Here is a 56,781-nt window from a genome sequence, read left to right on the forward strand (position 1 = left end):
AGCCAGAGATCGGGGTCGAAGCGCAGTTCGCGGGTCATGCGCTCCTCCACGTCGAGGGGCATCACGTCTTGCAGGATGGGAGCGAAGAGACGCTCGCCGCTGTCGTCGAGGAAGAGTTGCGGCGCCGGGCCGTAGAGGCTTGCGGTGCCGTCGAGATGATCGACCTTCACGAAGATCGCTCCGGCTTCAGCCGCCCCGCGCTTGCGCAGGGCCGCGTCGAGGCCTTCCACCGCGCAGCGGCGCAGATACGCAGAGACCCAGAAGTCGGAGCGAAGGCGCGCCACTACTGAACCGCGATGCCGGACGCGTTGGACAGTTCACGCAGGGTGCGCGCGTTGAACTCGCCCGTCACCGGCAGGCGCTTATCCTGCTCGAAGCGCTCGATGGCCTGCCGCGTTCCGGTGCCCATCATGCCGTCCACCTTCACGCTGTAGCCGAGCCGTGCGAGGGCACGCTGACCCGCAAGGACCGTGTCGCCGGGATCGGATCGGCCCACATTGCCGGGCGGCACCGGCACGGGCCCGCCCATGCGGATCATGTCGGCGATCGGATCGCGCGCGGCGGTGCGCGCAGTCGGGGGTGCCGCTGCGGGCGCGGGCTGCTGAGCGCGGGCGGGAGGCGTGGCGGCCGGCGTGGGCTGGCCGCCGTTACGGATCATGTCCGTAATCGGGCTGCGAGCTCCAGGCTTTGCCGCCGCGCCGGCAGCACTTGCGTCAGGTGCTGCTGCGTGCGGCACGAATGCGTGCGGATTCGGCCCCGCTGGCGGTTGCTCGGCAGGTTCAGCCCCGGGGCGCGCGGGTGGCAGGAGCCGATCGGTTGCGGCCTCAGGCGATGGCTCCGGCGCAAGCACGATTTCCCGTGTGTTGAAGAGAGGCGCCGGGTGGCGGCTGCTCTGAAGTGCCAGGGCGTTCCAGGCGATCGCTCCTCCGCATCCGGTCAGGAACAAGGCGGCGAGGATCTGCCGCGGGTGACCAAATACGAAAGCTGTAGCCTGCTCGGCCATGCCGGGCCTGCGCGGTGGCTTTGCGGCGCGGCGCTGTGGCGGCCGGGCCGGTGCCTTGCGCCGCACCACGGCGGGCAGGTCCAGATCGTCATCGGGCTGATCGACAAAAGCTTCACGCAAGGGATCGTTCCGTTCTCAAGGGATGAGGTCGTTTTGGACCACACAGCCGAAAGGACAAGCCCATGGCGGAAGCCGCCCGCTGTCCTTCTGGCATAGGAGCCTGACAGAGGGGGCTTAAACGAAACCTAATTGCCGCAGCCCTTTAACCGGAGAGAACCCAGGCAGCCTCGATTCCGCTGCATGCGGGCCGCGGAGCAGCGAAGATCGTGCGAATTTTCTGTTGAAGTCACAACAACTTGGCGTTGGCGAAGAGCAGCAAGGTTTCATTCATCCTGTTTGCAGGTTTCCCATGACACACCTACGCGGAAAGCACCGGGTCCGGTATGGTGCTGCATCATTGTTCGCTTCAGGCCATCCAGTCACCACCCATGTTGTCCATTCTCCGTTTCATTGTGATCGTCGGCGCGATTTTCTACTACTCGCCGGTCCGCCAGCAAGGCGAAGGCACGGCTGCCCTCGAGGCGCTGTTCACGCCGAAGGCCAGCGCGCCGGCCGCCCCTCCTCCGTCGACAGCACCGGAAGGTCCGGGCCACCTGGAGACAGTCTGGAAGGCCCTGCCCGACAGCGCCAAGCAGGCCGTGGTCGACAAGATCCTGACCTCGTCGGGCTTACCCGTCGCGGACGCCGCCAAGCCGGCCGATACCCTGAAGCCGGAGGACCGCGCGCTGGCCGCACCGAAGCCGCGTACCTAAAATCACCGCACCCGTCGCCAAAGGGCAGCCCGATGTTTATATGAGCGGCAGACATCACAGGTTTTCCATGCTGCCGACCATCGACGAAATCGTTTCCAACTTCGAGCTGCTCGACGACTGGGAAGAGCGCTATCGCTACCTCATCGAACTCGGCCGGATGATGGAGCCGCTGCCGGACGACGCCCATAGCGACGTCAACAAGGTGCAGGGCTGCGCCAGCCAGGTGTGGCTCCAGACGGATGTGAAATCCTCCGGCAGCCAGCCGGTTCTGCACCTGCTCGGCGACAGCGATGCCCATATCGTGCGCGGACTCGTGGCGCTCCTGATCTCCCTCTACGACGGCAAGACCGCATCCGAGGCGCTCTCCACGGATGCGCTTGGCCTGTTCAAGGAGCTCGGCCTGTCCGAGCATCTGACGCCGCAACGGTCGAACGGCGTCAGATCCATGGTTGAGCGCATCCGCCGCGACGCGCAGATGGCGCTGGCTGCGTCGTAGTTACACCTTTCACGTCATCCCCGGACTTGAATCCGGGGATCCACGTCTTCGTTGCGTTTCATTCGACTGACCTCCTCCTGAGGAGGTGAGAGAGACACAAGCGATCGAAGACGTGGATGGCCGGAACAAGTCCGGCCATGACGACAATAAGGGCTGCTTGCCCTCACATCCGTCCGCCCTCGATCACCACTGCCTGCCATGTGCGAATGCCGCGCGAGGCCGCCGGTCCGCGTGCTTCCGACTCGATGCCATAATGCTCCGCGAGGCGCCCCAGCGCGAGGCGGATCACCACCTTGGCGGAACGCGCGGGCCATTGCCGCTCCCGCTCGATCTGCTCCAGCCCTTTGAGGAATCCGCAGAGGTCGAGCAGCAGGTCGCTGAAGTCGCCCCCGATGGCGTCGAACGCGTGACGGAGCCGCTGGCGGGCCGCAACCATCCGGTCCGTGGCCTCGCCCGGAGAGGCAGGGCCGCCGGTCCTCGGCATCGCGTCCCAGCGCGCCGTCACGCCGGGCAGGAGACCGGCGAGCATGATGTCGGTGCGAAGCCGCTCTCCCGCCTGGAAGGCCGTCTCGTCGATCATCGGTTCGCCGTTGCGATCCCGGCGCCGGCGCAGCCAATCGAGGGGGCTCTCCTCCGTGTCGATCCGCACGCGCGTTGGGCCCGTGGCGGTCTCGACCGTCGCGGCCTCCGTCTCGCGATGCTGATGCAGGAAAGCGAGGTCCGCATCGGGCGACGAGATGCGTCGCCGATGGGCTTCACCAGCCGAGGTCAGTTGCAGGGTTCGGCGGCTAGGACCCGTTTGCTGCCAGCAGGCGAGATCCTCGCGCACGAGGGCGTCCGCGGCCGTCGCCGCGACGCGCCCTGCCCCGACCGAGACGCCGCCGCGGCGCCTGTGAATAAGCACGCTCGACGGGTCCGTCGGATCGATGAACGCCCAGGTCTCCGGCTGGCCCAGCGCTCCGAGCAGGCGCCTCGCCTCCTGGGTCAGGGAATCGCCCGCCGGTTGTCCAGCGACTGGCGCTGTCCTGTTCTTTGCATGTCCTTTCCGCCTCTTCGAGCCGGCCTTCTCCGGCGCTGAAAAGTCTGCTGCGGCAATACTTTGATGAACCGCATCGCCGTCTTCAATGTTCATGTTTTGTTCCCATAAATAAAGTAAGGACGGGGTACCCCTTCCTCCTTCGATAGTGGGGGCATATTCCTAGTTGTCAACGCGATTCAAAACTGTTGATAAGACTGAGGATAACTCGGACAGCGCCGGAGTCGCCCGCACAAAGGCCGCAATGATCCCCCGCATTTTCCAGCGAGGGATCACGCCCGTTTACGCTGCGGACAAGACCTTGAGCGACCCTGGCTCAGCCCCGTCCGCGAAGGGAAATCCCTCGTCGGCCCAGCCCGTCATTCCGCCGAGCATCAACTTCACCGGGCGTCCGAGCTGCGCCAGACGCAGCGCGGCCTTGTCGGCGCCGTTGCAATGAGGGCCCGCGCAATAGACCACGAACAGCGTCGAGTCGGGCCAGGCGGACATACGCTCCGGCGTGATCTCCCGATGCGGAAGGTTGAGGGCGCCCGGCACATGGCTGCGGGCATAGGCCTTGGGCCCGCGCACGTCGAGGAGAACGAAGTCGGCTTGGCCGCTCACGAACGCGTCATGCACATCGGAGCAGTCGGTCTCCAGTGAAAGTCGGGCGGCGAAATGCGCCTGTGCGATGCCGGGTGCGGCAGCGGGAATGGCCGCAACGGAACTGGCTGGCATGAGATCCTCCTTGTGGAAAAGCCATGGCCAGAGTTCCGCACAGGCGTCATGGTGAAAAGTGGCGCTCCCGCCAACAGACGTAAACATCATGCCAAACCGCCTCGTCGTCGCCCTCGCCTATGATCGCCTGAGCACCTTCGAGTTCGGCATTGCGGTCGAGATCTTTGGATTGCCCCGTCCGGAGATGGGACCGGACTGGTACCGCTTCGCCGTCTGCGCCATCGAGCCCGGTCCTTTGCGCGCCATCGGCGGCTTCCAGATCATGGCCGATGGCGGCCTTGAGCTTCTGGAGCAGGCGGACACCATCGTGATTCCCGGCTGGCGTGGAGCCTCCGGCGAGCTGGTTCCGGCAGCGCTCGTGGAGGCTTTGAGGCGGGCGCACGCGCGCGGTGCACGGCTGATGTCGATCTGCTCCGGCGTCTTTGCGCTGGCAGCCACCGGTCTCCTGTCGGGTCGTCGCGCGACGACCCACTGGCATTATGTGGAACAGCTCTCGGCGGCCTATCCCGAGATCAAGGTTGAGCCGGACGTTCTCTACGTGGATGAAGGCCGGCTGCTCACATCCGCCGGCAGCGCTGCCGGGATCGATCTATGCCTGCATGTGGTGCGCAATGATTTCGGCCCCGAGATCGCCAACCGGCTCGCCCGCCGCCTCGTGGTGCCGCCGCATCGCGAAGGCGGCCAGGCGCAGTTTATCGAGCGCCCCGTTCCGCCGGCACGGGAAGGGGCAAGATTCGCTCCCCTGTTCGACCGCATGCGGCAGCGGCTCGGCGAAGAGCAGCCCATCGACAGGCTGGCCGCGGAGGCAGGCATGAGCCCGCGAACGTTCCTGCGCCGTTTCAAGGCCGCAACGGGCCTGCCGCCGGGCGAATGGTTGCTGGGGGAGCGTCTGATCCGCGCTCGCGAATTGCTGGAGACGACCGGAAACTCGATCGAGGATATTGCCGGCGCCACCGGCTTCGGCTCCGCGGCAACGCTGCGCCACCACTTCCGGTCGCGGCTCGGCGCCAGTCCGGCGGCGTATCGAAGGCGCTTCGCACAGGAGGCGAAGATCACCCACACTCTCGGCAGAGCTCCGGAATGAAAAAAGCCGCCCCAGGGGGCGGCTGATTTCAACGAATGATTGTCGCTCAGCTGGCGCTGCGCGAGGAGCGGCGCTTCCGGCGCTGCTGGCCGAGGCCCATTTCCTTGGCGAGCTCGGAGCGGGCCTTCGCGTAGTTGGGAGCCACCATCGGGTAATCGACGGGTAGGCCCCACTTCTCGCGGTATTGCTCGGGGGTCATATTGTACTGCGTGCGCAGATGGCGCTTCAGCGACTTGAACTTCTTTCCGTCCTCAAGGCAGACGATGTAATCCGGGGTCACGGACTTCTTCACCGGGATCGCCGGCTTGGGCGCCTCGACCGGGATCTCCACCGTGCCGCCCCCGACACGAAGAAGAGCCGTATGGACCTCATTGATCAGAGTCGGAAGATCGGATGTAGGAACAGAATTATTGCTGACATAGGCAGAAACGATGTCGGCAGCCAGCTCAATGTAGTTCGAAGCAGCGATGTTGTCGCTCATTTTGATTTTCTTCCTTTCCGGCTCTTTAGAACAGCTCAAAAAAGCTTTTCAACCTATCTTTGAGCATTCTCGTCTGAAGCAATGCTTGCTTGTTCCTAGAACCGCACCGTACTTGCACAGAAATCGTGCTTGCTCGTCCAAGTATGGCAAATTCAGCCTCAATGCAAGATGTTCAAAAGGAAAACTTTGGAAAACTTCGTATCATCTTGCACTGTGCAATAAACCCTGGAGCAAAAGTTAATGCCTCGGTCCATAGGTTAGGCTCGCGATCATGTGAATTTCATGCTTTGGAGCCGAAGAAGTAATTAAGAAGGGACTTCATTAGAACATTAGGGCGCCCACCACGCCCGATTTGGACCCTGCGTGGGAAATCAGAGTTATCTGTGCATAATCCCTGCCCGATATCCCCACCGGAAGATTTCATGAAACCCGAGCGCCTCCCCTTCCATCCCTTGCCTGCTGCGCCGTCGATTTCCGCAAAACCGCATGTCTTCGAGATGCATGGGGCCGAGGTCCGGGACGATTATGCCTGGCTGAAGGCGGAGAACTGGAAGGAGGTTCTCAAGGATCCATCCGTCCTCGATCCGGAAATCCGGGCCTGCCTGGAACAGGAGAATGCCTACGCGGCAGCAGCCTTCGCCGGCACGGAAGAGTTCCAGGCCCGCCTCGTGGCCGAGATGCGCGGACGTATCAAGGAGGACGATTCCTCGGTCCCCGAGCCTGACGGTCCTTATGCCTATTTCACCCGCTACCGGGAGGGCGGACAGCACCCGCTGGTCTGCCGCCAGCCCCGCGACGGTGGGCCTGAGGCCATCATGCTGGACGGCGACAGGGAGGCCGAGGGCCATCCCTTCTTCGATCTAGGCGGAGCGGATCACTCACCCGATCACCGGCTCCTGGCCTGGGGGGCCGACATCAAGGGCTCGGAATACTTCACGCTTCGCGTCCGTGACCTCGAGAGCGGCGGCGACCTGCCCGACGCGGTTCCCCAAACCTCCGGCGGCGCCGTGTGGCTCAACGATTCGTCGAGCTTCTATTACGTCGAACTCGACGAGAACCACCGTCCGGTCCGGGTCAAACTTCATCGCCTCGGCACCGGCCCTGATCAGGATCAGGTCGTCTATGAGGAGAAGGATCCCGGCTTCTTCGTGAAGCTCGGCACCACCCAGTCGGACGCATTCGTGCTCATCGAGGCGAGCGACCACGAAACCTCGGAGGTCTGGCTCCTCGACCGGGCCGATCCCTCGGCCGCACCGCGGGTCGTCGAGCCGCGCACGCCGCAGCTGAAATACGACGTGGAGCACCACGGGGACGATCTCATCATCCTGACCAATGCGGACGGGTCGGAGGACTTCAAGATCGTCAAGGCTCCCGTTGCAACACCGGGGCGCGAGCACTGGCGCGATATGGTGCCCTACCGCCCGGGGACGATGATCCTCTCCCACGTGGCGCTCGCCCGTTATCTCGTGCGCCTTGAGCGGGAAGACGCGAATCCCCGCATCGTGCTGCGGGAGTTCGCAACAGGAGCTGAGGAAAGCGTCGCCTTCGACGAGGAGGCTTACTCGCTGGGCTTCTCGGCGGGCTACGAGTTCGACACAGACGTGATCCGCTATCACTACTCGTCGATGACGACGCCGAGCGAGGTGACCGACTACAACCTGCGCACCGGGGAGCGCACCTTACGCAAGCGCCAGGAGGTGCCGAGCGGGCATAACCCTGCCGATTATGTGACCCGCCGCTTGTTTGCGACTGCTCCCGACGGAGAGCAGGTGCCGGTCTCCATTGTTCATCGGCGCGAGGTCGCTCTCGACGGATCCGCACCCTGCCTGCTCTATGGCTATGGCTCCTACGGCATGTCCATGCCGGCGGGCTTTCGCACCGGGATCCTGTCTCTCGTCGACCGGGGCTTCGTGTACGCCATCGCGCATATCCGCGGCGGGACGGAAAAGGGCTGGCGCTGGTACATGGACGGCAAGCGCGAGAAGAAGCCCAACACGTTCACCGATTTCATCGCCTGCGGCGAGGCCCTGGTCGAAGCGGGCTACACCTCCCGCGGCCGCGTCGTCGCCCATGGCGGCAGTGCCGGCGGCATGCTCATGGGTGCGGTGGCCAATCTGGCGCCGGACCTCTTTGCCGGGATCATCGCCGAGGTGCCCTTCGTCGACGTGCTCAACACCATGCTCGACAGCGAATTGCCCCTCACCCCGCCGGAATGGCCCGAGTGGGGCAACCCGGCTGCGGACGAAGCCGCCTTCCGCACAATCCTGTCCTACTCGCCCTACGACAATGTGAAGCCCCAGGCCTATCCGGCGATCCTGGCGCTAGCAGGCCTCACAGACCCGCGGGTCACCTATTGGGAGCCGGCGAAGTGGGTGGCGCGGCTGCGGGCCACCATGACGGGCGGCGGTCCGATCCTGTTCAAGCTCAACATGGAGGCCGGGCATGCGGGCGCCGCCGGCCGCTTCGACCGCCTCGAGGAGGTCGCCCTTGCTTATACCTTCGCGCTGAAGTGCATCGGGGGGTTTCAGAGCTGACGCGGAGCCCTATGTCTCGTTGTAGCGTATCCTGCCGCTCCGCTTGAGGCAGCCGGGAGACACCAGGGATTTCGCGAGTATGCGTCGATGATCGAAAGGCGCCCTTCAGACATGGCCGCCGATGTCGCTTCCTATGAAGACAGCGACAGGCAGCGCCTTGACGATCTGGAACGCCGCCTGCGTGAGTCGGAGGATGCCCTGCGCCTGAGCAACGGCAAGCTGCGGATGGCGCTCGACATCGGCAAGGTCGGGTCCTGGGAGCGCGATCTCAGGACCGGAGAGGTCACAGGGACTGCGACCTTCAAGGCGACCCTGGGCCTGCCGCTGGATGCCTCCCTGAACTCCGAGGAGGTCCAGAAGCTCATCCATCCCGGCGATCTGGACCGGATGAACCAGGCTATCGTCTTCGCACTCAAGACGAAAACGGACTTCAATGTCGAACACCGGGTGATCCGTCCCGATGGCCGCATCGGACGCGTTCTCGTCCGGGAGGCGCGATCTTCGAGGGCGAGGAACCCGTTCGCCTGATCGGGATCATCCAGGATGTGACGGCCCGTGAGCAAGCCAAGGAGGATATGAATTCGGCGCAGCGCCGTCAGGAATTCCTCCTGACCCTGAAGGATCAGTTGCGCAGTCTCGAGGATCCCGATGCCATCATGGAGGCCACGGCCAAAAGCCTCGGGCGTTTCCTCAAGGTGGATTGTGCCGGGTATGGTGAGGTCGATGAGGAGCGAGGCATCATCCTGGTGGAGCGCGAATGGTCGAACGGGGCCATCGGCAACGAGGGACGAGCCTACCGTCTCTACGACTTCCTTCCCACCATGATGGCGGAACTCAAGCAAGGCAGGCCGATCTTCGTCGAAGATATCAGGACCGACCCGCGCGCGAACAACCCCGACGTACAGACAGCCTACAGCACGATCAATGCCCGCGCGGCTCTGGCGGTGCCCCTGCTCAAGAACCAGGCGCTGACGGCCGTGCTCTACATGCACACGTCCCAGCCGCGTGCCTGGTTCGGAGACGAATTGTCCCTCGTCGAGGACGTTGCCGAGCGGACATGGACGGCTGTGGAGAAGGCTCGGGCCGAGAGGGACCTGCGGGAAACCGATGCGCGGTTCCGGCTGATCGCGGAGTCACTGCCGGCACTGGTCTGGATTCTCAATCCAAAGACCGAGCTGCTCTACACGAACGAGCGCTGGGTCACCTATTCGGGCCTTCCCCGCGAAGAGGCGCTCGGCCACAGCTGGACGCGGGCCATTCATCCTGACGACATGGCAAGGATGAGCGAGGAGCTGGTGCCGGTCGTCACCCTGCATACGCCCTATACGACGGAAGCAAGATACAGATCGCACGAGGGTCATTACCGCTGGCATCTGATCCAGGGCGCTCCGATTCATTTCGAAAACGGGGAGTTCAAGAGATGGGTCGGCACCAGCGTCGACATCCATGACCTGAAAGTGACGGAAGAGGCGCTCAAAAAAAGTGAGGAGCAGCTCCGCATCGCCCTTCAGGCCGCCAGAGTCGGCGACTGGAGCTGGGATATGGCCACGGATGTGTTCACCCTCTCGGACAGGGCTGCCGAAATATTCGGCCTTCCGCGCGGATCGACCACGAAAGAGGAGTTGGCGAGGCAGATCCATCCATCCGATCTGCCGCGGATGATCGAATCCAAGATGAGTGCTTTCCAAAACAAGGCTCAATTCAGCACGGAACTCAGGGTCCGACGCCTGAATGACAACGTTCAGGTTTGGGTCGCCGCTCAAGGCCAGGTTATGTACGATCAAGACGGCACCCCGAGCGGCATGACGGGCGTCGTTCAGGACATCACCGACCGTAAGCAGGCGGAGGAGCGTCAGGAGCTCTTGATCCGTGAGCTGCACCACCGGGTCAAGAACACGCTCGCCACCGTGCAGGCCATCGTCGGCTCCACCGCCCGCACCGCATCCAGCATCGACGAGTTCTATCAGGGCTTCGTCGGCCGCATCGTGTCGCTGGCCCGCACCCACAACCTGCTCACCGAGGACCTGTGGCAGAAGGCAGCCCTCGAGGACCTGATCCAGACGGAACTCGGCCCCTACGAGGACGAAGCACGCAACCGCATCATCGTCGAAGGGCCGCACGTGGAGCTGCCCTCGGAGGCAGCTGTTCCCATCGGCATGGCCATTCACGAGCTCACCACGAATGCTGCCAAGCATGGCGCCCTGTCGACCTTCGGCGGCCAGGTGGAGGTGCGCTGGCACGTGGAGCCCGGCGCGGAGCGGCCGATCCTGCACTTTGCCTGGACCGAGCATGGCGGTCCGCGGGTGAGCACGCCTACCCGCCAGGGCTTCGGCTCACGCCTGCTGCAAAGAGTGCTGGCAACGCAGTTGCAGGCCGAGGTGCAGATGGCTTTTCCCGAGGACGGCCTGCACTTCACCATGACCATGGTCATTCCAGGCGAGCCGCCCATTTTCAATCCGGATCGCGCTGAGAATTAACCTTCTGTTTAATAGTTGCTCCCTCCTATGATCTATTGCCGCCCTGTCAGCATGACTTTACGGCATGAGGTGACGTAGCCTCCAGAAATGCTTAGAAAGCAGCAGACGCAGCTCCAGAGCATTGTTCATGATCAACAGGGTCGACGTACCTCCTTTTCCAAAAGCCGTTGCGCCGCAAGGCGAACGGCAGCCGAACCAACAGGAAAAGGGCCGAGACATCAGCGGGTCGGAGTCACGCGGGAACAGCGCCATGCTGCGTCTGGCGCTTGAGATCGGTCGCATGGGATCATGGGAGCGTGACCTCGTAACGAACAAGATGACGGCCAATCCGATCTGCAGAGCCCATCTCGGACTGCCTGCCGATGAGCCTCTGACGTTCGAGAAGCTGAAGAAGCTGCAGCATCCGGGCGATGTCGAGCGCATCAACCAGGCGGTCACCTACGCGCTGGCGACCCGGTCCGATTTTAATGTGGAGCATCGGATCGTTCGCCCCGATGGCTATATCGGCCGCCTCCTCGTCAGGGGCACGCCGATTTTCGAGGATGGCAAACCGGTTCGTCTGGTCGGTGTGACGCAGGACGTCACGGAGCGTGAGCGCGTCAAGGAAGAGCTCAACGATGCGAGGCGCCGCCAGGATTACCTCCTGAAGCTGAATGAGCAGCTTCGGAGCTTCAGGGATCCTTTCGCCGCCATGGAAGCGACCGCCCAGAGCATCGGTCAGCTCCTGAAGGTGGATTGCGTCGGCTATGGCGAGGTGGACGATGGCCGCGGCGTGGTGCTCGTCGAGCGGGAATGGTCGCGAGGTGCGATCAGCAACGAAGGCCGGGCCTACCGCCTGCAGGAATTTCTCCATGGCATGATCGACGATTCGAAGGTGGGGCAGACCCTGACCATCGAGGATATTGCCGCCGACCCGCGAACGGGAAGCCCTGCCCTCCAGAACTTCTACAGCACCATCAACGCCCGGGCCGTTCTCACCGTCCCGCTGCTCAAGGAAGGCCACATCACGGCCATCCTCTATGTGATCTCGTCCACGCCGCGCTCTTGGTCGGAGGATGACGTGGCATTGGTTGAGGATGTGGCTGGGCGCACCTGGACGGCGGTCGAGATGATGCGTGCCGAACGCACCCTGCATGATACCGAGTATCGCTTCCGGACCTTTACCGAGGCGCTTCCCGGATTTGCATGGATCGCCACGCCGGAGCTCGAACTCGTCTATTACGTGAACGAGCAGACCTGGTTCGAATTCTCAGGGCTGTCGCGCGAACAGACCCTGGGCCACGGCTGGCTGTCGATCGTCCATCCCGAGGACCTCGCCGCCATCAAGCAGGATGCCAAGAACGCGACCGACGACGTGATGGAAGCCGAGATGCGTTATCGCTCGATCGACGGCACCTATCACTGGCACATCGTCCGGGTCGGCTCGCTCTATGACTCCAATGGCGAGTTCAAGAGCAAGATCGGAACGAGCATCAACATCCACAACCTCAAGGAAACCGAAGCAGCCCTGCGCAAGAGCGAGGAGCGGCTCGCCCTGGCTCAACGCGCCGCCCGGATCGGGGTCTTCGATTGGGATGTGAGCAGCGGCGCCATTAACTGGATGTCGGAACAGGAAGAGCTGTTCGGGATCGAGCCCGGCAGTTTTGAGGGAACTTACGAAGGCTGGACCTCCCGCATTCACCCGGCCGATGTGAATGCGTTCGAGAAGAGCTTCCGGGACGCAATTGGCCGTAGCGATCGGGAGATGGCCTTCTCGTATCGCATCCCGCTCCCGGATGGCTCCTTCCGTCACATCGAAGGCAGCCTGATGATCTTCTACGGGCAGGACAGCAGCCCGGCTCGGATCATCGGCGTCAACATCGATGTCACCAAGCATAAGCAGGCGGAGCATCGCCAGCAGTTGCTGATCCGTGAGCTGCACCACCGGGTCAAGAACACGCTCGCCACCGTGCAGGCCATCGTCGGCTCCACCGCCCGCACCGCATCCAGCATCGACGAGTTCTATCAGGGCTTCGTCGGCCGCATCGTGTCGCTGGCCCGCACCCACAACCTGCTCACCGAGGACCTGTGGCAGAAGGCAGCCCTCGAGGACCTGATCCAGACGGAACTCGGCCCCTACGAGGACGAAGCACGCAACCGCATCATCGTCGAAGGGCCGCACGTGGAGCTGCCCTCGGAGGCAGCTGTTCCCATCGGCATGGCCATTCACGAGCTCACCACGAATGCTGCCAAGCATGGCGCCCTGTCGACCTTCGGCGGCCAGGTGGAGGTGCGCTGGCACGTGGAGCCCGGCGCGGAGCGGCCGATCCTGCACTTTGCCTGGACCGAGCATGGCGGTCCGCGGGTGAGCACGCCTACCCGCCAGGGCTTCGGCTCACGCCTGCTGCAAAGAGTGCTGGCAACGCAGTTGCAGGCGGATGTCGGGATGAACTTCCCCGAAGAGGGACTTCGCTTCACCATGACCCTGCCGATCCCCGGCGCACCGCCGATCTTCAACCCGGATCAATGACGCCATGCTGATGAACGCAAGCCGCTCGCACCTTGTCGTGGTCGATGTTCAGGCCCGCCTGATGCCCGCGATCCACGAGGGTGAAGGCCTTGTGCGCAATCTGGCCATCCTGCTCGAAGCAGCCGGGCGGCTCGGTGTTCCCGTCACGGTCACGGAGCAATACCCCAAGGGGCTGGGAGCTACCCTCCCAGCGGTGGCGGAGGCGCTCCCCAGTGAGGCCGTCACCCTGTCGAAGACCACCTTCTCGGCCGTCCGTGAGCCTTCGATTGCGGAGCGAATCGCAACCATGCGGGGCAGCGGCCGGGATCACCTCGTGATCTGCGGAGCCGAGGCGCATATCTGCGTGCTGCAGACTGCCCTGGAGTTCAAGACGTCAGGCTTCGAGGTTTTCGTGGTGGCCGATGCGGTGTCGAGCCGCTCGCCTCACAGCGTCAGCGCCGCCTGCGCGCGACTGCTGCATGCAGGCTGCCATTGGGTGACCACGGAGATGGTTGCTTTCGAATGGATGGAGCGGGCCGCGACGGACAGCTTCCTCGCCCTGGCTCCGCTCTTCAAAGACTAGCCGACGAGTTGCCTTCGCCGCCGGCCGCGATGAACTCCTTCAGCTCGTCCAGAGAATGGAAGCGGAAGGTGCCGCTCGGGGTCAGAGCCTCGATCGAGCCATCCGAGAACATGACGTACTTGTTGTCGCCGGAATTGTAGGTGCCGATGATCGTGGCCGGGCTCTCCTCGCCGGACGATGCCTCGTCCTCGGCAAAGGCTTCCTGATCGGTCTCTGCGGCGGCAGGCTCGCGATCCCACTGCGGCTCTCTCTCAGACTCCACGTCCGACACGGCCTCTAGAGGCTCATCGCCCCGGTCGCGATCCTGGCCCTCGGGTTTAACGTCATCTTCCGGCTCAAGCCTATCGATATCGAGACCCGGTTCGGCGACGAAATGCGCGTCCTCATCGTTGCGGTGCCGGTCGGCCAGGAGGAAATCCGGCACCTTGAGGTCCTGCTCCTGCTCATCCGGGGCATGCAAATCAACCGGGGTGGTTCGCGGCGGGAATGGAATGACAGGGGCGGCATCCCTTTGCTCAGGCCACTCGGCGGTCGACACCGTGGGCTTGTCCTGGGGCTCATCCTGCTCGGGTCTCTCCTGCTCCTCGAAGAGGGGCAGGGTCGACTGGCTTTCGTCCGCGCGGTCCTCGTCGGTACGCTCCTCGAAGGCACCGGCCGCCTCTGCGGCCGCGAGACCGCCGACAAGCCCTGCACCGGCAAGCGCTCCGGGCGCGCGATGGCCCAGGCCGAACTCATCACCTGCGGAACGGGCCTGCCGCTCGAAGAGCCTCTTCTCGATCTTCGCCAGCTTGGAAACCGCCGCCGCGATGCCGAGCAGCAGGGCGCCGCTTGCGGCCGTGATGCTGCCTGCGATCACCATCGTCCAGCCGCGCTCGACCAGAACGATATCCCATCCGAAGAAGGCAGCCAGCAACCCGCCGAGGATCATCGCAAGAGCGAGGGTCAGAAGAGCGATGATCATGCCGTCTCCATCATACGCAAACCAAAGATTACTGCGGAAAAGCTATGCTTCTATAGGCAAAAGACAACCGGCTGTGAAGCTTGAGCCGAAAAAAGTCCGGAGCCTGGCCGTTGCTCTTCGGCCCCTCGCGCTTTAACTAACGCTCAAGCGCATCCGGCGATGCGCGGTCGCAAGTGACCGGCATCGGATCGACCCCAAAGTCGCCACTACTTTCGGGTCCGATGCCCCGGGTCGCTCAATCCAAAGGAGACGCCGATGTCGTTCACCCTGCCCGAACTGCCTTATGCCTATGACGCCCTGCAGCCCTACATGTCGCGGGAAACCCTGGAGTTTCACCACGACAAGCACCATGCGGCCTACGTCAACACCGGCAACAATCTGCTGAAAGGCACGGAATTCGAGGGCAAGAGCGTCGAGGAGGTCGTGAAGGGCTCCTACGGCAAGAACCAGGCCCTCTTCAACAATGCCGGACAGCATTACAACCACATCCACTTCTGGATGTGGATGAAGCCCAATGGGGGCGGCGCCCTGCCGGGCAAGCTCGAGAAGAAGATCGTCGAGGATCTTGGCTCCGTCGACAAGATGAAGGAAGACTTCATCCAGGCCGGCGTCAGCCAGTTCGGCTCGGGCTGGGCCTGGCTCGCGCTCAAGGACGGCAAGATCACCGTCATGAAGACCCCGAACGGCGAAAACCCGCTGGTCCATGGCGCCCAGCCGATCCTCGGCTGCGACGTGTGGGAGCATTCCTATTACATCGACTACCGTAACCGTCGCCCCGACTACGTGAAGGCCTTCCTCGACAATCTCGTGAACTGGGAGCATGTCGAGGAGATGTTTGAACAGGCGTCGAAGTAAGCGCAACGACGCTACGTCAGACGGGCCTCTTCGGAGGCCCGTTTCGTTTTGGGGCTGCGCAGACGATAGTGCTTGTTTGATCTCTGCGTTGCGCTCCGTAAAAATTGCAATCTTATATCAGCAAAACCCCTTCGACCTGATCCTACAGGGATAGCACAATGCGTTACCTGTCCTTTGTTTTGCTCGCGATGTTTTCCGTCCTTTCCATCGCAAAGGCTGAGGATGTCTGCGAAGGCATAACCCAGGAGGAAATGAACACTTGCGCAGGCAATAGATTCGAGGCTGCGGACAAGGCGCTGAACGAACGCTATGGAAAGCTCATGAAGCGGCTCGACCCTGAAAATCAGGTGAAACTACGCCAAGCGCAGAGGGCTTGGATCACTTACAGGGATAAGTGGTGTGAATTCGAAACCAGTGGCCTCGGATCCGTCCGCCCCATGATTTACACAGGATGTTTGACAGGACTCACTGAAGATCACTCCAAGAATTTGGACTACCATCTGACATGCGAGGAAGGTGATCTCTCATGCAAAGGCTGGGTTGGTAAAAGGAACTAGCGATCCAGATTGGGAGCGAGCCTGATCCCTCGTTCTTCTAGCATTGCCTCAAATGCATCAGACTTCAGGTAACCCAGCTCAGCCATTCTGCTCTCCAGCGCAGGGTCGAGCGCCCGCAGCTCGTCGTCCACATAGCCTGGATGACACATGACGACTGGGTGAGATCCGAGCTTCGAGAACGCCTCCCGGAATACCAGGGCAGCCGGCACGGAGAGATCGAGTGGGGCAAAACCCGAGAAGCCTTTGTTCGCCCAAAATCCGGCGGCCTGCGCGCTTCTGGCGAAGCCGCGGCTCAAGGATTTCACGATGAGGGCTTTGCGGCGGCCGATGGGGCGGCGCAGGATTGAAGCAATCTTATCGGAGGGATCGCGCAGCCAGACGCGCCCGGCATAGCCCCTCTCCTGCAGAACCTGTATCAGGGCCTGCCTGATCACCGGCAGAACATGCACGTGCTGATGGCCGTCCACGAAGGCCGGCGGCTCGCCGTGAACCTCCAAGAAGGCGTCGAGTTGGCGCTCGATCTCCTGCGTGACTTCGTCGGCCGGAAGCTGTCGCTTCAGCGCCTTCGGCAGCAAGTCCTTCAAGGCTGGCAAAACACCGGACGGCGCAAGCTGCGGCATGGAGCCAAGGGGTGATCCCGCCGTGAGGTTGAGGTGAAGGCCCACAGCAAGACGGCCTTGCAGGGACTTCAGATCGCCTGCAGCCCTCCGCCAGCCGGGCATGTTGGTCATGGCTCCGGTAGCCGAGAGGCGGCCCATTTCCGCCAATTCGACGATGCCCCGGCTCACTCCATCGGCAAGGCCGAAATCATCGGCGCAAAGGATGACGTTGTGGGAGAGGCTCATGAATGTTCCTGAAATCGGCTTTGCCGCACCCTAGAGCATGATCCGGAAAAGTGGGAGCCGGTTTTCTGGAGGGATCATGCGGCAATAAGAGGCCGAGCTATCCGCTTCGGTCCGCTACGAAATTGCACGAAGGCTCTTGAGCAAAGCTGCAAACTCGGCTCTTGATGCGGCCCAACAATCAAGGGTTCTTCCAGTGGCGTCGCCCAAGCTCAGCGTCATTATCCCGGTTCACAACGAGAGCGCCAACATCGCGCCTCTCTGCGAGCGCCTGCTGCCGGTCCTCAGCCGCATCACCCAGGAGTGGGAGGTGATCTTCGTGGATGACGGCAGCCGGGACGACACCCTGGACCTCATCCGGGACGTCTGCCGCACCGAGCCCCGGATCGGAGCCGTCTCCTTCAGCCGCAACTTCGGCAAGGAGATCGCCATCGCGGCCGGGCTCGACCATGCCCGCGGCGATGCGGTTGTGATCATGGATGCCGACCTCCAGCACCCGCCGGAAATGATCGAAGCCTTTGTGGAGCGCTGGCGTGAGGGTTTTCTCATGGTCTACGGCCAGCGCACGGACCGCTCGGATGAGACCCGGGCGAAGCGCGGCTTCGCGCAGGCCTTCTACAAACTCTTCGCCCGCTTCGGCGAGATGCCCCTGCCCGAGGGCGCCGGCGACTTCCGCCTCATCGACCGGAAGGGGGTCGACGTTCTCAGAACCCTGGGCGAGAAGGCACGCTTCTCGAAGGGTCTCTATGCCTGGATCGGCTTCAAGGCCACGGGCGTGCCCTTCGTGGTGGAGGAGCGCCGCTTCGGCACCACCAAATGGAGCTTCAGGAAGCTCTTCCGCTTCGCCTTCGACGGGATTGCTGCCTTCTCCACCGTGCCGCTGCGGATCTGGACCTATATCGGCTTCCTGGTTTCATTCCTGGCGATCGCCACGGCCCTGTTCTTCATGGTTCGCACGCTCCTGTTCGGCACCGACCTCCCGGGCTTTCCGAGCCTGATCGTGTCGATCATGTTCTTCTCCGGCATCCAGCTCATGTCGCTTGGGATCGTCGGCGAATATGTCGGCCGCATCTTTGCCGAGGTGAAGCGGCGGCCGCTCTATGTGGTGGCCGAACGGATCGGCGGTGCGGCGGAGGTGTCGAGCGATCTCGTTCCCGATAGTTACCGCATGCGCCGGGCCTGATCGATGTTCAGAAAAATTCTCTCCGTGGGCGGATGGACGCTCGTCTCCCGTCTCACCGGCTTCATCCGCGACGTGGTGCTGGCCGCCGTCATGGGCGTCGGCCCCATCGCCGACGCTTTCGTGGTCGCCTCCCGTATTCCCAACCATTTCCGCGCCATCTTCAGCGAGGGCGCCTTCAACAGCGCCTTCCTGCCCACCTATGCGGGCGTGCTCGAGCGGGAGGGCACCGCCCCTGCCCGCTCGTTTGCCAGCCGCATCAGCACCCTGATGCTGATCGTGCAGATCGTGCTGCTGGCAGCCGCCCTCGTGGGCATGCCGGTAGTGGTGAGCCTGCTCGCACCGGGGTTCTCGGACGAGCCGCAGAAATTCGACTTGGCGGTGACGCTCACCCGCATCACCTTCCCTTACCTCCTCTTCGTCACCCTGGTGACGATCCTGTCAGGCATCCTCAACGCGCATGAGCGCTTCGCAGCCGCTGCCGCCGCGCCCGTGCTGCTCAATGTCTCCATCGTGGCGGCGCTGGCGGTTGCGTTCCTGTTCCCGAATGCCGGTTATGCGGCTGCCTGGGGTGTCACTGTAGCAGGCGTGCTCGAACTGCTGCTGGTCTGGGCAGCGGCCCGGCGCTTGGGTGTCGCGCCGACGATTGCGGCACCACGCTTCGATCCTGCCATGAAGCACTTCTTCAAGGTGCTGGGCCCGGCCGTCATCGGCTCGGCGGGCGTGCAGCTCGCCATGTTCGCCGACACGATCATCGCCTCCTTCCTGCCCACCGGCGCCGTTGCCTCGCTCTATTATGCCGACCGCATCTACCAGCTGCCGCTCGGCGTGATCGGCATCGCCGCCGGCACCGTGCTGCTGCCGGAGATGAGCCGCCGCATTGCCGCAGGAGATGTTACCGGGGCCCACGGGGCTCAGAACCGGGCCGTCGGGCTGACCCTGGCGCTCGCCGCGCCCTTCGTGGTGGCCTTCGTCACCATGCCCGATCTGATCATGTCGGCCCTGTTCCAGCGTGGCGCCTTCGATGCCGCCGCCGCCGAGCGTTCCGGCGCGGTGCTCGCGGCCTATGCCTTAGGCCTACCCCCGGCTGTGCTCATCCGCTCGGCGGTGGCAAGCTTCTATGCCCGCTCCGATACCGTGACGCCGCTCATCGCCTCGCTCACGGCGGTAGCGGCCAACGTGGCGTTGAAGATCGTGCTGACGGGACCCTACGGCGTGGTTGGGCTGGCGCTCGCCACCGCCATCGGCATCTGGGTCAATCTCGGGCTCCTCGTCCTGCTCGCTCTGCGCCGGGACTGGATGGCTCCGGGCGGCACCTTGGGCCGCACCGCCGCCGCCGTTGCTGTCGCAAGCCTGATGCTGGGGGCTTTCGCCTGGTTCGCACCGATTCCCTTGTCGGAGTGGACCGCCCGGTTCTCTGCCTGGAACAGCGAGATCCTGCTTGCGATCCTCGGGACGACCGGCGCCCTCCTCTATGGCGGCATGCTGCTGGCGGGCCTGAAGGTGCTCGGGGTCAGGCTGTCCAGACGCTGACGTCCGCCAAAGTGAACAACTCCCGCTCCGCCGCAATGCCCCGCAGGCGATGGCTCCCGAGAGGGCGAACCGGCACCGGGCTCACGGAGGCCACCCGGTCGGACAGGATGATCGCGCAATCCAAGGCGCTGCACAGGGCCTCCATGCGGCTTGCCTCGTTCACGGCAGGCCCGATCACCGTGAAGTCGAGGCGTCCGGCGGCCCCAATATTGCCGTAGAACACGTCCCCGCAATGAAGCGCGATGTCGAGGGCGAGCGGCGTCTCATACTCGCGGTTGACGGCCTCGTTGCGCTCGAATGCCACCTGGGCAGCCCGGATCGCCGCCGCGCAGGCGCTCTCGTGCGACCGCTCTTCAGTGATCGGGAACGCCGCAAGCAGGCCGTCGCCGAGGAACTTGAGCACCTCGCCGCCCTGCTCCGCCACCGGGTCGGCCATGGCCTCCAGGTGCCGGTCGAGCCGGGCGATGAGATCGAGACCCGCCGTGTCTGCAAGCGTCGTGAAGCCCCGAAGATCGGCAAAGAGCAAAGCCGCCTCGATGGTCGTGCCGGAGCCGCGCCGGATCGCTCCGCTCAGCACGCGCCGGCCGGCCGAGAAGCCCACATAGGTGTCGAGCATGGTCACGGTGAGATCGAACAAGGTCATGCGGTAGGCCGCGAGCCCCAGGAGCGGCAGGAGTGCGTCGATTCGAGCGATTTCCTCCGGCCGGAATCCCTCCGGGCGGCTGGTCGAAAAGGCGGCCCCGACCCCTCGAAGGTCAGGCGCAGTCGTGTTGCCGAAGCTGATGAGGCGCGCCAGGTAATCTGTGCCCCCTAAGGCTCTCACATCCTCGAAGACACCAAACAGGCCCGCGTCCGCGCCATTGAGGCGCCAATGGCAGTTCTCCTGCTCGGTACGCATCATGTAGGCGAAGGGACTCACCTCGAATGCATCTGCATTGCGTTCATGTGAAACTCCTTCCACCACCGTGCCGGCAGATCGGGTCCACAGATGTGTATAGACGCGGATCATCGGATTGACGGTCGGCAGAGCGATATAGGCCCGGACCAGAGGAATGCCCTCGCCGACCAGCCGCTCGGCAACCCCAGAGAGCAGTGAGGCCATGTCGGACCCGTGCAGGCCCTGATCGATGATCCAGTCTTCCAGATTCGCCATGGCTTCACTCTAGCATCTCAGGCAAGCTTGTCCTCAAGCCATCGCCATCTAGCGGCTGGCGTGGCGCGTTGTGCCTCCCGTGCCGGCGATCTCAGTCAGCAGCTTGCGGCGTGCGGCCAGCGCGAAGGGCTGCGTCTCGTCGGCGATCTCCACGAAGGAGCCGGGACCTCCGATGACGTTCTGCGCATAGTAATCCTCCAGCGACATCCCGCCGGGCCCACCCGGACGGCCGCTGCCGGGGCGGCGGATGGCGAGCGCGTTGATGGTGAAGCCCTTGGCCAGCGCCTCCGCCCTCACCTGCTCCAGGGAGCGCCCATTCATGTTCGGGCCGTCGCCCGAGACGTCGATGACCTTGCGCGTGCTGTCATGGGCGTTGCCCTCCACGAGGCGCATGGAGAAATCAATGGCGTTGGAGATGGAGTTGTAGCCCGTCGCGCCGCGCGGGGCGCTCAGGAGCTTGTCAGCGAACACCCTCGCGCTCGCCTCGTCGCGGATCACGTGCCAGTCGACGATCAGCACCTGGGAGCTCGGCCCGCCCCATTCCATGAAGGCCACCGCAATGGCCCCGAGTGGGCCGTCCTTGATGCCGGTGAGCACATCGGGGCTCGTGAGCGCATCGGCCCAGCCCTGCCGCTGGAGGCGCAGCTCGTCATTGTCGATGGAGCCGGACCCATCGGCGGCAAAGACCAGTTCCAGATCGACGGATTCTGCAGCAGCAGGCGCAGTCAGAAGACTCAGTGCCACGAGGCTCTTCAGGATAAACCGCATTGAGGGCTCCCGCATTGCGAAATGCTGGAGCCATGTAGGGCGTGAAGCAGACGAAAGTGCGTTGTCAGACGATCACAAGTTTGTTGGGACCTCTGGCAATCCCTGAGAGTGATGCTTGAGCCGCTCGCATCTTTCACAAACCTTATCCTGAGGAGCAGACAAAGTCTGCGTCTCGAAGGAGGTTCCAGAGAGCACTGGATGATCCTTCGAGACGGATTGCTCACGCAATCCTCCTCAGGATGAGGGTAGAGGCAGGAAAGCGCGGATTTCTGAACTAACCTCAAGCTGCCTTGAGAATTCCCTTGTCGTGAGCGAAGGCCCAGTAGAGTTCGCGGGCGCGGCGATAGAACGGGCCGGGCTGGAGATCGCGGGAGTCGATGCGCAGCACCGGCATCACCTTGGAATAGTTGCCCGAGATGAATATCTCGTCGGCGCTGGCGAAGTCCTCGTAGCGCAGGGTGCTCTCGACCACCTGCACACCGTCGTCGCGCAGGAGCTGGATCACGCGCTGGCGGGTGATGCCATTGAGGAACGTGCCGTTTGGATACGGCGTATGGACCACGCCGTCCTTGGCCATGAACACATTGGAGGTGGCTGTCTCGGCGATGTTGCCAAGGGCATCGCAGACCAGCGCGTTGTCGAAGCCCTTCTCCTTCGCCTCGCGGATGACCCGGGCGTTGTTGGGATAGAGGGCACCGGCCTTCGAGTCGGTGGGCATGGATTCGAGCGTGGGGCGGCGGAAGCTCGACTTCATCACGGAGAGGCCACCCGGCACCGGCATCGGCGCCTCGAAGAGGGAGAGGCAGAACTGGGTCGATTCCGGATCCGGCGCGATGGTGGACAAGCCCTCGGCCTCGCCCCAGTACATGGGCTTCACATAGAGCGCCGTGCCGGGCGCGAACTTCTTCACGCCCTCGCGGACCAGATTAAAGATGGCCTGTGGCTCCATGGTGGGCTTCAAGCCGATTGTGAGGGCCGAGCGGTTCACGCGCTCGCAGTGAAGGTCGAGATCGGGCGCCACGCCTTCGAAGACGCGGGCCCCGTCGAAGACGGACGAGCCGAGCCAGGACACATGCGAGCGCGGCCCGATCAGGGGCGGATTGCCCTCATGCCAAGCGCCGTTGAACCAGTTCCAGGTTTGCGAATACCAAGCCACGTGTCCCATCCTTAATCGGTCAGAAATTCTGCCCTATCGAAACGCCTGCGCCGGCTACCGTCAATTGCCGGGCTCGGGTTGAGCCATAAAGTCTTGTGATGTGTTTCATGAGAAGGGCTGATCATTGGCCGGCTTGCCATTGCCCGCACCCGGTGAAACTCTGGCCCTCATGACCAGTCCCAACCTCATCCCCACCCACGCGAAAGCCGTGATCTTCGACGCCTATGGAACATTGTTCGACGTGCATTCGGCCGTCGGCCGCCACATGGCCCAGGTTGGGGCCGATGCGGCGCGCTTCTCGGAAGTGTGGCGCACGAAGCAACTCGAATATTCCTGGGTGCTGTCGCTGGCCGGCCGCTACGAGCCATTCTGGACTTTGACCGAGCAGGCACTGGACTATGCCTTCGCGCGATTCCCGGACATCGACCGCTCGTTGAGGCCGCTTCTGCTGGAAGCCTATCGCACGCTCAATGCCTATCCGGAGGTTCTGCGGACACTGCAAGCCTTGCGCATGCGCGGCCTGCGCACGGGTATCTTGTCGAACGGCGATCCAAGCATGCTCGGAGCGGCGGTGGATTCGGCAAACCTTGCCGGCGATCTCGACTTGGTTCTGTCCGTCGACGCGGTGCAAATCTTCAAGACGAGCCCACGCAGCTACGACCTCGTGCTGAAAGCACTGCCCGTCTCTGCAAGCGAAGTGGTGTTCGTGTCATCCAACCGCTGGGACATCGCAGGGGCCGCCGCCTTCGGGTTCACGCCAGTCTGGGTGAACCGGCTCGGCCTGCCGGACGAGTACGCGGAGCTTGCGCCTAGCGCAGTCATCGCATCACTCGATGGGTTGATATGACGACAATCACTGTCATTCCGGGGCCGCGCAGCGGAGCCCGGAATCCATAACCGCTAACATTGCAGAAAGAGGCGTAACGCTGCTCACTCTTTCCATGTGAAGTCGTGTTTATGGATTCCGGGCTCGGCCCATGGCCGCCCCGGAATGACAGCGGGTGTCAGTCTCACTTCGCCAGAGCCGCCAGAATGCGTGCCCAGGAGCGGGTGCCCTTGTGGAAGCTCTTGAGGTCGTATTTCTCGTTCGGCGAGTGGATGCGGTCGTCGTCGAGGCCGAAGCCGACGAAGAGGGTGTCGAGGCCAAGCGTGCGCTTGAAGTCGCCGCCAACCGGGATCGAGCCGCCCATGCCGATGACGATGGGATCCTTCTGCCACTCGTCATACAGCGCGGACTTCGCGGCCGTGATGGCCGGGAAGTCGTGCGGCAGCGCGAGCGCCCGCGAGCCCTTGTGATGAATGAACTCCACCGAGCAATCGGCAGGAATCCGCTCGCGGACGAATGCCTCGAAGTTCTTGGAGATCGCAACCGGATCCTGATCGCCCACAAGGCGGAACGAGACCTTGCAGCGCGCTTCCGACGCGATCACCGTCTTGGTGCCCTCGCCCGTATAGCCGCCGATGATGCCGTTCACGTCGCAGGTCGGGCGGGACTGGATCTGCTCGATGAGCATGCGTCCCTTCTCGCCGGCCGAGTGCTTCAAGCCCACCTGCCCGAGGAACTCCTCCTCCGTGAGGTTCAGGCCCTTCCACTGCTCCAAGACCTGCGTGGGCGTCTCATGCACGCCGTCGTAAAAGCCCGGAATGGTGATGCGGCCATTGTCGTCGTGAAACGCCGCGATGATCTTCGACAGCACATGGATCGGGTTGCGGGCCGCGCCGCCGAAAGTGCCCGAATGGAGATCGCGGTCGGCGCAGCGGACGATGATCTCCTCATAGACCATGCCGCGCAGGGAAGAGGTGATGCCGGGCGTATTCTGGTCCCACATGCCGGTGTCGCAGACGAGCGCCACGTCAGCCTTCAGCTCGTCCTTGTTGGCCTCGATGAACTCAGGGAGAAATTTGGAGCCGTCCTCCTCAGCACCCTCGACCAGGAACGTGATATTGATCGGCAGCGAGCCCGTCTCGGCCTTCCAGGCGCGGCAGGCTTCGACGAAGGTCATCACCTGCCCCTTGTCGTCGGAGGAGCCGCGGGCGCTGATGGCCTTGCGGCCGTCGGGCAGCGTGATCATGCGCGGCTCGAAGGGCGGCGTCTCCCACAGCTCCAGCGGGTCGACCGGCTGCACGTCGTAGTGGCCGTAGAACAGCACATGCAGCTTCGCATCGCCCTGAGCATGGCCGACCACGGCCGGGTGCCCGCCTGTCTCGCGTAAAGAAGCCTCGATGCCGATGCTCTTCAGCTCATCCACGAGCCACTGGCCGGCTTTGCGGCAATGGTCCTTGTAAGCGGGATCCGTGGAGATGGACGGAACCTTGAGCCACTGGAACAGGCGCTCCAGAGAAGAATCGAGGTCAGAGTCGATACGCTGCAGAACTTGGTCGAGCTTGGACATGGGGAACATATGCCTTGTGGACGAGGTCGCTCCAAGAGGTACTCTCATCACCCTGGTGATCGCAAGCCCGAGATTGGGGCTCAGGATGAGACCAAAGGCTTCGTCATATAAACACGGCGGAAGCCCTTCTCCTCCGCCCGGTGGGTCTCCACAAACCCCAGACGTTCATAAAGACGGACGTTCCCGGTCATGGCCTCGTTCGTGTAGAGCCGAATGGCCTTGAATCCACGCTCAATGGAGCGCCTCACCGCGAAGGCAATCAGCGCACGCCCATAGCCCCGTCCCTGCATATCCGGATGCACGGCCACATTGTCGAGAAGCATGGTGTCGTCTTCCGGAAGAAGAACGAGCATTCCGGCGAGTTTATTCTCACTGGAGAGAACATAGACGCACCGCTTCTCGATCAGAGCGGAATAGTCGTCGCCCATCGGTCCGGGTTTTTGGCCGATGAGCGGGATATACTGAGTATAGGCCACAGTGACGAGCGCCTCGACGGCGGCCAGATCTTCACGCTGTGCCAGGCGAATATCAGACATCATCAATAACAAGCACGAGATTGGCTGACCTTTACCGTCTCAGCAATCCACCCAAGGTCCCGCGCACGATGGCGCGGCCGATGGAGCTGCCCTGGCGACCGCCGATGGACTTGCCGATCTCGGCCGCAAGGTTGCCGACCGTCTGGTTGACGATGGTCCGCGTCACCTCACGCGTTACACGCTGCGTCACCGTCATGGAGCCCTTGCGCTGCGGGCCGGAGCCGAAGAGGCCGCCCAGCATGTCGAGGATGCCGCCTCCCCCTTCGGCTGCCTTCGCCTCGGTGGCTGCCTGCTCGGCGCGCTTGGCGAGCATCTCGTAAGCCGATTCCACGTCGATGGACTGATCGTACTTTCCCTTCATGGGGCTCGACGCGATGATCTGCTGGCGCTCGTTCAGCTCGATCGGCCCCACCTGCGCCATGGGCGGCGCGATGAGCGTACGCTCCACCATGGACGGCGCGCCCTTGCCCTCGAGCGTCGAGACCAGCGCCTCGCCGACGCCGAGCTCAGTGATGGCCTTCTCCGTGTCGAAAGCTGGATTTTCCCGAAAGGACTGGGCGGCCGCCCGCACGGCCTTCTGCTCGCGCGGAGTATAGGCGCGCAGCGCGTGCTGGACCCGGTTGCCGAGCTGCGCCAGCACGCTTTCAGGGACGTCGATCGGGTTCTGGGTGATGAAATAGACACCGACGCCCTTGGATCGGATGAGGCGCACCACCCGCTCCACCGTCTCGACGAGCGCCTTCGGCGCATCGTTGAAGAGCAGATGCGCCTCGTCGAAGAAGAACACCATCTTGGGCTGGTCGAGGTCGCCAACCTCCGGCAGCTCCTCGAACAGTTCCGACATGAGCCACAGGAGGAAGGTGGCGTAGAGCCGCGGATTGCTCATGAGCTTGTCCGCCGCTAGGATGTTGACGATGCCGCGCCCGTCGCGATCCGTGCGCATCAGGTCCTTGATGTCCAGCGCCGGCTCGCCGAGGAACTCGTCGCCCTGCTGGTTCTCCAGCACGAGGAGTTGGCGCTGGATAGTGCCGATGGTCGCCTTCGACACATTGCCGTAGGTGGTGGTGAGCTGGCTGGCATTGTCGGAGACGAGCTGCAGCAACGCGCGCAGATCCTTCAGGTCGAGGAGCAGCAGGCCCTGCTCGTCGGCAATGCGGAAGACGATGTTGAGCACGCCCTCCTGCGTGTCGTTGAGATCGAGCAGGCGCGAGAGCAGCAGCGGCCCCATCTCGGAAATCGTCGCCCGCACCCGATGCCCCTGCTCGCCGAACAGGTCCCAGAACACCACGGGGAACTTGTCCGGCACGTACTCGACGCCGATGTCCTTGGCGCGTTTGACCAGAGGCTCCTTGCCGTTGCCTGGCGCCGCCATGCCGGAGAGATCACCCTTGATGTCGGCGGCAAAGACCGGGACGCCTGCGTTGGAGAAGCCTTCCGCCAGCACCTGCAGGGAGACGGTCTTGCCCGTGCCCGTCGCTCCAGTCACGAGGCCGTGCCGGTTAGCGAGCCTGAGATCAAGATATTCGGGCTTCGTGCTCTTCCCGATAAAGATCTTCCCGTCCTGCAGCATCACGAGTCCCTCCAGAGTCCCATAATGGATCTTAGAAGCGTTGCCGCGAGTTTCCACTCTCGGAATTCTTGATTAAACAGTTCAGATATGAACTATCGGCCCCGTTCCAGTCTCAGGAGAATCAGATGGAAGAGCTCATTGCCCGCGTGACGCAGAAGACCGGTCTCGATCAGGCCACCGCCCGCAAGGCGATCGGCATCATCCTCGGCTACCTCCAAAAAGAAGGACCCTCGAGCGAGGTGAACCAGCTGATCCAGGCACTTCCGGGCGCGACGGAAGCCATCGAGGAGGGCAAGACCGGCGCCAGCGGCGGTCTCATGGGCATGATGGGCTCCATGGGCGGCGGCGTGATGGCGCTCGGCGGACAGCTCATGGGCATCGGCGTGTCCATGGGCCAGATGCAGCCGCTGGGCAAGGAGCTCTTCACCTACGGCCGCGAGAAGGCCGGCGAGGACGTGATGGGCCCGATCGTCGGTTCGATCCCAGGGCTTTCGCAGTTCGTTTGAACCTCTTCCCTCTCCTGGAAGAGGGACCAAGGTTCGGATGCAAGGTCCACACTCTTCATGGCCGGACTTGTTCCGGCCATCTACGTCTTGGGAACCACAGCGGTGCAAAGACGTGGATCCCCGGGACAGACACGGGGATGACGGCGGAAAGCGGCACCTGCATCTTCTTTCAACCCATCCTTTAGGGCATTCCCACGGCCTTCTCCTCCCGGTATTGTCCGCGCAATTCGCGCAGCCTTCCTCCGGACGAGGCCCTCATGGACGATCTCTCTCTTGCCGCCGATTTCCCGCAAGCGACCCGCGAGCAATGGCTCAAGCTGGTCGAGGGCGTGCTGAAGGGTGCGGACTTCCAGAAGAAGCTCGTTTCCCGCAGCCATGACAGCATCGACATTCAGCCGCTCTACCCGAAGGCGGAAGGATCCACGCCGGTTGCCCGCGAGCAGGCCGGCCGCTGGCGTGTCTCGCAGCGCGTCGACCATCCGGATCCGGCAAAGGCGAACGAGCTGGCCCTCATGGATCTCGAAGGCGGCGCCGATGCGCTGACCTTCGTCACCCGTAAGGCTCCCGCCGCGCGCGGCTTCGGGGTGGCGATCAACTCCATCGAGGATCTCGACCGGACGCTTGACGGTGTGATGCTCGATCTCATTCACCTGCGCGTCGATGCCGGCGAACATGGTCGCCAGATGGCCGCGCTCACGTTGGCACTGGCCGAGCGACGCAGCCACAGGCTCTCCGAACTCTCCCTCGATCTCGGCCTTGATCCCGTCGGCGCCATGGCGGCCATGGGCCGGATGTCGGCGTCATGGGACGCAATGGCGCAACGCATGGGCGACACCCTCGCCCACCTGACATCAAAGGGCTTCACCGGCCGCGCTTTCCTTGCCGATGGGCGTGTCTATCATGAAGCCGGCGCCAGCGAGGCGCAGGAGCTCGCGGCTGTGCTGGCGACCGGCTTGAGTTATCTACGTGGCCTGGAAGCCGCAGGGCATTCGCTCGATGCAGCACGCCGCTCGCTGTCATTCTTGCTCGTGGCCGATGCGGCCGAGTTTCTCACCGTGGCAAAGCTCCGGGCCCTGCGCCGCCTGTGGGCGCGTGTCGAGCAGGCCTGCGGCCTGGAACCGAGGCCGATCCGCCTGCACGCGGAAACCGCCTGGCGCATGACCACGCGGCGCGATCCGTGGGTGAACATGCTGCGCACCACCATCGCGGCCTTCTCGGCCGGCATCGGCGGCGCGGATGCGATCACCGTGCTGCCGTTCACTGCGGCGCTCGGCCTGCCCGATGCCTTCGCCCGAAGGCTTGCGCGCAACACGCAACTGATCCTGCTCGACGAGTCCAACCTCGCCCGCGTGGCCGATCCTGCTGCCGGCGCCGGCGGGTTCGAGGCGCTCACCGATGCATTGTGCGAGAAGGCCTGGGGGCTATTCCAGGAGATCGAGCGCGAGGGCGGCATTCTGGAAACTCTGAAGGGCGAAACCCTCCAGGGTCGGATCGCAACTGTTCGTGCCCAGCGGGAGAAGGCCGTCGCCACCCGCAAGGAGCCGATCACCGGGACGAGCGAGTTCCCGAACATCAACGAAGCGGACGTAACGGTCCTGATGCCCATGGCGGCCGCGGAGCAGAACGGCGGCTCGCCACCGCAGGCTGCTGCGCCCTCGGGAGAAACCCTGTTCGCCTCCCTCGTGCAGATGGCTGCGGATGGAGCAACGCTGCCGCAGCTTGCCATGACGGCAGCAGGCTCGTCCGCCGTGGCAGTTGCTCCCCTGCCCTCTGTCCGCACCGCGGAAGCTTTCGAACGCCTGCGCGACATCTCCGACGCCTATCAGGCCAGAACCGGTTCAAGGCCGCAGGTCTTTCTCGCCAACCTCGGATCCGCAGCCGATTTCACCGCCCGCGCAACCTTTGCCAAGAATTTCTTCGAGACTGCTGGCATAGAAGCCATCATGAACGATGGGTTAACAGATCAGAACAGCATAGAAAAAGCATTCATCGACAGTAAAGCCAAAATTAGCTGCATCTGCTCTACTGACGAGATTTACAGACTTCATGCCCCTGCGACCGCAAGTACCTTGCGTCAGGCCGGAACAAAACTTTTGTTCCTGGCTGGCCGCCCTGGTGAAGATCAAAAAGAGCTGACCGAGGCCGGTATAACAACCTTTATTTTCACCGGGTGCGATACCCTCAAGATTCTCGCCGAGGCCCTCGATAAGGCCTGCGTGGAGCCTTGAGATTGTCCTCCCGGCCACGAACCGGGAGGATGACGGCTACGGCCCTCAGCCTCGGCATGCTCTGCAGCACCGCAGCCCTGGCTGCCCCCAAGAGCAAGCACGACGGCACCTGGCAGGTGCAGATGGTGACGGATTCCGGCATCTGCGGCACCAACACCTATGCCATCACGGTCGAGCAGGGGAATGTCCGCTACCACGGCGATCCCGGCGATGCCCCGGCGCAGATCAGCGGCCAAATTGCTTCCAACGGTTCCGTGAGCCTCGCGATCCGCCGCAGCTCCGCCCAGGCCCAGGCTTCAGGTAGCTTGGCAGGTCAGGCCGGCTCGGGCGTCTGGAAGGTCGATTCTTACGGCTGCTCCGGCCGCTGGAATGCCCAGAAGCGCTCCAGCGTCGCCCAGAGCTGATCGGCCGCGCTTTCCTCAAGCCGCTGCATCACCCGATGCGGCGGCTTTTTTGTGCCTGCGACCGTCTGCCATGAAGAGGAACCGTCCTCAAAAGACCCACGTTGGTTCAACCAACCCAATGTTGTTTCAGGAGTGTTTGATGCGTGTTCTTTCCTGGCTTGGCGGAGCCGCTATGGCGGCCCTCGTGCTGACGCCCGAGGCCCAAGCGCAAGCGAACCGGTTCGACGGCAACTGGAGCGTGGAGGTCGTTACCGAGCAGGGCGCCTGCGACCGGGCCTATCGGTATCCGGTCATCGTGCAGAACGGCCAAGCCCGTTACGGCGGCCCTGAGAGCTTCAACGTGAACGGCCGCGTGCAACAAAACGGCTCCGTGTCGGCCAGCATCTCGCGTGGGCAGGACCGGGCAAACGTCTCAGGCCGCCTTTCCGGAGCCACGGGACGCGGGACATGGACGACGTCCGGCGGCCGGGTCTGCTCCGGCTATTGGAATGCCGAGAAGCGGGGATGACACACTCTTGTCATTCCCGGCCGGAGCGCAGCGGAGGGGAAGGAAATCCATAGCGCTGCGCCTGATCGTTGATCCCCTTCCCTAGCCTGCGGCTCGCCGGGGATGACACCCTCACCGTCATGGCCGGACTTGTTCCGGCCATCCACGTCTTAGGGGCCAGAGCGGCATAAAGACGTGGATCCCCGGGACACGCCCGGGGATGACGAGGAGGATGTCGGGGTGTCCAACCATGCTCCGATAGCCTGCCGATACCGGATGCCCTAGAATGACCCCCATTCGATCCGTTTCCACCGGCAAGGGCATCCGCTTCATCCCATGACCAGCATCCCGGATTTTTCGAGCGTCGCTTTCACGGACGCTCCTCTGGCATCCTCTTCGAAGTCTTCGCCCGAGCCGTGGCTGACGCCGGAGGGGATTGCCGTGAAGGGATCCTACGGGCCGGAAGATCGCGTCGGCCTCGATTTCCTCGACACCTATCCTGGCATCGCGCCCTACCTCCGCGGCCCCTACCCCACCATGTACGTGAACCAGCCCTGGACCGTGCGCCAGTATGCGGGCTTCTCCACGGCTGAGGATTCCAACGCCTTCTACCGCCGTAACCTGGCTGCCGGCCAGAAGGGCCTGTCGGTGGCCTTCGATCTCGCAACTCATCGCGGCTACGATTCCGACCATCCGCGCGTGTCGGGCGATGTGGGCATGGCAGGGGTCGCCATCGATTCCATCTACGACATGCGCACCCTGTTCGCCGGCATCCCGCTCGATCAGATGAGCGTGTCGATGACCATGAACGGCGCGGTGCTGCCGATCCTGGCGCTCTACATCGTCGCGGCCGAGGAACAGGGCGTGCCCGCCTCCAAGCTGTCGGGCACAATCCAGAACGATATCCTCAAAGAGTTCATGGTGCGCAACACCTACATCTACCCGCCGAAAGGGTCGATGCGCATCATCTCGGACATCTTCGCATACACCTCAGCGAACATGCCGAAGTTCAACTCGATTTCGATCTCCGGCTACCACATGCAGGAAGCGGGCGCGACGCAGGACCTGGAGCTCGCCTATACGCTTGCCGACGGCGTCGAATACATCCGCGCCGGCATTGCGGCAGGGCTCACCATCGACCAGTTCGCCCCGCGCCTGTCGTTCTTCTGGGCGGTCGGCATGAACTTCTTCATGGAAGTGGCCAAGATGCGCGCCGCGCGCCTCCTCTGGGCGAAGCTCGTGAAGGGCTTCAATCCACAGAGCGAGAAGTCGCTTCCCTTGCGCACCCACTCGCAGACATCCGGCTGGTCGCTCACGGCGCAGGACGTGTTCAACAACGTCACGCGCACCTGCATCGAGGCGATGGCGGCAACCCAAGGCCACACGCAGTCGCTGCACACCAACGCGCTCGACGAAGCGCTGGCCCTACCCACGGACTTCTCGGCCCGCATCGCCCGCAACACGCAGCTCTTCCTACAGCAGGAAAGCGGCACCACGCGCATCATCGATCCGTGGGGCGGCTCCTATTACGTCGAGCGCCTCACCTACGAGCTGGCCGAGAGGGCCTGGGCGCATATCCAGGAAGTCGAGTCGCTTGGTGGCATGGCGAAAGCCATCGAGGCCGGCATTCCGAAGCTGAAGATCGAGGAGGCGGCGGCCCGCACGCAGGCGCGCATCGATTCCGGCCATCAGAAGATCATCGGCGTGAACAGCTTCAAGTCCACGGACGAAGCCTCCATCGACATCCTGAAGGTCGACAACGCCGCCGTGCGCGCGAGCCAGATAGAGAAGCTCAGGCGCCTGAAAGCCGATCGCAACCAGGCTGATGTGGATGCAGCTCTTGCCGCCTTGTCAGAGGGAGCGGCGGGCAACGGCAACCTGCTCGACCTCGCCGTGAAGGCCGCCCGCGCCAAGGCGACGGTGGGTGAGATTTCCGATGCCCTGGAGAAGGTCTGGGGTCGTCACCGGGCCGAGATCAAGGCGATTTCGGGCGTGTACAAACGGGAGGTCGGCATGGCGTCGCCAGCCGTGGAGAAGATCCGCAATCTGGTCGAACAGTTCGAGCACGACGATGGACGCCGTCCGCGCATTCTCGTCGCCAAGATGGGACAGGACGGGCACGACCGGGGCCAGAAGGTGATCGCCTCGGCCTTCGCCGATCTCGGCTTCGACGTGGATATCGGCCCGCTTTTCGCAACCCCCGAGGAAGCAGCCCGTCAGGCCATCGAGAACGACGTGCACATCATCGGTGTCTCGTCGCTCGCCGCCGGCCACCTGACGCTCGTGCCGGAGCTGAAAAGCGAGCTGGCCAAGTTCGGCCGCGACGACATCATGATCGTGGTCGGCGGCGTGATCCCGCCGCAAGATTTCGACGCCCTGTATCAGGCCGGCGCCTCGGCGATCTTCCCGCCCGGTACTGTGATTGCGGATGCCGCCGTGAACCTCATCGAGGATCTCAACCAGAGACTCGGATATGGCCCGAAACAGGCGGCGGAATAGCGCGCCGCCTCACGTCTCTCCTGGAAGGCATCCTGACATCTCAATCGGTGCGAATACATGCCCGACCAACATTAGCGATGCATTAAGCATGGCACTGAAATAGGTGGTTCTACGGATTGCGTCCGTCCTGCCGTACAGGAAACATCCCTCAAAGATCTTTTTCAGATAATTTCTTTGAGGATTGTTCATGGCACTTAATCTGGACGGCTACACGCTCACCTTTTCTGACGAGTTCACCGGCAGCTATCTCGACACTTCAATTTGGGGCACGAAATACTGGTGGGGCGGGCGCACCCTCGCGAGCAATGGCGAGATGCAGTACTTTGCCGACCGCTCGACGGCGGTCATCCAGCGGAACCCGCATCTCGACCCGTTCAGCATTTCGGCAGACCCTCGTGAGGCCGGCGACGGCATCCTGACGATCACGGCCCGGCCCTCCCCCGACAAGAGCCTGACGGACGGCCTCCCTTACGTGTCGGGGCTCATCAACACCCACGGCACCTTCTCGCAGACCTACGGCTACTTCGAAATCTCGGCCCAGGTGCCATCCGGCCAGGGGCTGTGGCCGGCGTTCTGGCTGCTGCCGCAGAGCGGCAACTGGCCGCCGGAGATCGACGTACTGGAGCTGCTCGGCCACGATCCCTCGACCTATTACGTCGGCTCGCACTGGACCGATGCATCAGGCGGCCATGCCTTCGACACGCAGGGCATTTCGACAGGGATCGATCTCTCCCTCGGCTTCCACAGCTACGGCACCCTGTGGACAGCGGATTCGATCACCTATTACCTCGATGGCATGGAGGTTTACTCCATGGCAACGCCCGCGGGCATGGACGAGCCGATGTATCTGCTCGCGAGCCTGACGGTTGGCGGCAACTGGCCGGGCGCCCCGGATGAGACAACCCAGTTCCCGGCAGAATTCCAGATCGATTATATCCGCGCCTGGGCGCTCGATGAAACACCCGACGTGGTGGTCGTCCGGACGATCTCAGGCGGGTCGGGAGCCGACATTCTCGTCGGCGACATTCATGCCGGCATCGTCGATGACACGATCAATGCCTTTGCCGGGAACGACACGCTTGAGGGCCTCAAAGGCAACGACACCATGGCCGGCGGCAGCGGCGCGGATACCTTCCTCTACCGGATCGGGCCAAGCGGCCACGACGTGATCCTCGACTTCGATCCCCTTGCCGGAGACGTGGTGCGGATCACGAAGGCACTCGCCGGCCAGAAGAACTTCTCCGGTCTCTATCGGATGATCAAGGACGATGCCGCCGGCGATGCGGTTCTCAAGCTGGCTGACGGCGGCTCCATCACCTTCGACGGCGTGACGAAGGCCCAGCTCGCCTACGACGACTTCTTCATCGTCTGAGCGTTGCTCTGTCGGGCGGTCCATCAGGACCGCTCGATGGCCCGCTTCACCACCTGCTGCACTTCCTTGTTGGACAGGAACAGGTCGTGGTTGATGATGCCGCCGCCGAACTCCGAGGCGTCGGCCACGCGCACGCCCAGAGCCTCCAGCCGCTCGCGGTCGGCCGCCCCTGCCCGCACGATCCCGCCGGCGAGGCGGCTCGAGACGGCGAGCGCCCGGTCGTTGGTGGAGCTGATCACGGTGATCTTCTTCGCATCCGACCCGAGACGCTCCAGGCCGCGGGCGAACAGGTCGATGTCGATGTCGGGCGCCGCCATCACCACGGCGCCGATGCGCTCCATGGCGCTCTCGCCGCCCGACGCGCGCAGCATGCGCAGAGTCTCCAGGGTCAGCAGCGTGCCCATGCTGTGCGCCACGAGGTGGATGCGCCCGCCGCTCGGGGTCTTGGCGATGGCGGTCAGCAGATCCTCCAGCGAGTCGCGGGACCACATGGCGCTTTCGCGGTCGGCCACGTAGCTGAAGGTCGAGGCGGCGGACGGCCAGGTGAAAAGACCGGTCACGCCCGCGAACTTGATGCCCTCGGAGAGGTCGACGGTCGAGGTCGCGGCCGTCTCGAAGCTTTCCTTGTAGCCGTGGATGTAGAGCAGCAGGTCGCGTCCGAAGGCGGCCTGGGCGAAGGCCTGCGCGGCGTTGCTCCGCTCCACATTCTCGACCTTCGCGATGCTCCAATCGCTCGCCGTCACGCGGCTGAGGAGCGAATCGGACGGCGGCGTCAGGCGCGCCTCCGCGAAGATCATGTCCGCCGAGCGCTCGCTGCTGAACCAGGGCTTCTTGGGCGGATCACCCACCGGGAGCCGCGTGGTCGCGACAAGGAGCTTCGGGTCCTTCTCGAGGCCGATCTTGAAGGAAGCGGGGCTGACGAGCGCCGAATCCTCTCCGACGCAGCCGGACAGGGCAAAGCCGGCAAGACAGACGATGGTGAGGCGGGACAAGGAGAAGCGCATGGGCCTTGGGATTCGGGAGGAGACAAAAAAGGTCATGCTGTTTCGCCCTCGATCATGGCATGCGCAAGGCGGGAACCCTGCCGCAGCCCCACTCGTGCCGGATTGCGGTAAAGCATTGGTGAACGGGGCCGCAGGGTTCGATGCCTTGATGCCGAGGTGAACGAACCGTACCTTCAGCCCATGCTCGCCGCCCTCGCCCGCACCTTCCTTGTCATCGTTGCCCTTTTCATCCTTCCCCTGGGAGCTCATGCCCTCTGGTGGACCCTGCGCGACGATATCGCGCCGAATTGGGGGGCGGCCGACTGGTCGAGCGCGAAGCTCCTGCCGGCAGCCACGGAAGCCCCTAAGGCGATCGTGGCGGTCTATGCCGCACGGGTTGGGCGTTGGCGCGGCATCTTCGCACATCATACCTGGGTGGTGGTGAAGGAGGCCGGCGCCCGCCAGTACACCCGCTACGACAAGGTCGGCTGGGGCAGCCCCGTGCGCACCAACGGCTGGGCGCCGGACGGTCGCTGGTTCGGCAACGCGCCCCATCCGGTGGTGGTGATCGAGGGCCCCGAGGCCGAGCGGCTGATCCCGCAGGTGCGCCAGGCCGTGGCGAGCTATCCCTACCAGACCTTCGGCGCCTACAACGCCTGGCCCGGCCCGAACTCCAACACCTTCGTGGCGCATGTGATGCGCTCGGTCCCCGAGCTCGCCGCTCCCCTGCCGCCCACGGCGCTCGGCAAGGACTGGCAGCCCTGGCGCGACATCGTGGGCCTGACCCCGAGCCGCACCGGCATCCAGATCTCGCTCGGCGGCTATGCGGGCATCGCGGTCGGCTGGATCGAGGGCATCGAGCTCGATTTCATGGGGCTCGTGGCCGGCCTCGACCTGCGCCGGCCAGCCATCAAGATTCCCGCCTGGGGACGATTTGGGATGGACCCGATCACTTGGTGAAAGCCTTCGCATAATGCGCTAAAGCTCCCGTATGACCGGGGGCTCACAAAAGGCAGCAGTGACGGCTGAGATGGTCGCTAGCGGCGATCGCGCCGCGCTGGCGCGCGCCATCACGCTCATGGAATCGCGCCGTCCCGACCACCGGGAGGCGGCGCGGGCTCTTCTTCAGAGGCTGATGCCACTCACCGGCAAGGCCGTGCGCATCGGCATCACCGGCGTTCCCGGCGTGGGCAAGTCCACCACTATCGACACCCTGGGCTCCATGCTCACCGAGAAGGGCCACAAGGTCGCCGTGCTCGCGGTCGACCCCTCCTCCACCCGCACCGGCGGCGCGATCCTCGGCGACAAGACCCGCATGGCGCGGCTGGCAGCCGATCCGAACGCCTTCATCCGCCCCTCGCCCTCCTCCGGGACGCTTGGCGGCGTCGCGGCCAAGACCCGCGAGACGATGCTGCTCTGCGAGGCGGCCGGGTTCGATGTGATCCTTGTGGAGACCGTGGGCGTCGGGCAGTCGGAGACGGCGGTCGCGGATCTGACCGACTTCTTTCTCGTGCTCATGCTGCCGGGCGCCGGCGACGAGTTGCAGGGGATCAAGAAGGGCATCCTGGAGCTTGCCGACCTGATCGCCGTCAACAAGGCGGACGATGCCGGCGCCAAGGCGAAAGCGGCAGCGGCCGAGTACAAGGCGGCCCTGCATATCCTGGCTCCTGCCTCGCCCACCTGGACGCCGCCCGTGCTGACGGTGTCAGGCCTGACCGGCCAGGGTCTCGATGAGCTCTGGACCAAGGTTCTCGACCACCGCAAGCGCCTGGAGGCCACCGGGGAGCTTGCCGCCAAGCGGCGGGCGCAGGACACGAAATGGATGTGGGCCCTCGTCCATGAGCGCCTGCACGAACGCCTCGCCCACGACCCTGCCCTGCGCCAGCGCGTACCGGAGATCGAGCGCGCCATTGCCGACGGCACGCTGTCGCCCAACGCGGCGGCAAGTGAGGTCGTGAAGCTCTTGGGGATCTAGGCAATCGCCTGCAATGGCACCCGGACCCAGCAGATCCGCAAGATCCGTCAGGTTTGGTTCTGGGAAAGCAGCTAAGCCTGTGACCGTCAAGACGGAGGTCTCTGTGACGGCGCCTGCCACCAAACACTACCAGGATCGGCTTCGAAGAACCCTCAAGCATATCGAGGAGCATCTCGACGAGGATCTGAGCCTTGAAGTCTTGAGCGGCGTTGCGGCGTTTTCCCGATACCACTTCCATCGGCAGTTCGTTGCACTCTTCGGGATCAACGTTCACCGGTACGTGCAACTCGCCCGCCTCAGACGGGCCTCTTACAAGCTCGCCTTCAGGAGCGAGGAGTCGATTTTCCAGATCGCCCTCGATGCCGGATATGAGGGACCGGAAGCTTTCGCTCGGGCCTTCAAAAAGAACTTCGGGCAGAGCCCGAGCGAGTTCAGAAACCAGCCGCAATGGACGCCTTGGCACGCAGTCTACCAACCTGTGACCGAAGCAAGGAGAATCCATATGCGAAGAACATGGAGCAGTGATGACGTGTGCATCGAGACCACCCCGGACATCCGATTGGCCGTGTTGGAGCACCGCGGCGCTCCAACGCTGATCGGCGCGTCCGTGCGCCGATTCATCGCTTGGCGTAAGGAGAACGGAGTGCCGAAGGCATCTCCGGTCTTCAACATCTTTTATGACGATCTGGATATTACGCCGGCTGCGGAGTTCAGGCTCGATATTGGCGTGGCAACCGACTGGGACGTGGTACCGAACAATGCAGGAATCAGGATCAAGACGATTCCTGGTGGACGCTGTGCCGTGTTGCGCCACGTCGGCTCCGAAGACAGCCTCGGCGCCGCGATCATGTACCTCTACGGATCATGGCTCCCGCAGAGCGGAGAGGAGCCGCGCGACTTCCCGCTTTACTGCCAGCGGATCCGGTTCTTCCCGGACGTGCCCGAACACGAGGCCGCAACGGACCTCTTTCTGCCCCTGACCTGAGGAGCCGGCGCACTTAGGCCGCGCCCATGATCTCCGCGGTCGGTCGGATCTGGCCGAGTTCGATCCCGTTCCAGTTCTTGAGCACGGGCTGCGCCAGGCTCTCGACCACCTTGCGCTCGTTGTCGCTTAAGGGAAGGAAGCGGAGGACGAGGCCGGCCATCATGGCTTCGGCCGCCCGGGCATTGCCGTCGTCAGCCTTGAGGGCGATCCCGTAGCCGAGTTCCGGGAACGAGGCGCAATAGACGCCCTCCGCGCCCACTTTCACGAAGGCGCGCTCGCCGAGACACTCCATCAGCTTCGTATCGAAGCGGCCGGTACCGGCGACCATGAAGGGATGGCGGGCCACGGCCTTGCGGATGCGGGCGGCGGCGGCCCTGCCTTCGCCCGGCAGGCCGATGCCGGTGCCGAACCTGGCAAACCCGAAAGCGAGCGACGGGAGCCGGATTGCATAGGTGGGGATCGAGCAGCCGTCGATGCCGCTCTTCTCGACCGAGTGGCAGGCGCCTGTGATATCTTCCAGGGCGTCCCGCACGGTGCGCTGGACCGGATGGTCCGCCAGAACATAGCCCTTAGGCGCCTCCCCCTGGCCGCAGGCGAGGCAGACGAAGCCCGCATGCTTGCCCGAGCAGTTGTTGTGCAGGGCGCTGGGGCTGCCGCCTGAGGCCGCCAGGGCGCGGTTCGCGGCCTCGCCCATGGGCCAATGGGTGCCGCATTCGAGGCAGCCGGGATCCTGCCCCGCCTTGGCCAGCATGGATCCTGCCGCCGCCGCATGGGCCGGCTCGCCCGAATGTGACGCGCAGGCCAGCGCGATCTCCTCGTCGGAGAGCCCGTATTTGTCGGCGATCCCGCTTTCGACCAGCGGCATGGCCTGAAGCGCCTTGACGGCGGAGCGCGGAAAAACCCGCCTGTCCACATCGCCGATCGACAGAACCGTGGCCCCTTCGGCGTCCACCACCGAGACGCTGCCCCTGTGGCGCGACTCGACCAGATGGCCGCGAGTGACCTCGACAAGAAATGGATTGTCCATCAATGCCCCGTTTGAAAAGCGGCGGTGTTGTGGAGGTACCGGCGGCAGAAGTCAAAGGGGACGTTGTTGCAAAATACCAACGAGACACCGCGAAATCGTCGCAAGCGACGGCTTGCGGCTCGGCGCTCGCCACCCTAAACCCAAGGCTCGAACAAACGGGGAGCCCCTGATGCATGTCGCGATGATCGGAGCAGGCTATGTGGGCTTGGTCTCCGGCGCCTGCTTTGCGGATTTCGGCCACGAGGTCTGCTGCGTCGACAAGGATCCGGCCAAGATCGAAGCCCTCAACCGGGGCGAGATCCCGATCTTCGAGCCGGGGCTGGCCGAACTCGTCGCCAAGAACGTGCGCGAGGGGCGCCTCACCTTCACCACCGACTTAGGCCAGGCGGTCAGGAGCGCCGAGTCCGTGTTCATCGCGGTGGGCACCCCCTCCCGGCGCGGCGACGGCCATGCGGACCTGTCTTATGTTTATCAGGCTGCCCGCGACATTGCCGCGGCCATTGACGGCTATACGGTGATCGTCACCAAATCCACCGTGCCGGTCGGCACCGGAGACGAGGTGGAGCGCATTATCCGCGAGGCCCGGCCCGATGCGGATTTCGCCGTGGTGTCCAACCCGGAATTCCTGCGCGAAGGCGCGGCGATTGCCGACTTCAAGCGCCCGGACCGCATCGTCATCGGTACCGACGACGAGCGCGCCTTAAGCGTGATGAACGACGTCTACCGCCCGCTCTACCTCAACCAATCGCCGGTGCTCGCCATGTCCCGGCGCACGGCGGAGCTGACGAAGTATGCGGCGAATGCGTTCCTCGCCACCAAGATCACCTTCATCAACGAGATCGCGGACCTGTGCGAGCATGTGGGCGCCAACGTGCAGGATGTGGCCCGGGGCATCGGTCTCGACAACCGCATCGGCTCCAAGTTCCTCCATGCCGGCCCCGGCTATGGCGGCTCATGCTTTCCCAAGGACACCCTCGCCCTGATCAAGACCGCGCAGGATCATGAAGCGCCGATCCGCCTCGTGGAGACGGTGGCGGCGGTCAACAGCCAGCGCAAACGCGCCATGGGCCGCAAGGTGATTGCCGCCTGCGGCGGTTCCGTGCGGGGTAAGACGATTGCAGTGCTGGGGCTGACCTTCAAGCCGAACACCGACGACATGCGCGACGCGCCCTCCATCGACGTGATCACGGCGCTCCAGGATGCCGGCGCCCGGGTGAAGGCCTATGATCCGGAGGGCATGGAAGCCGCCCGGTCCATGCTGACGGACGTGCACTACACGAAGGATGCCTACGACTGCGCGCGTGGCGCCGATGCCCTGGTGCTCGTGACCGAATGGGATACGTTCCGGGCCCTGGACCTGCGCCGCCTGAAGGCGGCCCTGGCCGAGCCTGTGGTGGTCGACCTGCGCAACGTCTACCGGCCGGACGAGATGCGCCGCCACGGCTTCACCTACGTGAGCATCGGGCGACCATCCTGACCCCTGCCCGGATCGGCTTGCGCGCCGGTCCTGCCGATGCCATGAGAGACATGTCAAAGATTGCGCCACCTGGAGCGGCTCATGCAGACCTTCTTCGTCGAGATCAAGTGCAAGCTCGGCAAGACCTACGCCGTCGCGAACGCGCTGGCGGACCGGGAGATCGCGTCCGAGATCTACTCGACCGCCGGAAACTACGACATCCTCGCCAAGTTCCACGTGGATGACGGCGTGGATATCGGCCACTTCATCGCCGAGAACGTGCAGATCATTCCAGAGATCGCCGACACGCACACCATCATCACCTTCAAGGCATTCTGAAGCCTGCCTATCGGTCTGTGATCCAGGTCACATCGAGAACGGCCTGCGTGGCGTAGCATCGGATTTCCTTCAGGGAGGAGCCGATGTCATCTCGCATGGACTGGCAACAGGTCTACCGCTTCTGGTTTCCGGTCGATCTCTCGAACGCCGACATCGCCGCCCATTGGCAGATGCTCGCCTGGTGGATGCGCGGGGGCGCCAATGCGGAAATGGCGCACTTCACCCCGATAGTGCATGCGGCGCGCTCCGGCCAATTGGAGCATTGGCTGGAAAACCCACACGGGCGCCTGTCCCTCATCATCGTTCTGGATCAGTTTCCGCGCGGCCTCTTTGCCGGGACGGCCGAAGCTTATTCATCGGATCAGGACGCCTTGAGCATCGCCGAGGATGGCTTTCGGAACGGGCATTACGATGCCCTGCAGAGTCCCTTTGAAAGGTTCTTCCATCTGCTCCCGCTGGCCCATGCGGAGGGTCCGGATCATCTGGAGCGGATGAGGCGCATCGTTGCCATCTCGGAACAGGCCCTTGAGGAAGCACCGGAGCACCTCAAGCCCGTTTGGGCATTCTCGCTGAGCCAGGCCACAGCCAATCTCGACGTGATCACCCGCTTCGGCCGGTTCCCACATCGCAATCCCGTTCTGGGCCGCGCCTCGAGGCCGCATGAACTGGCCTATCTGGCCAAGGGTGATTTCGTCCATACGCGGACGTTGCCGGCTTCGGCCCAATCGGCGATCAGCGCCGTCGGGTGAGAGGCCCCACGGATGGGGCCAATCCTTACTGGACGACGGCCGTCGCCTCAGTTGTGCGATCGGCTGGACGCGAGATCTCCGCGAGATACGGGCCGATGCCCTCATACCGGTCGAGACGGCGGACGATCTTCGAGTCGATCCGGTCGTAGAGCTCGGCAACGGTCACGGGGCGGCGCTTCCGGCCCTTGCCGTCCATGAAGAGCCCGGCATTGGCGCGGGCCGCCTTCGGGAAGAGCTTGGAGGCCTTCATGTTCGGGTCCTGATCCAGCACTTCGAGGAACCGGACTGCGCTGGACGCTCCCAGGAAGTGGGCCAGGTAAAGCTCAGCCTCAGCCAGCTCCCGCTCACCCTGGGAGTGCAGAGCGCGCTCCACATCCTTGATCAGCTCGCCGGCCATGAGAGCCGAGAAATACGGATCCGTGCGCAGGCTCATGACCCATTCGCGGTCCTTGGGCTCGACGGCGAGTTCGCCGTTGACGTAGCGGATCGCCTCGGCGGCTGCCTTGAAGCCGTAATCGGCGGCGTGGTGATAGACGGTCTCGATCCAGGTGCTGTCGATGAACTGGAACAAGCCCTGGGCCGAGGAGGTGCGCGCCTTGGCTTCCGGCGAGAGGCTCGATTCCACATCCGCCAGGGTCATCATGTAGACCGGGTCGGCACCGGTTGCATGGGCGGCCTTGAGGATGGAATGCACCAGCCAGCGCGGCACGTTACGCCCGTTGAAGGGAATCAGCTCGTCCGGGTCCCCGATCTCCGTCTCCGAGATGGTCGGGGACGCCGGCTTCTCGGCGCGGGGCTTCACGATGGAGAAAGCCCCGTCGAGGATGGCCTTGAAGAGACCCGGGTCCTTGGAAAGCTTCGGGGTGAAGGCTACGGACGCCGTCACTACCGAGCCGGTGATATCCTCCTGCACGGCCGGTACGGCAGCAGGTCGCGCCAGCAGGCCGGTGGGGATGGTGGCCACGGCGGCCGGCCCGGCCGTGAGGCCCTGAAAGCCCATGATCAGGCCTGCGGCCAGGGCGAGTTGGAGAGAGCGGCGACTTCCAGTCTTACGCACATCCGCAACAGGCTGCGGTACTGCGCATAGCAGCGTTCTCGCGTTACTCATCATCACTTATCCCGCATGGCCCGACCGGACGATCTGGCCTTCCCTTGTGTTATTCTGGGGACAGGGTTGACGGGTAGATGTGTCGAGAATCGGTCAGCTTGGCCATAAAAAGTAGGATTTCGCTAACCTTGTCCGGCTTTTCCCCGAGAAATTTTCAGGTTTTTTCCGGAAATTTAGGATGAGGATTGCGCGACAAGCTGCGCGTTGGTGCGCTCGAGGCGCTTGGCCAGTTCCCGCATGATGGCCAGGGACATCTGGGGGAATTGGGCCAGGAGCTCTAGAAAGACCCGCTTGTCGATGCGAAGCGCCGTGGTCGGCTCGGCCGCCATGATCGTGGCCGAGCGAGGGGTATCGGACAGGATGCCCATCTCACCCACCAGGGCGTTGCCCCCCAGTTCCGCAACCTGGATTTCCCCGCCCGGGGTGTTGAGCAGCACGTTGGCCCGACCATCGAGAATGACATAGGCGGCGTCGGACGGGTCCCCCTGGGAGAAGAACCGCTGCCCCCCGGCGAACTGCACCCGCTCGCTGGTGAAGGCGAGAAGCTTCAGACGAGCGGGGTCCACATCCCTGAACATCGGGACCTGCCGCAAGGACTGAACTTCCGTCTCAAGGGTCATGCCACCTCTCCTGCTATCCTCTGGGGGGCGTCCGGCTTAGGGCTGGAAGGCCTCGGAGCTGGAGCTGCCGTCTTATCGGTTATGATCTGTCCATCGCGGAAACGCATCTGAACATCGAAGTCGCCGGCCTGTCGATCATTCGGAAGTACCATGAACAGGCTTTGTTGATCGAATAGCTCGAGTAGCAGCTGCATCAACTGCTGGCTACGCGCCTCGTCGAAAGGCGCAAGCGCCCCGTCGATCACCAGAATGTCCGGGCGCTTCACCAGACACCGGACCAGGTTGACGCTCGCCCGCTCCTGCGGCGAGAGGAGCCTGCCCGCCGTACCGACCTGATATTCCAGGCCGACCCTCTCGACCTCCTCCTGAAGGTCGAGTTCGCGGACAACGGCGGCAACCGCTTCCGCAACCCGCGCCCGGGCATTGGCCACCTGATAGCTGACGCGCCCGAACAGGAGGTTGTCCCGCAAAGGAGCGGCCGCGCAGATGCCTTCCGGGTCATAGAATTCGACGCCACCCGACTCGGCCTTTTCGAGAACCTCGCGGACGATCCCCCGTGCCTCGACGATCCGGCCGGTCATGGCGTCATCGAGAAGGCCCAGGCGATGCCGGGCTTCGATGTAAGCCAGCGGCAGGGACAGGAGGCGTGTGCGGTCCTCGCGTCTCAGGCTGCCCTCGCCACGGCCGCGACGGCGCAGGATCGCCTCGAACTCGGTCAGCTCATCGGCGCCGATGAAGGAGAACTGCTCGAAGAGGGAATGACCGGGCGGCAGCCCCTCGAAGATCTCGGTCATGGTCTCGGCAATCTGCAGACCCATCTGGACGAGATCGTCCGTCATCTCCGCCCTGTCGATGGCGCTGCGGAACTGGGCATTGTCGGCGAGGTTGCGCCCCTTGAACTCGTCGGAGATCGGCACGCCGAAGAGAAGGTTTTCCGCAATCGTCGCCTGGCTGTTGTAGCGCTCCGGATCGAAGGGCTCGACCAGATCGCCCATGCCGTTCGATTGGAAAGTGTCGCGCAGGCGGTGTCGGGCTTCGACAAGGCGCTCCGCAAGGCTCGTATGGCGCTCGGGATCGATCCTGCCGGCAAGGCCGAACAGATAGATCGTGTCTCCCATGCCGACCTTGTCGAGGAGGTCGAGCAGGATGCGGTCCAGTTCGTCCTCGTCCTTTGCGCCGAGACGCTCGTAATCGACCCACTGGTCGGAGATGCTCTCGATCGGGTTGCCGGTTCTGAGCGCCTCCGCGATCCGGCGGTCCATCTCCTGCCCGTCCTCCTTCAGCCGACCCAGAGGCTTCGAGCGGAGGCCATAGACGAGATTGTCGCGAATGCTGCCGGGGAAGAGGATCGGGTCGACGCCCGCATAGGCGATCCTGTGTCCGGTCACGACCATCGGAAGCTGGGTCAAATCGCGCTCGCCGATGCGGATCCGGCCGCTGAACTCCAGGCTTCGCCGGGCCAGGATGCGCGCCAGCATGCTGGCGGCCGCACCGCCGTTCGAGATCAGCGCGACACTTGCGGGCAGTTCGACCGTGAAGGCGCCTCCTTCGATGATCAGGTCGCCATGCGGCCCGGCCACCCGGATGTCCTCGCCCACAAAGGAGCCGATCAGGGGCTGATCCGCCTCCGCCGCTTCACGCGCCTCCAGCATCGGGCCGAGCCTGTCCTCGGCGAAATGCTGGGTAACCTGATCGTACTTTACCTGAACGTCGAGACGCTGCTGGTCCCAGTCGATCAGCTCCTTCAGGGGCGGCGGCAATTCGCGGTAGGCCGCGATGACGGCGACGAGCTGGCCGATGTCGAGGGTGCCGCGCAGGGCGAAATAGCCGCCGATGGCGTAGAAGAAGAACGGCGTCAGCTGGGCGAGGAAGTTGTTGAGGGTTTTGACGAAGAATTTCCGGTTGTAGATCTTCAAGCGGATGGTGAAGAGATTGAAGAGGCGGTGCCCGATCTCGGCCTTTTCCCAGCCATAGGCATTGTGAACATGCACCACCTCGATTCCGTCGAGAACCTCCGCGATGCGGCCCGCCAGCTGGCGCTGCTTGCCGAGGCGCAGCAGCTCGCGCCGCAGCCGCGGGATGACCGTGAACTGCACGGCGATTACGGCGAGCGCGATCAGGCCGAGCCAGACATTCTGCACCATGATGAACACGAGCGCAGTCGTGGCCTGCGTGCCCAGGAACACAGGGGTGATGAAGGCATCGCCGATGAAGCCGCCGATCGGTTCGACCTCATCCTTGATGATCGTCGCGGTCTCGGAGGATTTGACGGTCCGCAGGGCGTCCGGGGTGAAGCGCAGCACCATGGAGAACAGGTCGAAGCGCATGCGCCTGAGCATGCGCTCGCCCAGCACGCCTTTGGAGACGTTGATCCAGTACTTGAAGGCCCCGTTCACGATCACGAAGAACAGGAACACGAAGGACAGGCCCATGAGCAGGCCGACCCGGCTGACCTGGAAGCCTTCGAAGATCTCCCATGTGCTGCCACCGAGCCACCCCGGCCAGTCAAAGGACAGATTGAGGAAAGGAGCGGTTGGGTTTCCGTCGCGGAAAGCCTCACCCTGAATAGCCTGGTTCACGATCTGGCGAGGCAGATCGAGCGACATGAAGTAAAACGGCAGGGACGCCAGCACGACGGCGCAGATGATCATCTGGTCGCGCTTGGAATGTGTCCAGATATAGCGGAAAAGGCTCTTTTCCATCAGCGCCGTGATGCCATCTTCATGTGCCTGTGATCCCTCTTTCCGTTCCGGGGCATCGCCATAGTTTGACGAGGGGGGCTATTGTAAGGTTAGAGGTAGCTGGCCTACCGTCAATAAACGATACGCTATTTTCCTTTTCTTGCCCACCAAGGGAAGCCTGCATGGCAAACGCGGTCACGGAGCCGAGAACAGAGACAGGCCTGCCCCTGGTCAAGTCCCGTCCGGGCTCGAGGGTCCTCATCTACAGCCACGACACGTTCGGCCTCGGCCATCTGCGCCGCTCGCGGGCGCTGGCCAATGCCATCGTGGAGGCGCAGCCGGACACCTCCGTGATCATCATCTCGGGATCGCCCGTGATCGGCAATTTCGAGTTCGAGAGCGGCGTCGACTACATCCGCATCCCGGGGGTCACCAAGCTTCCTGACGGAGATTACCGCAGCCTCAACCTCAATGTGAGCCTGGACGAGGCGGTGGGCCTGCGCCAAGCCCTCATTCTCCAGGCGGCCAAGGCCTTCCAGCCGGACGTGTTCATCGTCGACAAGGAGCCGACGGGCTTCCGGGGCGAGGTCGTGCCGGCCCTCGACTATCTTCAGGCGGCCGGCTGCAAGCTCGTGCTCGGCATCCGCGACGTCATGGACGAGCCCGCCCTTCTGGTCCCGGAATGGGAGCGCAAGGGCGCGAAGACGGCCCTGATCCGCTATTATGACGAGATCTGGGTCTATGGCTTGAGGGATGTCTACCAGCCCCTCAAGGCCCTCGACCTGCCTGAGGCTGTGGAAAACCGGATCACCTATACGGGCTATCTGCGCCGGGATGTGCCGCCGACCCCGTCGCTCACCAAATACCCCAAGATCACCAAGCAGCCCTTCATCCTGGTAACCACCGGCGGCGGCGGCGACGGGGACGACCTGATCGACTGGGTGATTTCGGCCTATGAGGCGGACACGGAGCTCGACCAGCCTGCCCTGATCCTCTTCGGCCCGTTCATCGACCGGGACAAGCGCCGCTCCTTCGTCGAACGCATCGCCAAGCAGCCCAAGCTCGACGTGATGTCGTTCGACAACAAGATCGAATGGCTCATGAAGAAGGCCGATGCCGTGGTGGCCATGGGCGGCTACAACACGTTCTGCGAGGCCTTGTCCTTCGACAAGCGCACGCTGATCGTCCCGCGCACCCGGCCCCGGCTGGAGCAATACATTCGGGCGGTGGAGGCCGAGCGCCTCGGCCTCGTGTGCATGCTGAGCGACCACAAGGAGCCGCGTACGCCGGAGCGCATGGCGGCGGCGCTGCGGGCGCTTTCCTCCCAGCCCCGCCCGTCGGAGGTGACCATTCCAGGTCTTCTCGATGGGCTTGACCGGGTATGCGAACGGCTCAAGGTGCTGACCGAGTCCCGACCACGGTTTGCCCCTGCCTATCATCAGGCGGCCGAGTAGCGTTTAAGAATGCTTCCCTCAACGACAGCCCGACGCATCGCCATCGTGGTGAAAGGTTATCCACGCCTTTCTGAGACCTTCATCGCCCAGGAGATTCTGGCTCTCGAGCAGCGCGGGCTCGACCTTGAGATATGGTCTCTCCGGCATCCGACCGAGAGGGCGGTGCATCCGATGCACAAGGGGATTCAAGCGAAAGTCTCGTATCTGCCGGAATACCTTTACGAAGAGCCCCTGCGCGTGTTGCGCGGCGCCGTCTGGAGCCTGGGCCAGCAAGGCTTCGGGGCCACGATTAAGGCGTTCTGGCGTGACCTGAAGCGCGATTTCACGGCGAACCGGGTGCGCCGTCTCGGCCAGGCCTTCGCCATGGCCAGGGAACTGCCGGCGGACGTACGGCACCTGCATGTGCATTACCTGCACACGCCGGCTTCCGTCGTTCGCTATGCGGCGCTCCTGACCGGCCGGACCTGGACCTTCTCGGCCCATGCCAAGGATATCTGGACCACCCCGGATTGGGAGAAGCGCGAGAAGATGGCGGAGGCCCGTTGGGGCGTGACCTGCACGGCCCAAGGAGCAGCCCATCTTCAATCGCTGTCGCGGCCGGAGCAGGTATCGCTCGTCTATCACGGGCTCGATCTCTCGCGGTTTCCCTCACCACCCGAGAGCCGCCCCGCCCGCGATGGCTCGGACGCTCTCGATCCGTTGCGCATCGTCTCCGTCGGCCGGGCCGTGGCGAAGAAGGGCTACGGCGACCTGATCCAGGCGTTTGCCGCCCTGCCGCCGGATCTGCACTGGCGCTTCGCCCATGTGGGCGGCGGGGAACTGCTGGGGAGCCTTAAAAAGCAAGCGCAGGAGGCGGGTATCGGCGACAAGGTGGCATTCCTCGGCTCCAAGGCGCAGCCCGACATCATCGCTCTCTTGCAAGAGGCCGATCTCTTCGTGCTGCCGTCCAAGGAGGCGAAGTCGGGCGACCGGGACGGCCTGCCGAATGTGATCATGGAGGCCGCGAGCCAGGGGCTTGCCATCGTGGCGACGGATTTCGCCGGGATCCCGGAATTCATCCGCAGCGGCTCGGAGGGCGAGCTTGTTCCGCCGGGAGATTGGGAAGCCTTGTCGAACGCCCTCAACCTGCTCGCCCGCGACCCTGAACGGCGCAAAGCTCTCGGCTCCGCAGCCTTCGCGCGCCTGCGCCGGGACTTCTCCATGGAAGGCGGAATCGACGTGCTGGAAACGCGCCTGCGCACTGTGACCGACAACCCGCAGAGAGAACCGGAGCGGGTGTGACCCACGCGCGGCCAGTGGCGTTCTACGCTCCCTTGAAAAGCCCCAACCATCCGCTTCCGTCAGGCGACCGCACCATGGCGCGCCTGCTGATGAAGGCCCTCGACAGAGCGGGGTATTCGACGCAGCTCGCGATCGAGCTGCGCACCCTCGACAAGGCAGGCGATCCGCAGCATCAGGAACACATCAGGCAGCAGTCGCTGGAGGAAGCGTCACGCCTCATCGAGCACTATCGCGCTTTGCCGGAGCAAAGCCGTCCCTGCCTGTGGTTCACCTACCACGTCTATTACAAGGCGCCGGACTGGATCGGCCCCCGCGTGGCGGAGGCACTGAACATTCCCTATACGGTTGCCGAAGGATCGCGGGCTGCGAAGCGCGCGCATGGACCTTGGGCTCTGGGGCATGAGGGAGCGGAGGCGGCTCTCGACCGCGCCGATGCGATCTTCGTCATGACGGCGCATGACCGGGAAGCCTTGGAAACGGTTCGGCCGCCGCGTCAGGCTCTCGTCGACCTTCCGCCCTTTCTCGACGTGCGGGATTGGCCTCTGTCGAGCACTCACCGCGCACCCGCAGATGAATCGCGCCTGCTCACCGTCGCCATGATGCGAAAAGGGGACAAGCTTGCCTCGTATGGCATCCTTGCCGCTGCTCTCGAACGCGTGCAGCATCTGCCCTGGTCGCTCGACATCGTGGGGGATGGTGAGGCGCGGGCCGAGATCGAGCAGCTTTTCTCGTCTATGGCTGACCGTGTGCGCTTTCATGGACGGATCGAGAACCGCACCGAGCTGAAAACACTTTATGAAAACGCCGACCTCTTCCTCTGGCCTGCCGTCAATGAGGCTTACGGAATGGTGCTGCTGGAAGCTCAGGCCATGGGCTGCCCGGCGCTAGCCGGAGCTTATGGCGGGGTGCCCAGCGTGGTGAAGCATGGCGAAACGGGTATCCTGACACAGCCCGCCGACATCGCCGGTTTTGCCGATGCTTTGAGTGCGCTCCTGCAGGATCGGGATCGTCTCCGTATTTTAGGCGCCACTGCCTTGAACTTCGTGCACCGGGAGCGCGATCTGGATCATGCCGCATTGCGCTTGCGCAAAGCGCTCGAACCGCTCACGGCTGGAATGGGAGCATGACATTGCGCGTTCTCATCGCCGTGACGCATCTGTTGGGTGCCGGCCACCTGACCCGGGCCGCAGCCCTCGCACGGGCCTTCGCCGGCAAAGGACATGAGACGACCCTCGTATCGGGAGGACCCCCTGCCCGTCTGGCGGAGCTGGGCGGAGCGGAGTTCGTTCAGCTGCCGCCCGTACGCACAGTCGGGACTGATTTCAAAACGCTCCTCGACGAGAGCCTCCAGCCGGTCGATGAGGCTTATCTCGAAGAGCGTAGGACGATCCTGCTCGACACACTTCGCAATAACCGACCCGACATCCTCATCACCGAGCTCTTCCCCTTCGGCCGCCGCGTGCTGGCAGGCGAGTTCATGGCACTGATCGAGGCCGCCCATACCCTGAACCCGCGCCCGCTGGTCCTGTGCTCGATTAGGGACATTCTCGTAGCACCGGCAAAGGCCGAGCGCATCGCGCAGGCGCACGAACGTGTTCTGCGTGGCTACGACGCCATCCTCGTTCACGGCGATCCCGGCCTCGTGCCCCTTGAAGCGTCATGGCCGCTGGACGAGACGATCAGGCCGCTCCTCCGCTACACCGGGTACGTGGACGAGGATGAGGATCCCGTTCCTGAAAGTCACCGGCGGGGCATCGTGGTCTCGGGCGGGTCGAGCGCCGCGAGCCTGCCGCTCTACCGCGCCTCTCTCGAAACAGCACGTCTGGTAACCGAGCGCCCCTGGCGCATCCTCATCGGGCGAGGCGTCTCGGAAGACGACTTCCAGGAGCTTCGAGGCATCGCCCCGGCCCATGCCGCTGTTGAGCGGGCGAGGGCCGATTTTCGGACGCTGCTCGCCGGCGCCGAAATCTCCGTCAGCCAAGCCGGCTACAATACGGTGGTGGACCTCCTGCGTTGCGGCGCGCGGTCGGTCCTCGTTCCCTTCGAGGCCGGCCACGAGACGGAGCAACGCCTGCGGGCCGAGCGCCTGAAGGATTGGGGACTTGCCGCAATCATCTCCGAGGACGAGTTGTCCGGGACGCATTTGGCGGAGGCGATCCGCCAAGGGTTGTCACAACCGGCGTCCTCTCCACCGGCCATCGCCCTCGACGGAGCACGGAGAAGCGTCGCCATCGCGGAAAGCTTGGTCCTGTCCAGGCCCGCCCTGCACCCAAGCATCGACTGGTCGCCCTTGAATGCCGCGCTTGAGCGGGCCAGGGACCAGGGCTTGCGCGTTCGCTTCTGGTGGAGGGATGACGATGCGGTCGCCGACACCCCTGCCCTCGACCGCCTTCTCACGCTGGCTGGTCGCTACGGTGCCGGGATCGGCCTCGCTGTCATCCCGCGCGACCTTCAAGCTTCCCTCGCCTCGCGACTCATGGATGAAAGTTCAGCTTTCGCCCTCGTACATGGCTGGAGCCACGACAATCATGCCCCGGCCGGGGCCAAGAAGGCGGAGTTCGGCGCTCACCGCCCTGTGGAAACCATCGTGAAGGAAGCACAGCGCGGTCTGCAGGTCGCCCGCGGGCAATTGGGAGAGAGGTTGCTCCCGGTCTTCGTGCCGCCCTGGAACCGGATTTCCGGCGAATTGATTCCGCACCTGCCGCGCCTGGGCTTTACCGGGTTGTCCACCTTCGCCGATCGAGGTGTGGCCTCTCCCGCCCCTGGGCTCCTCCAGATCAACACCCATGTGGATCCCATCGACTGGCATGACACCCGAAGTGCGGTTGAGCCTCGGCAGATCATCGCGGCAATGACGGGGGCCATCGAGCGGCGCATCGTCGGCGATGCGACCGGGATAAGCCCATCGGCCTCCTGACCCATCATCTCGTTCATGACGAGGTCATCTGGATGTTATCCGAAAGGCTTATCGCGCACCTTGCCGAGCAAGACATTCATTTCCTGCGTCCTGATGTATGTTTCGGAATGGAAACAAGGTCACGTTTGCGATCTAATGAGGTCTGAAGCGTTATGCTCGTAGGCCAGGAGGAGCATATGGAAGCGCCAATCCTGTCGGTTCGCCAACTGACGGTCGATTTCAGCACCGACGCCGGGAACTTCCGGGCGGTCGATGGGCTGACCTTCGACATCCCGAGGGGCAAGACAGTCGCGCTCGTGGGCGAGTCCGGGTCCGGCAAGTCTGTGACCGCTCAGGCCATCCTCCAGATCCTGTCGAAGAAGGCCAGAATCGCGAACGGCTCCCTTCTCTTCAACGATCCGTCGAACGGGGGAAGCATCGACATCGCGGCGCTGCCGGCTGAAAGCGACGCCATGCACGCCCTGCGCGGTGGACGCATCGCCATGATCTTCCAGGAGCCGATGACGTCCCTGTCACCGCTCCACACCATCGGCGACCAGATCTCCGAGGCCCTGATGATCCACGCCGATGTGGACCAGGCGACGGCGAACCAGAGGACCATGGACGTGCTGAACCGGGTCGGTTTCCCCGACCCGAAGCGGGCGCTCAGGACCTATCCGTTCGAGCTCTCGGGCGGCCTTCGCCAGCGGGCCATGATCGCCATGGCGCTCATCACCCGCCCGGCCCTCCTGATCGCCGACGAGCCGACGACGGCGCTCGACGTGACCACGCAGGCGCAGATCCTCGACCTCATCAAAGAATTGCAGGTCGAGACGGGCATGTCGGTGCTCCTCATCACCCACGATCTCGGTGTGGTGGCCAACGTGGCCGACGAGGTGGTGGTGATGTATCGCGGGCGGATCATGGAGGCCGGCTCGCGGGAGGAGATCTTCCGCAATGCCCAGCATCCTTATCTCCAGGCGCTCATGCGCGCGGTGCCGCGCTTTGCCATGGCGGAGAACGAGCGCCTGACGCCAATCCGCGAGGTGAAGAGCGCAAGCCTCGCAAGTGTCGATGCGCCGGAGCGCGTTCAGCCGGCAGGCCCGATCCTGAAGGTGGAGCGCCTCACGAAGTCGTTCACGCTGCGATCCGGATGGTTCTCCGGCAAGACACGGGAGATCCGCGCCGTCAGCGAGGTCGATCTCTCCCTTCCGGCCGGCAGGACCCTGGGGCTCGTCGGTGAGTCCGGCTGCGGCAAGACCACCGTGTCCAAGATGATCATGCGGGCGATCACGCCCAATTCCGGAAAGGTTCTGTTCGACGACGGCACCGGCCCCAAGGACGTGCATAAGCTCGAGGGCGAGGCGCTGACCACCTATCGCCGCTCCGTGCAGTTCATCTTCCAGGACCCGTTCTCGTCCCTCAATCCGCGCATGACGGTCTATGAGCTTCTGACCGAGCCCTTGCGCATCCATGACATCGGCACCTCGGACGAGCGCTACGAGCGCGTGAAGCATCTCCTCGAGATGGTAGGGCTCGATCAGCGGGCGCTCCGGCGCTACCCGCATTCGTTCTCCGGCGGCCAGCGCCAGCGCCTCGGGATCGCACGGGCGCTGGCGCTCGAACCGCGCGTCCTGCTCTGCGATGAGCCGGTCTCGGCCCTCGACGTGTCGGTGCAGGCTCAGGTGCTGAACCTGCTCAAGGACCTGCAGGCGGCGCTCGGCCTCTCCTACCTGTTCGTGTCGCACAATCTCGCTGTCGTGGACTACATCGCCGACACCATCGCGGTCATGTGCCGGGGTTACATCGTCGAGGAAGCTCCGAAATCGTCCCTGTTCCGCAATCCGGTTCACCCCTATACTCAGGCGCTGCTCGCTGCCGTGCCCGATCCGGATATCGACCGGCCCCTCGATTTCGCCAAGCTGCGCGCGGGCGGCTTCTCGCAGCCCTCCGCGTGGCCGGAGCCCTTCCGCATCGAGCCTGGCGAGTTCGGAGTGATGAAGGAGATCGAGCCCGGCCACAAGGTTCGTTTGGGGCGCCTGACAGCCCGGGAGGCTGCATGATGCTCAACCTCTGCAAGACCACGCTCGCCCTAGGCCTGATGCTCGGATGGCTGGCGCCACCGGCTTTAGGCCAGGACTATAAGGAGCCACCGCTCTTCGCCAACCTGCCGCAGGAGAAGAAGCTGCCGCCGATGGTCGAGCGGCTTCCGAAAACGCCCATTGTGGTCGGCTCGTCGGGCCAGTACGGCGGCGACATCGTCACCCTGGTACCTCGCCCGCGCGACATCCGCTACATCTCAACCTTCACCTATACGCGCCTTGTCGGCTACGACAGGAACCTGGAACTCCAGCCCGATCTCCTGGAAAAATTCGAGAACGACGGCGATCGGGTCTTCACCTTCACCCTGCGCGCAGGCCATCGCTGGTCGAACGGCTCGCCGTTCACGGCGGAGGACTTCCGCTATTATTGGGAGGATGTGGCGCATAATCTCGATCTCTCGCCCGCCGGTCCGCCCGAGTTCATGCTGGTGGACGGAAAGCCTCCTCGCTTCGAGGTGCTCGACGAGCGCACCGTTCGCTACACCTGGAACAAGCCCAACCCGCGCTTCCTGCCGCAGCTGGCGGGTCCGCTCGATCCCGGCATCTACCGGGCCTCGGCCTATCTCAAGCAGTTTCATTCCAAATTCGCCGACAAGGCTGCCATCGAGGAGAAGGCCAAGCAGCAGAAGCTGAAATCCTGGGCTGCGCTCCACAACCGCATGGACGATATGAAGGAACAGACCAATCCGGAGCTGCCGACCCTCATGCCGTGGCGCGTCATGAATGCGGCGCCGGCGAACCGCTTCATCTTCGAGCGCAATCCCTACTACCATCGCGTCGATGCTCAGGGGCAGCAATTGCCGTATGTCGACCGGATCCTGATGGACGTCTCCGCCAGCGGGCTCTTTGCCGCGAAGGCCAATGCGGGCGAGGAGGATCTGCTGTTCCGCGGCCTGTCCATGGGCGACATCCCCGTGCTGAAGCAGGGCGAGAAGGCGAAGGGCTACACGACCCTTCTCTGGCCTTATGCGCGCGGCACGGAGCTTGCGCTCTATCCCAATCTCAACACGGTCGATCCGGTCTGGCGCCAGCTTAACCGGGATGTCCGCTTCCGGCGCGCCCTGTCCCTCGGGATCGACCGCAAGACCCTCAACAATGCGCTGCTCTTCGGGCTCGGCATCGAGGGCAACAACACCGTCGTGGCGGAAAGCCCGCTCTTCATGCCGGAGCTGCGCACGCAGCACGCAACCTACGATCCCGACCAAGCCACCCGCCTGCTCGATGAGATCGGCCTCACGAAGCGCAACGGTGCCGGCATCCGTCTGCTGCCCGATGGGCGCGAGCTGGAGATCATCGTCGAGACCGACGGCGAGAGCAGCCTCGTGGTGGACGGGCTCACGCTTGTCGGCGAGTTCTGGCGCGAGATCGGCGTGCGGCTCTTCGTGAAGCCGCAGGACCGGACCGTGCTGCGCAACCGCTCCTATGCGGGCCTTACCGTGATGGTGGCAGCCCCCGGCCTCGACAACGCGATCCCAACCGCCCTCATGCCTCCAACCGAGCTCGCTCCCATGCGGCAGGACAACTATGCCTGGCCGAAATGGGGGCAGTACATCGAGACCAAGGGCAAGATGGGAGAGGCGGTCGACATTCCGGAAGCGGAGCGCCTTCTCAAGTCTTACGAGACCTGGATGAACACCGGAAACCGGGAAGTTCAAAGAGCGGCCTGGCACGAGATGCTGAAAAACCACGTCGAAAACCAGTGGATCATCGGCACAATCGCGGGCGCCCTGCAGCCCATCGTCGTGCGGAACGGCCTCCAAGGCCTTCCTGCCAAGGCGCTCTACAGCTGGGAACCGACGGCCATGCTCGGCATCTACCGGCTCGATGAAATCTACTGGAACAAAGCCGCCGGCAAAGAGGCCCGTCGATGATCCGCTTCCTGTTGCGTCGCACTGTCACCATGGCGGTGACCCTGCTGATCATTTCGGCCCTGGTGTTCTTCATCATCAAGCTGCCGCCGGGCGACTTCCTGACCAACCAGATCGCGGAGCTGCGGGCGCAGGGCGAATCCGCCTCCATCGCCAAGGCCGAATTCCTGATCCGGCAATACGGGCTCGATAAGCCGGCCTGGCAGCAATACCTGGTCTGGCTCGGCGTCATGCCGGGTCCGAACGGCTTCTCGGGCCTCTTGCAGGGCGATTGGGGCTGGTCCTTCGAATACGACAAGCCCGTCGTGGACGTGGTGGGCGATGCCGTGTGGCTCACGCTCCTTGTCAACTTCGCCGTGGTGATCTTCATCCACCTGGTCGCGATCCCGATCGCGATCTATTCGGCCACGCGGCAATATTCCATCGGCGACTACATCGCCACCTTCATCGGCTATATCGGGCTTGCAACCCCGAGTTTTCTGCTCGCGCTGATCCTGCTCTATTACATGAATCGCTGGTTCGGTATCTCCATCGGCGGACTTTACG

At 63.8% G+C, this 56,781-nt stretch carries 50 protein-coding genes (2 of these 50 cut by a window edge); 32 read left to right on the plus strand and 18 right to left on the minus strand.

The annotated features are described in order from the left end of the window. Window positions 1–284: the 5' portion of a DUF1491 family protein gene (locus IC232_RS15385; protein ID WP_190845864.1), read on the minus strand. Its footprint begins 58 nt before the window's first position; the window shows 284 of its 342 coding nt (coding positions 1–284); its start codon is at window positions 282–284; the stop codon falls past the left edge of the window. Continuing rightward, the gene (locus IC232_RS15390; protein WP_190845865.1) at window positions 284–1,123 is read right to left on the minus strand and encodes a peptidoglycan-binding domain-containing protein; all 840 of its coding nucleotides are present in this window, start codon (window positions 1,121–1,123) and stop codon (window positions 284–286) included. The genes IC232_RS15385 and IC232_RS15390 overlap by 1 nt, the downstream gene beginning before the upstream one ends. Window positions 1,124–1,491: 368 nt before the next feature. Between IC232_RS15390 and IC232_RS15395 the strand changes: the two genes are divergently transcribed. Together IC232_RS15395 and IC232_RS15400 are read left to right on the plus strand one after the other, a co-directional pair. Next, on the plus strand, window positions 1,492–1,815 hold the full coding sequence (locus IC232_RS15395; protein WP_190845866.1) for a hypothetical protein: 324 nt from the start codon (window positions 1,492–1,494) through the stop codon (window positions 1,813–1,815). A 40-nt stretch (window positions 1,816–1,855) separates the two neighbouring features. Further along, window positions 1,856–2,311: a SufE family protein gene (locus tag IC232_RS15400; protein WP_246812229.1), complete on the plus strand. Its 456-nt coding sequence runs from the start codon at window positions 1,856–1,858 to the stop codon at window positions 2,309–2,311. A gap of 163 nt (window positions 2,312–2,474) precedes the next feature. On the opposite strand, the gene IC232_RS15405 is transcribed toward IC232_RS15400, so the two are convergent. After that, entirely contained in the window at window positions 2,475–3,443 is a 969-nt protein-coding gene (locus IC232_RS15405; RefSeq protein WP_246812230.1) for a DUF6456 domain-containing protein, read from the minus strand. Window positions 3,444–3,629: 186 nt separating this feature from the next. After that, window positions 3,630–4,064, minus strand: coding sequence for a rhodanese-like domain-containing protein (locus IC232_RS15410; protein ID WP_190845867.1), 435 nt, complete (start codon window positions 4,062–4,064; stop codon window positions 3,630–3,632). Between the two features lie 88 nt (window positions 4,065–4,152). Between IC232_RS15410 and ftrA the strand changes: the two genes are divergently transcribed. Further along, complete coding sequence (ftrA, locus tag IC232_RS15415) at window positions 4,153–5,148, plus strand: transcriptional regulator FtrA (protein ID WP_190845868.1); 996 nt, start codon at window positions 4,153–4,155, stop codon at window positions 5,146–5,148. Window positions 5,149–5,194: 46 nt separating this feature from the next. Here the strand turns inward: ftrA and IC232_RS15420 are convergent, their stop codons facing one another. After that, window positions 5,195–5,629, minus strand: coding sequence for a MucR family transcriptional regulator (locus tag IC232_RS15420; RefSeq protein ID WP_190845869.1), 435 nt, complete (start codon window positions 5,627–5,629; stop codon window positions 5,195–5,197). A gap of 422 nt (window positions 5,630–6,051) precedes the next feature. Between IC232_RS15420 and IC232_RS15425 the strand changes: the two genes are divergently transcribed. The 5 genes from IC232_RS15425 to IC232_RS15445 all read left to right on the plus strand — a co-directional run bounded on the left by IC232_RS15425 (window position 6,052) and on the right by IC232_RS15445 (window position 13,711). After that, entirely contained in the window at window positions 6,052–8,163 is a 2,112-nt protein-coding gene (locus IC232_RS15425) for a S9 family peptidase (protein WP_190845870.1), read from the plus strand. Window positions 8,164–8,274: 111 nt separating this feature from the next. Continuing rightward, window positions 8,275–8,691 carry a PAS domain-containing protein gene (locus IC232_RS15430; protein WP_190845871.1) on the plus strand — a complete coding sequence of 139 codons (417 nt, stop codon included), beginning with the start codon at window positions 8,275–8,277 and terminating at the stop codon, window positions 8,689–8,691. A 47-nt stretch (window positions 8,692–8,738) separates the two neighbouring features. After that, window positions 8,739–10,640 (plus strand): PAS domain-containing protein, encoded by a 1,902-nt coding sequence (locus tag IC232_RS15435; protein ID WP_190845872.1) that lies wholly within the window; start codon window positions 8,739–8,741, stop codon window positions 10,638–10,640. Between the two features lie 250 nt (window positions 10,641–10,890). Continuing rightward, complete coding sequence (locus tag IC232_RS15440; protein WP_190845873.1) at window positions 10,891–13,149, plus strand: PAS domain-containing protein; 2,259 nt, start codon at window positions 10,891–10,893, stop codon at window positions 13,147–13,149. 4 nt (window positions 13,150–13,153) lie between these two features. Further along, window positions 13,154–13,711, plus strand: a complete 558-nt coding sequence (locus IC232_RS15445) for a hydrolase (protein ID WP_190845874.1) — start codon at window positions 13,154–13,156, stop codon at window positions 13,709–13,711. On the opposite strand, the gene IC232_RS15450 is transcribed toward IC232_RS15445, so the two are convergent. Then, window positions 13,701–14,672: a hypothetical protein gene (locus IC232_RS15450; RefSeq protein ID WP_190845875.1), complete on the minus strand. Its 972-nt coding sequence runs from the start codon at window positions 14,670–14,672 to the stop codon at window positions 13,701–13,703. The two genes, IC232_RS15445 and IC232_RS15450, sit on opposite strands and share 11 nt — an antisense overlap. A gap of 255 nt (window positions 14,673–14,927) precedes the next feature. Between IC232_RS15450 and IC232_RS15455 the strand changes: the two genes are divergently transcribed. Next, entirely contained in the window at window positions 14,928–15,527 is a 600-nt protein-coding gene (locus IC232_RS15455) for a superoxide dismutase (RefSeq protein ID WP_036359472.1), read from the plus strand. Between the two features lie 158 nt (window positions 15,528–15,685). Further along, on the plus strand, window positions 15,686–16,084 hold the full coding sequence (locus IC232_RS15460; RefSeq protein ID WP_190845876.1) for a lysozyme inhibitor LprI family protein: 399 nt from the start codon (window positions 15,686–15,688) through the stop codon (window positions 16,082–16,084). Here the strand turns inward: IC232_RS15460 and IC232_RS15465 are convergent. Beyond that, window positions 16,081–16,929 (minus strand): ChbG/HpnK family deacetylase, encoded by an 849-nt coding sequence (locus tag IC232_RS15465; protein ID WP_190845877.1) that lies wholly within the window; start codon window positions 16,927–16,929, stop codon window positions 16,081–16,083. The genes IC232_RS15460 and IC232_RS15465 overlap by 4 nt on opposite strands. Before the next feature lie 193 nt (window positions 16,930–17,122). On the opposite strand from IC232_RS15465, the gene IC232_RS15470 reads away from it, so the two are divergent. Both IC232_RS15470 and murJ read left to right on the plus strand, forming a co-directional pair. Next, on the plus strand, window positions 17,123–18,109 hold the full coding sequence (locus IC232_RS15470) for a glycosyltransferase family 2 protein (protein WP_190845878.1): 987 nt from the start codon (window positions 17,123–17,125) through the stop codon (window positions 18,107–18,109). Between the two features lie 3 nt (window positions 18,110–18,112). Further along, window positions 18,113–19,639, plus strand: coding sequence for a murein biosynthesis integral membrane protein MurJ (gene murJ / locus IC232_RS15475; RefSeq protein WP_190845879.1), 1,527 nt, complete (start codon window positions 18,113–18,115; stop codon window positions 19,637–19,639). Here the strand turns inward: murJ and IC232_RS15480 are convergent. The 3 genes from IC232_RS15480 to IC232_RS15490 all read right to left on the minus strand — a co-directional run bounded on the left by IC232_RS15480 (window position 19,620) and on the right by IC232_RS15490 (window position 22,716). Beyond that, window positions 19,620–20,792: an adenylate/guanylate cyclase domain-containing protein gene (locus tag IC232_RS15480; protein ID WP_190845880.1), complete on the minus strand. Its 1,173-nt coding sequence runs from the start codon at window positions 20,790–20,792 to the stop codon at window positions 19,620–19,622. The genes murJ and IC232_RS15480 overlap by 20 nt on opposite strands. Window positions 20,793–20,840: 48 nt before the next feature. Continuing rightward, entirely contained in the window at window positions 20,841–21,560 is a 720-nt protein-coding gene (locus tag IC232_RS15485) for a DUF1194 domain-containing protein (RefSeq protein ID WP_190845881.1), read from the minus strand. Window positions 21,561–21,840: 280 nt separating this feature from the next. Next, window positions 21,841–22,716, minus strand: coding sequence for a branched-chain amino acid aminotransferase (locus IC232_RS15490; RefSeq protein WP_190845882.1), 876 nt, complete (start codon window positions 22,714–22,716; stop codon window positions 21,841–21,843). A 169-nt stretch (window positions 22,717–22,885) separates the two neighbouring features. Between IC232_RS15490 and IC232_RS15495 the strand changes: the two genes are divergently transcribed. Continuing rightward, on the plus strand, window positions 22,886–23,563 hold the full coding sequence (locus tag IC232_RS15495; protein ID WP_190845883.1) for a haloacid dehalogenase type II: 678 nt from the start codon (window positions 22,886–22,888) through the stop codon (window positions 23,561–23,563). Between the two features lie 163 nt (window positions 23,564–23,726). Here IC232_RS15495 and IC232_RS15500 read toward each other — a convergent pair whose 3' ends face one another. From IC232_RS15500 to IC232_RS15510, 3 genes are all read right to left on the minus strand, one after another. After that, complete coding sequence (locus tag IC232_RS15500) at window positions 23,727–25,109, minus strand: M20/M25/M40 family metallo-hydrolase (RefSeq protein WP_190845884.1); 1,383 nt, start codon at window positions 25,107–25,109, stop codon at window positions 23,727–23,729. 80 nt (window positions 25,110–25,189) lie between these two features. Further along, window positions 25,190–25,645 (minus strand): GNAT family N-acetyltransferase, encoded by a 456-nt coding sequence (locus IC232_RS15505; protein WP_210335380.1) that lies wholly within the window; start codon window positions 25,643–25,645, stop codon window positions 25,190–25,192. A 31-nt stretch (window positions 25,646–25,676) separates the two neighbouring features. Beyond that, window positions 25,677–27,215, minus strand: coding sequence for a helicase HerA-like domain-containing protein (locus IC232_RS15510; RefSeq protein WP_190845886.1), 1,539 nt, complete (start codon window positions 27,213–27,215; stop codon window positions 25,677–25,679). Window positions 27,216–27,340: 125 nt separating this feature from the next. On the opposite strand from IC232_RS15510, the gene IC232_RS15515 reads away from it, so the two are divergent. The 6 genes from IC232_RS15515 (at window position 27,341) to IC232_RS32405 (ending at window position 34,711) form a co-directional block, all read left to right on the plus strand. Next, the gene (locus IC232_RS15515) at window positions 27,341–27,721 is read left to right on the plus strand and encodes a DUF2267 domain-containing protein (RefSeq protein WP_190845887.1); all 381 of its coding nucleotides are present in this window, start codon (window positions 27,341–27,343) and stop codon (window positions 27,719–27,721) included. Window positions 27,722–27,978: 257 nt separating this feature from the next. After that, window positions 27,979–29,949 carry a methylmalonyl-CoA mutase family protein gene (locus IC232_RS15520; RefSeq protein WP_190845888.1) on the plus strand — a complete coding sequence of 657 codons (1,971 nt, stop codon included), beginning with the start codon at window positions 27,979–27,981 and terminating at the stop codon, window positions 29,947–29,949. A gap of 29 nt (window positions 29,950–29,978) precedes the next feature. After that, window positions 29,979–30,353, plus strand: coding sequence for a hypothetical protein (locus IC232_RS15525; RefSeq protein WP_190845889.1), 375 nt, complete (start codon window positions 29,979–29,981; stop codon window positions 30,351–30,353). Window positions 30,354–30,492: 139 nt separating this feature from the next. Further along, window positions 30,493–30,861, plus strand: a complete 369-nt coding sequence (locus IC232_RS15530) for a hypothetical protein (RefSeq protein WP_190845890.1) — start codon at window positions 30,493–30,495, stop codon at window positions 30,859–30,861. A 315-nt stretch (window positions 30,862–31,176) separates the two neighbouring features. Further along, window positions 31,177–33,339, plus strand: a complete 2,163-nt coding sequence (scpA, locus tag IC232_RS15535) for a methylmalonyl-CoA mutase (protein WP_190845891.1) — start codon at window positions 31,177–31,179, stop codon at window positions 33,337–33,339. 187 nt (window positions 33,340–33,526) lie between these two features. Further along, on the plus strand, window positions 33,527–34,711 hold the full coding sequence (locus IC232_RS32405; protein ID WP_246812231.1) for a family 16 glycosylhydrolase: 1,185 nt from the start codon (window positions 33,527–33,529) through the stop codon (window positions 34,709–34,711). A gap of 23 nt (window positions 34,712–34,734) precedes the next feature. Here the strand turns inward: IC232_RS32405 and IC232_RS15545 are convergent, their stop codons facing one another. Next, a complete protein-coding gene (locus IC232_RS15545; protein ID WP_246812232.1) occupies window positions 34,735–35,751 on the minus strand; it encodes an alpha/beta hydrolase in 1,017 nt (338 codons plus the stop codon). A 120-nt stretch (window positions 35,752–35,871) separates the two neighbouring features. On the opposite strand from IC232_RS15545, the gene IC232_RS15550 reads away from it, so the two are divergent. The 3 genes from IC232_RS15550 to IC232_RS15560 all read left to right on the plus strand — a co-directional run bounded on the left by IC232_RS15550 (window position 35,872) and on the right by IC232_RS15560 (window position 38,654). Further along, window positions 35,872–36,654 carry a DUF3750 domain-containing protein gene (locus tag IC232_RS15550; RefSeq protein ID WP_409564932.1) on the plus strand — a complete coding sequence of 261 codons (783 nt, stop codon included), beginning with the start codon at window positions 35,872–35,874 and terminating at the stop codon, window positions 36,652–36,654. Between the two features lie 31 nt (window positions 36,655–36,685). Then, on the plus strand, window positions 36,686–37,669 hold the full coding sequence (gene meaB, locus IC232_RS15555; protein WP_190845892.1) for a methylmalonyl Co-A mutase-associated GTPase MeaB: 984 nt from the start codon (window positions 36,686–36,688) through the stop codon (window positions 37,667–37,669). 79 nt (window positions 37,670–37,748) lie between these two features. After that, on the plus strand, window positions 37,749–38,654 hold the full coding sequence (locus tag IC232_RS15560) for a GyrI-like domain-containing protein (RefSeq protein ID WP_409564933.1): 906 nt from the start codon (window positions 37,749–37,751) through the stop codon (window positions 38,652–38,654). A 13-nt stretch (window positions 38,655–38,667) separates the two neighbouring features. Here IC232_RS15560 and IC232_RS15565 read toward each other — a convergent pair whose 3' ends face one another. Further along, window positions 38,668–39,681 carry an asparaginase gene (locus IC232_RS15565; protein ID WP_190845894.1) on the minus strand — a complete coding sequence of 338 codons (1,014 nt, stop codon included), beginning with the start codon at window positions 39,679–39,681 and terminating at the stop codon, window positions 38,668–38,670. Window positions 39,682–39,850: 169 nt separating this feature from the next. Between IC232_RS15565 and IC232_RS15570 the strand changes: the two genes are divergently transcribed. From IC232_RS15570 to IC232_RS15580, 3 genes are all read left to right on the plus strand, one after another. Next, on the plus strand, window positions 39,851–41,158 hold the full coding sequence (locus IC232_RS15570) for a UDP-glucose dehydrogenase family protein (protein ID WP_190845895.1): 1,308 nt from the start codon (window positions 39,851–39,853) through the stop codon (window positions 41,156–41,158). 81 nt (window positions 41,159–41,239) lie between these two features. Then, the gene (locus IC232_RS15575; protein WP_114947155.1) at window positions 41,240–41,476 is read left to right on the plus strand and encodes an Lrp/AsnC ligand binding domain-containing protein; all 237 of its coding nucleotides are present in this window, start codon (window positions 41,240–41,242) and stop codon (window positions 41,474–41,476) included. An 83-nt stretch (window positions 41,477–41,559) separates the two neighbouring features. Then, entirely contained in the window at window positions 41,560–42,225 is a 666-nt protein-coding gene (locus tag IC232_RS15580) for a DUF924 family protein (protein WP_190845896.1), read from the plus strand. Window positions 42,226–42,250: 25 nt separating this feature from the next. Here IC232_RS15580 and IC232_RS15585 read toward each other — a convergent pair whose 3' ends face one another. From IC232_RS15585 to IC232_RS15595, 3 genes are all read right to left on the minus strand, one after another. Then, window positions 42,251–43,333, minus strand: coding sequence for a transglycosylase SLT domain-containing protein (locus tag IC232_RS15585; protein WP_190845897.1), 1,083 nt, complete (start codon window positions 43,331–43,333; stop codon window positions 42,251–42,253). Window positions 43,334–43,506: 173 nt separating this feature from the next. Further along, the gene (locus IC232_RS15590) at window positions 43,507–43,953 is read right to left on the minus strand and encodes a Crp/Fnr family transcriptional regulator (protein ID WP_190845898.1); all 447 of its coding nucleotides are present in this window, start codon (window positions 43,951–43,953) and stop codon (window positions 43,507–43,509) included. Further along, a complete protein-coding gene (locus tag IC232_RS15595) occupies window positions 43,950–46,655 on the minus strand; it encodes an ABC transporter transmembrane domain-containing protein (RefSeq protein WP_190845899.1) in 2,706 nt (901 codons plus the stop codon). The genes IC232_RS15590 and IC232_RS15595 overlap by 4 nt, the downstream gene beginning before the upstream one ends. Before the next feature lie 161 nt (window positions 46,656–46,816). Here IC232_RS15595 and IC232_RS15600 point away from each other — a divergent pair, with 161 nt between their 5' ends. The 7 genes from IC232_RS15600 to IC232_RS15630 form a co-directional block, all read left to right on the plus strand. Then, window positions 46,817–48,088 (plus strand): glycosyltransferase family protein, encoded by a 1,272-nt coding sequence (locus IC232_RS15600; RefSeq protein WP_190845900.1) that lies wholly within the window; start codon window positions 46,817–46,819, stop codon window positions 48,086–48,088. Between the two features lie 9 nt (window positions 48,089–48,097). Beyond that, window positions 48,098–49,369, plus strand: coding sequence for a glycosyltransferase family 4 protein (locus IC232_RS15605; RefSeq protein WP_190845901.1), 1,272 nt, complete (start codon window positions 48,098–48,100; stop codon window positions 49,367–49,369). Beyond that, window positions 49,366–50,496, plus strand: a complete 1,131-nt coding sequence (locus IC232_RS15610) for a glycosyltransferase family 4 protein (protein WP_312895177.1) — start codon at window positions 49,366–49,368, stop codon at window positions 50,494–50,496. The genes IC232_RS15605 and IC232_RS15610 overlap by 4 nt, the downstream gene beginning before the upstream one ends. Next, complete coding sequence (locus IC232_RS15615) at window positions 50,493–52,286, plus strand: glycosyltransferase (RefSeq protein ID WP_190845902.1); 1,794 nt, start codon at window positions 50,493–50,495, stop codon at window positions 52,284–52,286. Before IC232_RS15610 ends, IC232_RS15615 begins: the two co-directional genes overlap by 4 nt. A gap of 176 nt (window positions 52,287–52,462) precedes the next feature. After that, complete coding sequence (locus tag IC232_RS15620) at window positions 52,463–54,328, plus strand: ABC transporter ATP-binding protein (protein ID WP_190845903.1); 1,866 nt, start codon at window positions 52,463–52,465, stop codon at window positions 54,326–54,328. Beyond that, window positions 54,325–56,238 (plus strand): ABC transporter substrate-binding protein, encoded by a 1,914-nt coding sequence (locus IC232_RS15625; RefSeq protein WP_190845904.1) that lies wholly within the window; start codon window positions 54,325–54,327, stop codon window positions 56,236–56,238. The genes IC232_RS15620 and IC232_RS15625 overlap by 4 nt, the downstream gene beginning before the upstream one ends. Beyond that, a protein-coding gene (locus tag IC232_RS15630) for an ABC transporter permease (RefSeq protein WP_190845905.1) crosses the window boundary here: on the plus strand, window positions 56,235–56,781 show its 5' portion. Its footprint extends 473 nt past the window's final position; 547 of the gene's 1,020 nt are visible here — the first part of the coding sequence; its start codon is at window positions 56,235–56,237; its stop codon lies beyond the right edge, outside the window. The genes IC232_RS15625 and IC232_RS15630 overlap by 4 nt, the downstream gene beginning before the upstream one ends.

Origin of the sequence: Microvirga sp. (assembly GCF_014699075.1) — a bacterium.
In the GTDB taxonomy this organism is placed as follows: Bacteria; Pseudomonadota; Alphaproteobacteria; order Rhizobiales; family Beijerinckiaceae; genus Microvirga.

What these genes read in the sequence shown, in the direction of transcription:
- IC232_RS15605 (WP_190845901.1), top strand. Translation starts at nt 48,098, where the DNA reads ATGCTTCCCTCAACGACAGCCCGACGCATCGCCATCGTGGTGAAAGGT.
- IC232_RS15465 (WP_190845877.1), bottom strand. Translation starts at nt 16,929, where the DNA reads ATGAGCCTCTCCCACAACGTCATCCTTTGCGCCGATGATTTCGGCCTT.
- IC232_RS15460 (WP_190845876.1), top strand. Translation starts at nt 15,686, where the DNA reads ATGCGTTACCTGTCCTTTGTTTTGCTCGCGATGTTTTCCGTCCTTTCC.
- IC232_RS15590 (WP_190845898.1), bottom strand. Translation starts at nt 43,953, where the DNA reads ATGACCCTTGAGACGGAAGTTCAGTCCTTGCGGCAGGTCCCGATGTTC.
- IC232_RS15485 (WP_190845881.1), bottom strand. Translation starts at nt 21,560, where the DNA reads ATGCGGTTTATCCTGAAGAGCCTCGTGGCACTGAGTCTTCTGACTGCG.
- IC232_RS15410 (WP_190845867.1), bottom strand. Translation starts at nt 4,064, where the DNA reads ATGCCAGCCAGTTCCGTTGCGGCCATTCCCGCTGCCGCACCCGGCATC.
- scpA (WP_190845891.1), top strand. Translation starts at nt 31,177, where the DNA reads ATGACCAGCATCCCGGATTTTTCGAGCGTCGCTTTCACGGACGCTCCT.
- IC232_RS15615 (WP_190845902.1), top strand. Translation starts at nt 50,493, where the DNA reads ATGACATTGCGCGTTCTCATCGCCGTGACGCATCTGTTGGGTGCCGGC.
- IC232_RS15505 (WP_210335380.1), bottom strand. Translation starts at nt 25,645, where the DNA reads ATGTCTGATATTCGCCTGGCACAGCGTGAAGATCTGGCCGCCGTCGAG.
- IC232_RS15480 (WP_190845880.1), bottom strand. Translation starts at nt 20,792, where the DNA reads ATGGCGAATCTGGAAGACTGGATCATCGATCAGGGCCTGCACGGGTCC.
- meaB (WP_190845892.1), top strand. Translation starts at nt 36,686, where the DNA reads ATGACCGGGGGCTCACAAAAGGCAGCAGTGACGGCTGAGATGGTCGCT.
- IC232_RS15585 (WP_190845897.1), bottom strand. Translation starts at nt 43,333, where the DNA reads ATGAGTAACGCGAGAACGCTGCTATGCGCAGTACCGCAGCCTGTTGCG.
- IC232_RS15580 (WP_190845896.1), top strand. Translation starts at nt 41,560, where the DNA reads ATGTCATCTCGCATGGACTGGCAACAGGTCTACCGCTTCTGGTTTCCG.
- IC232_RS15445 (WP_190845874.1), top strand. Translation starts at nt 13,154, where the DNA reads ATGCTGATGAACGCAAGCCGCTCGCACCTTGTCGTGGTCGATGTTCAG.
- IC232_RS15420 (WP_190845869.1), bottom strand. Translation starts at nt 5,629, where the DNA reads ATGAGCGACAACATCGCTGCTTCGAACTACATTGAGCTGGCTGCCGAC.
- IC232_RS15545 (WP_246812232.1), bottom strand. Translation starts at nt 35,751, where the DNA reads ATGACCTTTTTTGTCTCCTCCCGAATCCCAAGGCCCATGCGCTTCTCC.
- IC232_RS15400 (WP_246812229.1), top strand. Translation starts at nt 1,856, where the DNA reads ATGAGCGGCAGACATCACAGGTTTTCCATGCTGCCGACCATCGACGAA.
- IC232_RS15575 (WP_114947155.1), top strand. Translation starts at nt 41,240, where the DNA reads ATGCAGACCTTCTTCGTCGAGATCAAGTGCAAGCTCGGCAAGACCTAC.
- IC232_RS32405 (WP_246812231.1), top strand. Translation starts at nt 33,527, where the DNA reads ATGGCACTTAATCTGGACGGCTACACGCTCACCTTTTCTGACGAGTTC.
- IC232_RS15510 (WP_190845886.1), bottom strand. Translation starts at nt 27,215, where the DNA reads ATGCTGCAGGACGGGAAGATCTTTATCGGGAAGAGCACGAAGCCCGAA.
- IC232_RS15625 (WP_190845904.1), top strand. Translation starts at nt 54,325, where the DNA reads ATGATGCTCAACCTCTGCAAGACCACGCTCGCCCTAGGCCTGATGCTC.
- ftrA (WP_190845868.1), top strand. Translation starts at nt 4,153, where the DNA reads ATGCCAAACCGCCTCGTCGTCGCCCTCGCCTATGATCGCCTGAGCACC.
- IC232_RS15430 (WP_190845871.1), top strand. Translation starts at nt 8,275, where the DNA reads ATGGCCGCCGATGTCGCTTCCTATGAAGACAGCGACAGGCAGCGCCTT.
- IC232_RS15425 (WP_190845870.1), top strand. Translation starts at nt 6,052, where the DNA reads ATGAAACCCGAGCGCCTCCCCTTCCATCCCTTGCCTGCTGCGCCGTCG.
- IC232_RS15530 (WP_190845890.1), top strand. Translation starts at nt 30,493, where the DNA reads ATGCGTGTTCTTTCCTGGCTTGGCGGAGCCGCTATGGCGGCCCTCGTG.
- IC232_RS15495 (WP_190845883.1), top strand. Translation starts at nt 22,886, where the DNA reads ATGACCAGTCCCAACCTCATCCCCACCCACGCGAAAGCCGTGATCTTC.
- IC232_RS15455 (WP_036359472.1), top strand. Translation starts at nt 14,928, where the DNA reads ATGTCGTTCACCCTGCCCGAACTGCCTTATGCCTATGACGCCCTGCAG.
- IC232_RS15405 (WP_246812230.1), bottom strand. Translation starts at nt 3,443, where the DNA reads ATGAACATTGAAGACGGCGATGCGGTTCATCAAAGTATTGCCGCAGCA.
- IC232_RS15440 (WP_190845873.1), top strand. Translation starts at nt 10,891, where the DNA reads ATGCTGCGTCTGGCGCTTGAGATCGGTCGCATGGGATCATGGGAGCGT.
- IC232_RS15565 (WP_190845894.1), bottom strand. Translation starts at nt 39,681, where the DNA reads ATGGACAATCCATTTCTTGTCGAGGTCACTCGCGGCCATCTGGTCGAG.
- IC232_RS15595 (WP_190845899.1), bottom strand. Translation starts at nt 46,655, where the DNA reads ATGGAAAAGAGCCTTTTCCGCTATATCTGGACACATTCCAAGCGCGAC.
- murJ (WP_190845879.1), top strand. Translation starts at nt 18,113, where the DNA reads ATGTTCAGAAAAATTCTCTCCGTGGGCGGATGGACGCTCGTCTCCCGT.
- IC232_RS15395 (WP_190845866.1), top strand. Translation starts at nt 1,492, where the DNA reads ATGTTGTCCATTCTCCGTTTCATTGTGATCGTCGGCGCGATTTTCTAC.
- IC232_RS15515 (WP_190845887.1), top strand. Translation starts at nt 27,341, where the DNA reads ATGGAAGAGCTCATTGCCCGCGTGACGCAGAAGACCGGTCTCGATCAG.
- IC232_RS15570 (WP_190845895.1), top strand. Translation starts at nt 39,851, where the DNA reads ATGCATGTCGCGATGATCGGAGCAGGCTATGTGGGCTTGGTCTCCGGC.
- IC232_RS15525 (WP_190845889.1), top strand. Translation starts at nt 29,979, where the DNA reads ATGACGGCTACGGCCCTCAGCCTCGGCATGCTCTGCAGCACCGCAGCC.
- IC232_RS15620 (WP_190845903.1), top strand. Translation starts at nt 52,463, where the DNA reads ATGGAAGCGCCAATCCTGTCGGTTCGCCAACTGACGGTCGATTTCAGC.
- IC232_RS15520 (WP_190845888.1), top strand. Translation starts at nt 27,979, where the DNA reads ATGGACGATCTCTCTCTTGCCGCCGATTTCCCGCAAGCGACCCGCGAG.
- IC232_RS15500 (WP_190845884.1), bottom strand. Translation starts at nt 25,109, where the DNA reads ATGTCCAAGCTCGACCAAGTTCTGCAGCGTATCGACTCTGACCTCGAT.
- IC232_RS15450 (WP_190845875.1), bottom strand. Translation starts at nt 14,672, where the DNA reads ATGATCATCGCTCTTCTGACCCTCGCTCTTGCGATGATCCTCGGCGGG.
- IC232_RS15600 (WP_190845900.1), top strand. Translation starts at nt 46,817, where the DNA reads ATGGCAAACGCGGTCACGGAGCCGAGAACAGAGACAGGCCTGCCCCTG.
- IC232_RS15435 (WP_190845872.1), top strand. Translation starts at nt 8,739, where the DNA reads ATGAATTCGGCGCAGCGCCGTCAGGAATTCCTCCTGACCCTGAAGGAT.